This window comes from Citrobacter sp. wls708 (genome assembly GCF_005281255.1).
Lineage (GTDB): Bacteria > Pseudomonadota > Gammaproteobacteria > Enterobacterales > Enterobacteriaceae > Citrobacter > Citrobacter werkmanii.
The window spans coordinates 1-57296 of the sequence record NZ_SZXE01000033.1 but is presented as its reverse complement, the minus strand read 5'-3'; the positions used below and the strand labels follow the sequence as shown (position 1 = coordinate 57296).

General features: G+C 50.5%; 59 protein-coding genes, 1 pseudogene and 1 other annotated feature (1 of these 61 running past the window's edge). Of the genes and pseudogenes, 27 read left to right on the top strand and 33 right to left on the bottom strand.

Annotated elements, in window-relative coordinates:
- From FDW97_RS18300 to pspA, 5 genes are all read right to left on the bottom strand, one after another.
- Positions 1-482, bottom strand: partial view of a sugar phosphorylase gene (locus FDW97_RS18300; RefSeq protein ID WP_170973705.1) — the start only. The gene continues 1201 nt to the left of window position 1, outside the view; the window shows 482 of its 1683 coding nt (coding positions 1-482); it begins with the start codon at positions 480-482; the stop codon falls past the left edge of the window.
- 191 nt (positions 483-673) lie between these two features.
- Positions 674-904: a phage shock protein PspD gene (pspD, locus tag FDW97_RS18295; RefSeq protein WP_038640914.1), complete on the bottom strand. Its 231-nt coding sequence runs from the start codon at positions 902-904 to the stop codon at positions 674-676.
- Positions 905-912: 8 nt separating this feature from the next.
- Positions 913-1272: an envelope stress response membrane protein PspC gene (gene pspC, locus FDW97_RS18290; protein WP_004193243.1), complete on the bottom strand. Its 360-nt coding sequence runs from the start codon at positions 1270-1272 to the stop codon at positions 913-915.
- Positions 1272-1496 carry an envelope stress response membrane protein PspB gene (gene pspB, locus FDW97_RS18285; RefSeq protein ID WP_038640917.1) on the bottom strand — a complete coding sequence of 75 codons (225 nt, stop codon included), beginning with the start codon at positions 1494-1496 and terminating at the stop codon, positions 1272-1274. Before pspB ends, pspC begins: the two co-directional genes overlap by 1 nt.
- Before the next feature lie 54 nt (positions 1497-1550).
- Positions 1551-2219 carry a phage shock protein PspA gene (gene pspA / locus FDW97_RS18280; protein WP_003020532.1) on the bottom strand — a complete coding sequence of 223 codons (669 nt, stop codon included), beginning with the start codon at positions 2217-2219 and terminating at the stop codon, positions 1551-1553.
- A gap of 155 nt (positions 2220-2374) precedes the next feature.
- Between pspA and pspF the strand changes: the two genes are divergently transcribed.
- Together pspF and FDW97_RS18270 are read left to right on the top strand one after the other, a co-directional pair.
- On the top strand, positions 2375-3364 hold the full coding sequence (gene pspF, locus FDW97_RS18275; RefSeq protein ID WP_170973704.1) for a phage shock protein operon transcriptional activator: 990 nt from the start codon (positions 2375-2377) through the stop codon (positions 3362-3364).
- Between the two features lie 82 nt (positions 3365-3446).
- Positions 3447-4091, top strand: coding sequence for a quinolone resistance pentapeptide repeat protein QnrB12 (locus tag FDW97_RS18270; RefSeq protein WP_038640920.1), 645 nt, complete (start codon positions 3447-3449; stop codon positions 4089-4091).
- Positions 4092-4186: 95 nt separating this feature from the next.
- Here the strand turns inward: FDW97_RS18270 and FDW97_RS18265 are convergent, their stop codons facing one another.
- The 4 genes from FDW97_RS18265 to FDW97_RS18250 all read right to left on the bottom strand — a co-directional run bounded on the left by FDW97_RS18265 (position 4187) and on the right by FDW97_RS18250 (position 6757).
- The gene (locus tag FDW97_RS18265) at positions 4187-5095 is read right to left on the bottom strand and encodes an SDR family oxidoreductase (RefSeq protein ID WP_137351425.1); all 909 of its coding nucleotides are present in this window, start codon (positions 5093-5095) and stop codon (positions 4187-4189) included.
- Between the two features lie 176 nt (positions 5096-5271).
- A complete protein-coding gene (locus FDW97_RS18260) occupies positions 5272-5787 on the bottom strand; it encodes a 2-oxo-tetronate isomerase (protein WP_233638400.1) in 516 nt (171 codons plus the stop codon).
- Between the two features lie 10 nt (positions 5788-5797).
- Entirely contained in the window at positions 5798-6244 is a 447-nt protein-coding gene (locus FDW97_RS18255) for a DUF421 domain-containing protein (RefSeq protein WP_038640925.1), read from the bottom strand.
- Between the two features lie 9 nt (positions 6245-6253).
- Complete coding sequence (locus FDW97_RS18250) at positions 6254-6757, bottom strand: hypothetical protein (RefSeq protein ID WP_085048109.1); 504 nt, start codon at positions 6755-6757, stop codon at positions 6254-6256.
- A gap of 131 nt (positions 6758-6888) precedes the next feature.
- Between FDW97_RS18250 and FDW97_RS18245 the strand changes: the two genes are divergently transcribed.
- The 6 genes from FDW97_RS18245 to sapF all read left to right on the top strand — a co-directional run bounded on the left by FDW97_RS18245 (position 6889) and on the right by sapF (position 12893).
- Positions 6889-7281 (top strand): YdeI family stress tolerance OB fold protein, encoded by a 393-nt coding sequence (locus FDW97_RS18245; RefSeq protein ID WP_087856130.1) that lies wholly within the window; start codon positions 6889-6891, stop codon positions 7279-7281.
- A 329-nt stretch (positions 7282-7610) separates the two neighbouring features.
- Positions 7611-9254, top strand: a complete 1644-nt coding sequence (gene sapA / locus FDW97_RS18240) for an ABC transporter substrate-binding protein SapA (protein ID WP_038640931.1) — start codon at positions 7611-7613, stop codon at positions 9252-9254.
- Positions 9251-10216, top strand: a complete 966-nt coding sequence (sapB, locus tag FDW97_RS18235) for a peptide ABC transporter permease SapB (RefSeq protein WP_061381249.1) — start codon at positions 9251-9253, stop codon at positions 10214-10216. Before sapA ends, sapB begins: the two co-directional genes overlap by 4 nt.
- On the top strand, positions 10203-11093 hold the full coding sequence (sapC, locus tag FDW97_RS18230) for a peptide ABC transporter permease SapC (protein WP_137351424.1): 891 nt from the start codon (positions 10203-10205) through the stop codon (positions 11091-11093). Before sapB ends, sapC begins: the two co-directional genes overlap by 14 nt.
- The gene (gene sapD, locus FDW97_RS18225; RefSeq protein ID WP_003020556.1) at positions 11093-12085 is read left to right on the top strand and encodes a peptide ABC transporter ATP-binding protein SapD; all 993 of its coding nucleotides are present in this window, start codon (positions 11093-11095) and stop codon (positions 12083-12085) included. The genes sapC and sapD overlap by 1 nt, the downstream gene beginning before the upstream one ends.
- A gap of 1 nt (position 12086) precedes the next feature.
- Positions 12087-12893, top strand: a complete 807-nt coding sequence (gene sapF, locus FDW97_RS18220) for a peptide ABC transporter ATP-binding protein SapF (RefSeq protein ID WP_038640937.1) — start codon at positions 12087-12089, stop codon at positions 12891-12893.
- A gap of 40 nt (positions 12894-12933) precedes the next feature.
- On the opposite strand, the gene FDW97_RS18215 is transcribed toward sapF, so the two are convergent.
- Positions 12934-13623: an EAL domain-containing protein gene (locus FDW97_RS18215; protein WP_137351447.1), complete on the bottom strand. Its 690-nt coding sequence runs from the start codon at positions 13621-13623 to the stop codon at positions 12934-12936.
- A 443-nt stretch (positions 13624-14066) separates the two neighbouring features.
- On the opposite strand from FDW97_RS18215, the gene fabI reads away from it, so the two are divergent.
- From fabI to osmB, 7 genes are all read left to right on the top strand, one after another.
- Positions 14067-14855 (top strand): enoyl-ACP reductase FabI, encoded by a 789-nt coding sequence (fabI, locus tag FDW97_RS18210; RefSeq protein WP_038640941.1) that lies wholly within the window; start codon positions 14067-14069, stop codon positions 14853-14855.
- A gap of 211 nt (positions 14856-15066) precedes the next feature.
- Positions 15067-16209, top strand: coding sequence for a carboxymuconolactone decarboxylase family protein (locus FDW97_RS18205; RefSeq protein WP_137351423.1), 1143 nt, complete (start codon positions 15067-15069; stop codon positions 16207-16209).
- Between the two features lie 89 nt (positions 16210-16298).
- Positions 16299-18233, top strand: a complete 1935-nt coding sequence (locus tag FDW97_RS18200; protein ID WP_121529120.1) for an exoribonuclease II — start codon at positions 16299-16301, stop codon at positions 18231-18233.
- 263 nt (positions 18234-18496) lie between these two features.
- Positions 18497-20488: a cyclic di-GMP phosphodiesterase gene (pdeR, locus tag FDW97_RS18195; protein WP_038640944.1), complete on the top strand. Its 1992-nt coding sequence runs from the start codon at positions 18497-18499 to the stop codon at positions 20486-20488.
- Between the two features lie 182 nt (positions 20489-20670).
- Positions 20671-20853 carry a hypothetical protein gene (locus FDW97_RS18185; protein WP_042308514.1) on the top strand — a complete coding sequence of 61 codons (183 nt, stop codon included), beginning with the start codon at positions 20671-20673 and terminating at the stop codon, positions 20851-20853.
- Between the two features lie 81 nt (positions 20854-20934).
- Entirely contained in the window at positions 20935-21687 is a 753-nt protein-coding gene (locus FDW97_RS18180; RefSeq protein WP_085048103.1) for a DNA-binding transcriptional regulator YciT, read from the top strand.
- Positions 21688-21955: 268 nt separating this feature from the next.
- The gene (osmB, locus tag FDW97_RS18175; RefSeq protein ID WP_038640946.1) at positions 21956-22174 is read left to right on the top strand and encodes an osmotically-inducible lipoprotein OsmB; all 219 of its coding nucleotides are present in this window, start codon (positions 21956-21958) and stop codon (positions 22172-22174) included.
- 89 nt (positions 22175-22263) lie between these two features.
- Here osmB and yciH read toward each other — a convergent pair whose 3' ends face one another.
- From yciH to pgpB, 5 genes are all read right to left on the bottom strand, one after another.
- Positions 22264-22590, bottom strand: a complete 327-nt coding sequence (gene yciH, locus FDW97_RS18170; RefSeq protein ID WP_137351422.1) for a stress response translation initiation inhibitor YciH — start codon at positions 22588-22590, stop codon at positions 22264-22266.
- A complete protein-coding gene (gene pyrF / locus FDW97_RS18165) occupies positions 22591-23328 on the bottom strand; it encodes an orotidine-5'-phosphate decarboxylase (protein WP_110497944.1) in 738 nt (245 codons plus the stop codon).
- 189 nt (positions 23329-23517) lie between these two features.
- Positions 23518-24687 (bottom strand): lipopolysaccharide assembly protein LapB, encoded by a 1170-nt coding sequence (gene lapB / locus FDW97_RS18160; protein ID WP_038640951.1) that lies wholly within the window; start codon positions 24685-24687, stop codon positions 23518-23520.
- A gap of 6 nt (positions 24688-24693) precedes the next feature.
- Positions 24694-25002, bottom strand: coding sequence for a LapA family protein (locus FDW97_RS18155; RefSeq protein WP_038640953.1), 309 nt, complete (start codon positions 25000-25002; stop codon positions 24694-24696).
- Between the two features lie 149 nt (positions 25003-25151).
- Positions 25152-25916, bottom strand: coding sequence for a phosphatidylglycerophosphatase B (gene pgpB, locus FDW97_RS18150; RefSeq protein WP_038640956.1), 765 nt, complete (start codon positions 25914-25916; stop codon positions 25152-25154).
- Between the two features lie 201 nt (positions 25917-26117).
- Between pgpB and ribA the strand changes: the two genes are divergently transcribed.
- The gene (ribA, locus tag FDW97_RS18145) at positions 26118-26708 is read left to right on the top strand and encodes a GTP cyclohydrolase II (protein WP_038640958.1); all 591 of its coding nucleotides are present in this window, start codon (positions 26118-26120) and stop codon (positions 26706-26708) included.
- 52 nt (positions 26709-26760) lie between these two features.
- Here the strand turns inward: ribA and acnA are convergent, their stop codons facing one another.
- The 5 genes from acnA to topA all read right to left on the bottom strand — a co-directional run bounded on the left by acnA (position 26761) and on the right by topA (position 34150).
- Entirely contained in the window at positions 26761-29436 is a 2676-nt protein-coding gene (gene acnA, locus FDW97_RS18140; protein ID WP_137351421.1) for an aconitate hydratase AcnA, read from the bottom strand.
- A gap of 307 nt (positions 29437-29743) precedes the next feature.
- Complete coding sequence (locus FDW97_RS23460; protein ID WP_165407704.1) at positions 29744-29911, bottom strand: hypothetical protein; 168 nt, start codon at positions 29909-29911, stop codon at positions 29744-29746.
- 3 nt (positions 29912-29914) lie between these two features.
- Positions 29915-30055, bottom strand: a complete 141-nt coding sequence (locus tag FDW97_RS18135; protein ID WP_216422382.1) for a YmiA family putative membrane protein — start codon at positions 30053-30055, stop codon at positions 29915-29917.
- A gap of 314 nt (positions 30056-30369) precedes the next feature.
- Positions 30370-31344, bottom strand: a complete 975-nt coding sequence (cysB, locus tag FDW97_RS18130) for an HTH-type transcriptional regulator CysB (RefSeq protein WP_042308079.1) — start codon at positions 31342-31344, stop codon at positions 30370-30372.
- A gap of 208 nt (positions 31345-31552) precedes the next feature.
- On the bottom strand, positions 31553-34150 hold the full coding sequence (gene topA, locus FDW97_RS18125) for a type I DNA topoisomerase (RefSeq protein ID WP_038640964.1): 2598 nt from the start codon (positions 34148-34150) through the stop codon (positions 31553-31555).
- Positions 34151-34548: 398 nt separating this feature from the next.
- Here topA and FDW97_RS18120 point away from each other — a divergent pair, with 398 nt between their 5' ends.
- On the top strand, positions 34549-34800 hold the full coding sequence (locus FDW97_RS18120) for a YciN family protein (RefSeq protein WP_003020616.1): 252 nt from the start codon (positions 34549-34551) through the stop codon (positions 34798-34800).
- Positions 34801-34908: 108 nt separating this feature from the next.
- Here FDW97_RS18120 and sohB read toward each other — a convergent pair whose 3' ends face one another.
- Positions 34909-35955, bottom strand: coding sequence for a protease SohB (gene sohB / locus FDW97_RS18115; RefSeq protein WP_069324978.1), 1047 nt, complete (start codon positions 35953-35955; stop codon positions 34909-34911).
- 222 nt (positions 35956-36177) lie between these two features.
- Between sohB and FDW97_RS18110 the strand changes: the two genes are divergently transcribed.
- Together FDW97_RS18110 and cobO are read left to right on the top strand one after the other, a co-directional pair.
- Positions 36178-36939, top strand: a complete 762-nt coding sequence (locus tag FDW97_RS18110; protein WP_038640968.1) for a YciK family oxidoreductase — start codon at positions 36178-36180, stop codon at positions 36937-36939.
- Positions 36936-37526, top strand: coding sequence for a cob(I)yrinic acid a,c-diamide adenosyltransferase (gene cobO / locus FDW97_RS18105; RefSeq protein WP_069324977.1), 591 nt, complete (start codon positions 36936-36938; stop codon positions 37524-37526). Before FDW97_RS18110 ends, cobO begins: the two co-directional genes overlap by 4 nt.
- 83 nt (positions 37527-37609) lie before the next feature.
- Here cobO and rluB read toward each other — a convergent pair whose 3' ends face one another.
- The 3 genes from rluB to rnm all read right to left on the bottom strand — a co-directional run bounded on the left by rluB (position 37610) and on the right by rnm (position 40093).
- Positions 37610-38485, bottom strand: a complete 876-nt coding sequence (gene rluB / locus FDW97_RS18100; RefSeq protein WP_038640972.1) for a 23S rRNA pseudouridine(2605) synthase RluB — start codon at positions 38483-38485, stop codon at positions 37610-37612.
- A gap of 100 nt (positions 38486-38585) precedes the next feature.
- Positions 38586-39206: an L-threonylcarbamoyladenylate synthase gene (locus FDW97_RS18095; protein ID WP_042308069.1), complete on the bottom strand. Its 621-nt coding sequence runs from the start codon at positions 39204-39206 to the stop codon at positions 38586-38588.
- A complete protein-coding gene (gene rnm / locus FDW97_RS18090; RefSeq protein ID WP_129694998.1) occupies positions 39203-40093 on the bottom strand; it encodes an RNase AM in 891 nt (296 codons plus the stop codon). Before rnm ends, FDW97_RS18095 begins: the two co-directional genes overlap by 4 nt.
- Positions 40094-40216: 123 nt before the next feature.
- Between rnm and trpL the strand changes: the two genes are divergently transcribed.
- From trpL to trpA, 6 genes are all read left to right on the top strand, one after another.
- On the top strand, positions 40217-40261 hold the full coding sequence (gene trpL / locus FDW97_RS18085; protein ID WP_012905981.1) for a trp operon leader peptide: 45 nt from the start codon (positions 40217-40219) through the stop codon (positions 40259-40261).
- Positions 40238-40332: a sequence feature (Trp leader region), on the top strand. (Overlaps the previous gene by 24 nt.)
- A 23-nt stretch (positions 40333-40355) precedes the next feature.
- Positions 40356-41918 carry an anthranilate synthase component 1 gene (locus tag FDW97_RS18080; protein WP_085048097.1) on the top strand — a complete coding sequence of 521 codons (1563 nt, stop codon included), beginning with the start codon at positions 40356-40358 and terminating at the stop codon, positions 41916-41918.
- On the top strand, positions 41918-43513 hold the full coding sequence (gene trpD, locus FDW97_RS18075; RefSeq protein WP_038640980.1) for a bifunctional anthranilate synthase glutamate amidotransferase component TrpG/anthranilate phosphoribosyltransferase TrpD: 1596 nt from the start codon (positions 41918-41920) through the stop codon (positions 43511-43513). The genes FDW97_RS18080 and trpD overlap by 1 nt, the downstream gene beginning before the upstream one ends.
- A gap of 3 nt (positions 43514-43516) precedes the next feature.
- Positions 43517-44875: a bifunctional indole-3-glycerol-phosphate synthase TrpC/phosphoribosylanthranilate isomerase TrpF gene (trpCF, locus tag FDW97_RS18070; protein WP_137351446.1), complete on the top strand. Its 1359-nt coding sequence runs from the start codon at positions 43517-43519 to the stop codon at positions 44873-44875.
- A 10-nt stretch (positions 44876-44885) separates the two neighbouring features.
- A complete protein-coding gene (gene trpB, locus FDW97_RS18065) occupies positions 44886-46079 on the top strand; it encodes a tryptophan synthase subunit beta (protein ID WP_038640982.1) in 1194 nt (397 codons plus the stop codon).
- Entirely contained in the window at positions 46079-46885 is an 807-nt protein-coding gene (trpA, locus tag FDW97_RS18060; protein WP_085048095.1) for a tryptophan synthase subunit alpha, read from the top strand. Before trpB ends, trpA begins: the two co-directional genes overlap by 1 nt.
- Positions 46886-46917: 32 nt before the next feature.
- Here trpA and FDW97_RS18055 read toward each other — a convergent pair whose 3' ends face one another.
- A complete protein-coding gene (locus tag FDW97_RS18055; RefSeq protein WP_137351420.1) occupies positions 46918-48390 on the bottom strand; it encodes a GGDEF domain-containing protein in 1473 nt (490 codons plus the stop codon).
- Positions 48391-48575: 185 nt separating this feature from the next.
- On the bottom strand, positions 48576-48848 hold the full coding sequence (locus FDW97_RS18050; RefSeq protein WP_137351419.1) for a hypothetical protein: 273 nt from the start codon (positions 48846-48848) through the stop codon (positions 48576-48578).
- Positions 48849-49496: 648 nt separating this feature from the next.
- On the opposite strand from FDW97_RS18050, the gene FDW97_RS18045 reads away from it, so the two are divergent.
- Complete coding sequence (locus tag FDW97_RS18045; protein WP_371414784.1) at positions 49497-51131, top strand: phosphoethanolamine transferase; 1635 nt, start codon at positions 49497-49499, stop codon at positions 51129-51131.
- A gap of 65 nt (positions 51132-51196) precedes the next feature.
- On the opposite strand, the pseudogene FDW97_RS18040 reads toward FDW97_RS18045, so the two are convergent.
- Positions 51197-51334: pseudogene (locus FDW97_RS18040) on the bottom strand (OmpW family outer membrane protein); the annotation flags it as partial.
- Between the two features lie 186 nt (positions 51335-51520).
- Here FDW97_RS18040 and FDW97_RS18035 point away from each other — a divergent pair.
- Positions 51521-52192: an SOS response-associated peptidase gene (locus FDW97_RS18035; protein ID WP_137351418.1), complete on the top strand. Its 672-nt coding sequence runs from the start codon at positions 51521-51523 to the stop codon at positions 52190-52192.
- Positions 52193-52293: 101 nt separating this feature from the next.
- Here the strand turns inward: FDW97_RS18035 and leuE are convergent, their stop codons facing one another.
- The 6 genes from leuE to FDW97_RS23535 all read right to left on the bottom strand — a co-directional run.
- Positions 52294-52938, bottom strand: a complete 645-nt coding sequence (gene leuE / locus FDW97_RS18030) for a leucine efflux protein LeuE (protein ID WP_137351417.1) — start codon at positions 52936-52938, stop codon at positions 52294-52296.
- Positions 52939-53279: 341 nt separating this feature from the next.
- Positions 53280-53924 (bottom strand): hypothetical protein, encoded by a 645-nt coding sequence (locus FDW97_RS18020; protein ID WP_249359804.1) that lies wholly within the window; start codon positions 53922-53924, stop codon positions 53280-53282.
- A gap of 470 nt (positions 53925-54394) precedes the next feature.
- Positions 54395-54793: a hypothetical protein gene (locus tag FDW97_RS23665; protein WP_249359803.1), complete on the bottom strand. Its 399-nt coding sequence runs from the start codon at positions 54791-54793 to the stop codon at positions 54395-54397.
- Between the two features lie 975 nt (positions 54794-55768).
- Positions 55769-56158, bottom strand: a complete 390-nt coding sequence (locus FDW97_RS18010) for a hypothetical protein (protein WP_137351415.1) — start codon at positions 56156-56158, stop codon at positions 55769-55771.
- Positions 56159-56310: 152 nt separating this feature from the next.
- Positions 56311-56727, bottom strand: a complete 417-nt coding sequence (locus FDW97_RS18005) for a hypothetical protein (protein WP_137351414.1) — start codon at positions 56725-56727, stop codon at positions 56311-56313.
- A 371-nt stretch (positions 56728-57098) separates the two neighbouring features.
- A partial coding sequence (locus FDW97_RS23535) for a hypothetical protein (RefSeq protein ID WP_212734250.1) occupies positions 57099-57296 on the bottom strand: 198 nt, incomplete at its 5' end.

Here is a 57296-nt window from a genome sequence, read left to right as displayed (position 1 = left end):
TCAGGATCCATCGCAATAAAGAATTCTTCATAACCGTCAAGCTGTTGCAAATAGTTATTAAACCATTCGCTTTTAGCTGACATATGGTTACAAACAAAATCAAACATCAGTCGACTGGATTCAGCTAATTGCTTAATATCATTCCAGTCACCGGTTTCTTCGGCAACCTGATAGTAATTAATTACTGAAAAACCATCATCCGATGACCACGGATAAAATGGCAACAGATGCACATGAGAAAATGTCGACTTAAGCCATTCATTATAAAACTGATTAAACGTTGGCAGCGTTTTTTTATCTTCCGCGTAAAATTGATCGGCGTAGGTGATCAGAACGACATCACCTTCATCCCAATGCGCTTTACGGTTTTTTTTAATTAATTTTTGTGATTTTTCTAAACGCGCAACCAGCGCTTCATAGTGAAGTGAAGAAAATGTGTCGCCATAGACTTCACTCAGACATTTTTGGATTTTTTGGTTCACCTTCATTTCTCGTGGTAGCGGTCCCATGACGCAAGAGACTACTCTGCCGGAAATAAGCTGTCAATCAGCTGAGGTGGCCTGGAGGGGGGTTATAAAAGAATTTTGGCAGCCAAAAAATCGTATTTGTGAGCTGCCGCAAATTAACTGAGGGAATGTTGATTAATTGTTGCTTGCTTTTGTTGTTTCGGATATCAGGGTTGATTACCTGAATAGCGTTTCGACAATTTTGTCGCTGCCCGGCTCAACAAAGGTTCAAGTACTAACGCCAGCAACATTTTTAGCGGACGTCGGGCCACGGACTTCACGGCCCACCCTGCTACTCCAGCCGGGCCATAGCGCAGCGCAGTCAGCAGCACCAGCTTACCTGCTATTTTAAAGCCCGGCTTTACCTTTTGCCCGGCACGTTGCCAGCGATTATTCATTTTTAACCTCACAATTGGCGGAAACGGCTGCGTAATGTGAAGGTATCAGATGTCACATAACGCTCCATCTCACGCAAACGCTTTTCACTTGCAGCCAGCTCACGATCGACAGCATCCAACAGCTCACCGCTTGATGGCTGCTGTTCTCCGGAAACCACGTTGTCCGGCATCGGATCCAACACAAACGTCAGTACGATGTAGGCGACAAAGGTGAAAAAGGCCAGACCAAAAAAGATGGACAGCACCACCAGGATCCGCACCAGTTTCACAGGAACATCGAGATAATGCGCAATACCCGCGCAAACCCCTTTCACCATGCCTTGCTGCGGTATACGCCACAGTTTTTTGTTCAGATTAACGCCCCCCATTAGCGGTCCCTCCAGTTTGGATGTTCAGCATCAAGGATGTCTTCCAGCGCTTGAATGCGCTCACGCATCCGCTGTGCGTCCTGGTTAAGTTCAGCCAGACGCTGTTGTTCACTTTGCGCCAGCTCGCCGCGACTGGAACGATTGCTGTAATGCAGCCAGAGCCAAATCGGTAAGACGAACAGCACAAAGATGGTTAACGGGATGGCCAGAAATAGCGCGCTCATGAGTACTCCTTACAGGTGATGAGCGGCGGCGCGTTCGGGCACCGCCAGATATTATTATTGCTTGTCTTGCTGCATTTTGGCTTTCAATTGCGCCAACTGCTCGCTGATTTCATCATCTGCTTTCAGGTCAGCAAATTGCTGATCCAAAGACTTCTGCTTACCGAAGTTATGGCTTTCAGCTTCAGCTTCCATTTGATCGATTCGGCGCTCAAAAGATTCAAAGCGCGCCATCGCTTCATCCAGTTTGCCGCTGTCCAGTTGACGACGAACATCACGGGAAGAGCTTGCCGCCTGATGGCGCAGCATCAACGCCTGCTGACGAGCACGGGTTTCACTAAGTTTGTTTTCCAGTTCACCAATCTCTTTTTTCATGCGCGCCAGCGTATCGTCAACCAGCGTTACCTCATGCTCCAGGGAGGCAATCAGGTCAGTCAGTTTCTGTTTTTCGATTAACGCAGAACGCGCCAAATCTTCTTTCTCTTTGCGCAGCGCCAGCTCTGCTTTTTCCTGCCACTCTGCCTGTTGGGCGCTGGCCTGTTCGATACGACGCGATAACTGTTTCTTTTCTGCCAGCGCGCGTGCGGAGTTTGAGCGCACTTCAACCAGCGTGTCTTCCATTTCCTGGATCATCAACCGCACCAGCTTCTGCGGATCTTCAGCCTTTTCCAGCAACGCATTAATGTTGGCGTTCACGATGTCGGCAAAACGAGAAAAAATACCCATAATGTAATCCTCACTTACTGTTCTGATATCGGGCAATGCCCTGCTGCTGTTCTAATGCACTTCGCATGCCAACTTTTTAATCTATTGAATTATTTGAAAATATCCAATTTTACCTGCCGGGATAAATAGGGTAAATTGGTGAATAACACTAACAAATGGTGAATTTCATCATGGCAGGATACAAAGATAATCTTCTGGGCGAAGCGAACAGCTTTATTGAAGTTCTGGAGCAGGTTTCTCATCTTGCGCCGCTGGATAAACCTGTGCTGGTCATTGGGGAACGCGGTACGGGGAAAGAGCTTATCGCCAACCGCCTGCACTATCTCTCCACCCGCTGGCAAGGCCCGTTTATTTCACTTAACTGCGCGGCGCTCAACGAAAATTTACTCGATTCCGAACTTTTTGGTCACGAAGCTGGCGCCTTTACTGGCGCGCAGAAACGTCATCCGGGTCGGTTCGAACGCGCCGATGGCGGCACGCTATTTCTTGATGAACTGGCGACCGCCCCGATGCTGGTACAGGAAAAACTGCTGCGCGTTATTGAGTACGGAGAGCTGGAACGCGTCGGCGGTAGCCAGCCGCTGCAGGTCAACGTACGACTGGTTTGCGCAACCAATGCCGACCTGCCGCGCATGGTAAGTGAAGGCACGTTCCGCGCGGACCTGCTGGATCGTCTGGCTTTTGATGTGGTGCAACTCCCACCGTTACGCGAACGTCAAAGCGACATCATGTTAATGGCTGAACATTTTGCCATTCAGATGTGCCGTGAGATCGGGTTACCGTTGTTTCCAGGGTTCACCGACGAGGCCAAAGAAACGCTCCTCCACTACCGTTGGCCGGGCAATATTCGTGAGCTGAAAAACGTCGTGGAGCGTTCAGTTTACCGACACGGGACCAGCGATTACCCGCTGAATGAGATTGTGATTGACCCGTTCAGGCGTCACACCACACCGCCGCAGGCGCAGGAAACCAGACCTGCATCCGTAACCTTACCGCTGGATCTGCGTGAGTTCCAACAGCAGCAGGAGAAGGAATTTTTGCAAACCAGCTTACAGCAGGCAAAATTTAATCAGAAAAAAGCCGCTGAATTATTAGGTCTGACCTACCATCAGCTCCGTGCGTTACTCAAGAAACACCAAATTTAGCGTACAGGGGCAGACGTTGGACGCGAGGGTTAAAACAGTTTACCATGATGCAATTACTGTATAAAAAAACAGGTTAATCATGATGACTCTGGCGTTAGTTGGCGAAAAAATTGACAGAAACAGATTCACTGGTGCGAAAGTTGAAAATAGCACATTTTTCAACTGTGATTTTTCGGGTGCCGACCTCAGCGGCACTGAGTTTATTGGCTGCCAGTTCTATGATCGAGAAAGCCAGAAAGGGTGTAATTTTAGTCGCGCTATCCTGAAAGATGCCATTTTCAAAAGTTGTGATCTCTCCATGGCGGATTTCAGGAATGTGAGCGCGCTGGGAATCGAAATTCGCCACTGCCGCGCACAAGGTTCAGATTTTCGCGGCGCAAGCTTTATGAATATGATTACCACACGCACCTGGTTTTGTAGCGCCTATATCACCAATACCAACTTAAGCTACGCCAACTTTTCAAAAGTCGTACTGGAAAAGTGCGAGCTGTGGGAAAACCGTTGGATGGGTACTCAGGTACTGGGGGCGACGTTCAGTGGTTCAGATCTTTCCGGCGGTGAGTTTTCGTCGTTCGACTGGCGGGCCGCAAACTTTACGCACTGTGATTTGACCAATTCAGAACTGGGCGATCTCGATGTCCGGGGTGTTGATTTGCAAGGCGTCAAACTGGACAGCTACCAGGCATCGTTGATCCTGGAACGTCTTGGCATCGCTGTCATTGGTTAATATTCAGAGAGCGGTGCCTGCCGCCCCCTGCCCTTAAACAGTATTGTCCGCGCTGGCTTTCCCCCGCGGACGTTTCGACTCAGCGAACATAGACGTCAGAGAGTTCCGGTCCCCCCGTCAGAACACCATACCTGACCGGATGTATAGCTGTTCTCTTCAGCCGCTAAAGTGACATACAGAGGGGCAATTTCTACCGGTTGGCCTGGCCGACAGAGCGGCGCATTTGCGCCAAATTTCTCAATTTTTTCCTGTGGCTGGCCGCCGCAACACTGCAATACCGTCCAGTACGGTCCAGGCGCGACAGCATTCACACGGATCCCTTTGGGTGCCAGTTGCTTTGCCAGCGATTTAGTAAATGCCACTATCGCCGCCTTGGTCTGAGCATAATCAAGCAGGATCTCACTTGGCTCATAAGCCTGTACCGACGAGGTGTTAATAATCACGCTGTCTCGTGAGAAATGAGGAACAGCCGCTTTGGTGATCCAAAACATGGCGTAGACATTGGTCTTGAATGTCGCATCAAACTCTTCTGTGGTGAGGTCTTCGATCGATTCGCAAAATTGCTGACGACCGGCGTTATTCACCAGAATATCCAACCCTCCCAGCGCTTCTACCGCCTGTTTTACCAGATGGTTACAGAAAGTTTCGTCACGAATATCACCGGGAATCGCCGCGACTTTTCTCCCTGCTTTTTTTATCAATTCGACAACCTCACGCGCATCGTCCTCTTCTTCAGGTAAATAATTAATCGCGACATCGGCGCCTTCGCGGGCATAAGCAATGGCAACAGCACGCCCAATACCTGAGTCACCTCCGGTAATTAATACCTTGCGACCATTTAACCTGCCGCTTCCCTGATAGCTTTCTTCGCCATGATCGGGACGCGGTTGCATTTTTCCAGCCAGACCCGGAAAAGGTTGTTTTTGATGTGGAAAAGGCGGCTGCGGAAAACGTTCTGAATTAGTTTTATTGGTGGTCTGTTTTCCTTTATTTAGGTCAGTCATTCAATCACCTCTCATGAGTCATCATTCATCGCAAAGACTAATAAGCGTAGAACAAAATGAATGACATGACCTTTATAATTTACCCACAACTTAATTTTTGCCAAATATTAACCTGGTCCTTACGATGATAACTTCACATTGCGTTGAGATATTTACTCGGATAAGTCCTGGTTTATTTATTTGTTCTTCCAGGCTGAAACTTCTTCAACCAATACCGCCAGGCTAAAACGTACCGCCTTTTCTATAACGTCCTGGCAATCCCCGGAAAAATATTCCCGTTTTGTTATTATCCGCCCGCGGAAATTCCACGCAAACCACACCGTTCCTGCAGGAGTACCATCCTCCCCACCCTCCGGCCCCGCATATCCGCTAATGGCTATGCTGATGTCGGTTTCGGCTTGCTCACGTATCCCTGCAGACATCTCACTGACCGTTTGCTCACTAACGGCGCTATATTTCTCCAGCGTACTGGCCCGCACGCCGAGCATTTTCTGCTTGGCGCGATCGCTAAAGGTTATAACGCCGATATCATAAAATTCTGCGGTATCCGCCTGTGCACAAAGCGCGGCGGCCAAGTTTCCTCCTGTACAAGATTCTGCGGTAGTCAACGTTAAACCGCGATCAATAAGCGTTTTTGCAACCCGTTTCGTCAGTTCATTGCGTGTTTTTGCGTCATTGTACTCCGTGTTCATTACCGCCTCGCTAATTCTCTTCAGGAATGACAGAAATATGTCCGTTACGTTCCAGAATGGCATACTTGATTTTACTGGATTCGGTAATCCCCTGATTTTGCCGCGCAGCGACTAATATATCGTCAAGAGAAACATCCACTTTCTTCATTTTATCCAATAAAGGGATCCCGTGATCAAGCAGGATAACCGGAGAGCCATCCAGTACAGATTCTGCCCCACCTACCTTTTTCTTAATGAAACCAAACAGAATATCAATAGTAACCAGTGTGACAATCGTGATCATGGCGCCGGTTAGCGAAAAATCATTACCCAATAAGGCTTGCTGAGTTGCTTCACTGATAATCAGTAATAAAATCAGATCGAAGCTGGTCATTTGTAACAATGCCCGGCGACCGGCTATTTTGAAAACCACCAGCAAAATAAGGTAAATGGCTAATGCCCGGAAGACCATCTCCATACCCACCTCCTAAGGATAAATAAATTGTCTGAAGCGGATTTCAGGTTCGCCATTTAGCTGGAGAAAACTCATTACACTTCCTGGCTTCACGGGCGTAACCTGCAGCCAGACAGTAAAATCCTGCGTTGCTTCAGAATCATTGTAGACAAGGTAAAGATGATTACCCTTGCTGTACATGCTGTCTGGCTGCGGCCAAATATTTTCCATCTCATAAAAGTTGTTGAAATCGCCGCCAATGCGCAACGTCATGTTCACAGAATCATGCTTCTGTGCCGAGATTTTAAATTTAAATTCCGTTTGCAAACGACCAAATTTTTCGAATTGTAACTCTGTTGTCTTTAAGGTGTTTTTTCTCGTTACCTCACTTAAATACCCGCCGGAAAACGCTCCCGCAGTAGCAAGTAATACAATGCAGAGCAAACAGATAAAACCAATCTTGTGAAAGCCTGATTCAAAATTCAGAAAACGCTGACTCTCTTTCACTCCTTGCAAATGGGCTTTCTCTCTGTTCATTTCACCGCCTCGCTTATATCACACCAATCCTTTGTTTTATTGAAAAATTATCATTTGAGACTTATCCCACTCGCCAGATTAATAAATAGCAACCAAACTTAATAAGTCAAATCAATTTCTATGGAGGCTCTATGAAAATATCTTTCGCCCCCTTACTGTGTTGTTTTTTATTGCCATCAGCGTTTGCCGATGATAATGGTGGATTGAAAAAAGATACCGCCCCGCCACCTGCCCACGCACTGGATGAAGGATATCGCGGCACTGAAGATGCAAGAATCATGACCGTCCAACAAGCTAAAACTATGCATGACGGAGCGACTATCTCTTTACGGGGTAATCTCATTGAGGATCAAGGAGGAGATAAGTTTATCTTCCGTGACAAAACCGGCACGATCAATACCCTTATTCCGCTTGCCGTCTTTGATGGCCGAACGGTAAAACCCGATCAAATGATCAGGATTAACGGTAGCCTTGACGCTAAAATGCAACCGCCGGTGGTACGCGTTAATAAAATCCAGAAGTAATTCGACATACGGGAAGATATTCACTCTTCCCGCCTCATTCTTGTTTATTTTCCTCTGATTCTGCAGACATTCCTCCCACACAACAGACTCATTTTTCCCGTCAGACACCTCCCGCCATTGAATCCGGCGTTTAAGCGAGTCAGAGGTGCCATGAAAATGCTAAGATAGCTAATAGAGGATATGCAAAGTGGATAGCAGGTATGAATTTTGACCAACTGGCGATGTTGAATTCGCGGTTATCAACCCTGCAGCCCCCAAACACAAACGGTAATGGCAAATGTCATTAAGTATTAGTAAGATAGCTTCTTTATATATAACCCTTTAAAATTATGCGCCTGGTTTTATCATCTCTGATCGTGATGGCTGGACTTCTGAGTGGTCAGGCTGCAGCTGCGCCTGAGCAGGCCTCGTACGCTGATATTCGTGACAGTGGCTTTGTCTATTGCGTCAGCGGGCAGGTCAATACGTTCAATCCACAAAAAGCGAGCAGCGGTCTCATCGTAGACACATTAGCGGCCCAATTGTATGACCGACTGCTTGATGTCGATCCCTATACTTATCGCCTGGTGCCAGAACTGGCTGAAAGCTGGGAAGTATTGGATAACGGCGCAACCTACCGCTTCCATTTACGTCGCGATGTTCCGTTTCAAAAGACAGCCTGGTTCACGCCCACCCGCAAACTGAATGCGGACGATGTGGTATTTACCTTCGAGCGCATCTTTGATCGCCAACATCCGTGGCACAATATCAATGGCAGCAGTTTTCCCTATTTTGACAGCCTGCAGTTCGCCGATAACGTCCAAAGCGTGCGCAAGCTGGACAACAACACCGTTGAATTTCGCTTAAATCAACCCGACGCCTCCTTCTTGTGGCACCTTGCCACACATTATGCCTCGGTGATGTCGGCAGAATATGCCGCCAAATTAGCCAAACAAGATCGCCAGGAATTACTTGACCGACAACCCGTCGGCACAGGTCCGTACCAACTTTCAGAAAATCGTGCAGGCCAATATATTCGCCTGCAACGGCATGAAAAATTCTGGCGAGGTACCCCCTTGATGCCACAAGTCGTGGTGGATCTCGGCTCTGGCGGAACTGGCCGTTTATCGAAATTACTGACCGGCGAGTGCGACGTGCTGGCCTGGCCAGCTGCCAGCCAGCTCAGCATATTGCGTGATGATCCTCGACTGCGTTTGACGTTGCGTCCTGGGATGAATATCGCCTATCTGGCGTTCAACACGGATAAACCGCCGTTGAACAACCCTGCCGTACGACATGCGCTAGCGCTGGCCATTAACAACCAACGGTTAATGCAATCTATTTACTACGGTACGGCGGAAACCGCGGCATCTATTTTGCCTCGCGCCTCGTGGGCTTATGACAACGAAGCTAAAATTACTGAGTACAACCCGGCAAAATCGCGCGAGCAGTTAAAAGCGCTGGGGCTGGAAAATCTGACGTTACAACTTTGGGTCCCCACCAGTTCTCAGGCCTGGAACCCAAGCCCGCTGAAAACCGCAGAGCTGATTCAGGCTGATATGGCTCAGGTGGGTGTGAAAGTGAAGATCATCCCGGTAGAAGGTCGTTTTCAGGAGGCGCGATTAATGGATATGAACCATGATCTGACGTTGTCCGGCTGGGCAACTGACAGTAACGATCCTGACAGCTTTTTCCGACCGATGCTCAGTTGTGCCGCCATTAACTCACAGACCAACTTTGCCCACTGGTGCAATCCGGAGTTTGACAGCATTTTGCGCAAAGCCCTCTCTTCGCAACAACTCTCCTCGCGAATTGATGCCTACGACGAAGCGCAAAATATTCTTGCGCGCGAGTTGCCGATCCTGCCGCTGGCCTCTTCGCTTCGTTTGCAGGCTTATCGCTATGACATCAAAGGGTTGGTGCTCAGTCCGTTCGGCAACGCTTCTTTTGCCGGGGTTTCCAGGGAAAAGGCTGACGAGGTGAAAAAACCATGATTATCTTCACCCTGCGCCGTTTTTTATTACTTCTGGTCACCCTGTTCTTCCTGACTTTTATTGGGTTCAGCCTGAGCTACTTCACACCTCATGCGCCGTTACAGGGCGCATCGCTGTGGAACGCATGGGTATTCTGGTTCAATGGCCTGATTCACTGGGATTTTGGTGTGTCCAGTATTAACGGCCAGTTGATCTCAGAACAACTCAAAGAGGTGTTTCCGGCGACAATGGAACTGTGCATTCTGGCCTTTGGTTTTGCACTGATGGTCGGGATCCCGATAGGCATGTTGGCGGGCATAACACGTAATAAATGGCAGGATCGTTGCATCAGCGCATTGGCTCTGATGGGCTTTTCTATTCCGGTTTTTTGGCTGGCGCTGCTGCTGACGTTGCTCTTCTCACTGACCCTCGGCTGGCTGCCCGTTTCCGGGCGTTTTGATCTGCTCTACGAAGTTAAGCCCGTTACCGGATTTGCCATTATCGACGCCTGGATCACCGACTCGCCCTGGCGCGATGAAATGCTGGTCAGTGCGATCCGCCATATGGTGCTTCCGGTGTTAACGCTCTCCGTTGCACCGACGACGGAAGTTATTCGTCTGATGCGTATCAGCACCATTGAGGTCTTTGATCAAAACTATGTTAAAGCGGCGGCTACTCGTGGTTTGTCACGGTTAACAATTTTACGACGTCACGTACTGCACAACGCTCTCCCACCGGTTATCCCGCGCCTGGGGTTACAGTTTTCCACCATGCTGACGCTGGCGATGATCACCGAGATGGTCTTTAGCTGGCCAGGTCTTGGCCGTTGGCTGATTAACGCGATTCGCCAGCAGGATTACGCGGCGATTTCGGCGGGTGTGATGGTGATAGGCTCACTGGTTATCATCGTTAACGTCATCTCTGATATTTTGGGTGCTATGGCTAACCCTCTGAAACATAAGGAATGGTATGCCTTACGATAGCGTCTACAGCGAAAAGCGCCCGCCTGGTACGCTGCGCACCGCATGGCGCAATTTTTACGGCGATACAACCGCAATGATCGGCCTGTATGGCTGTGCGGGACTGGCGATTCTGTGTATTTTTGGTGGTTGGTTCGCGCCTTACGGCATCGACCAGCAGTTTCTCGGTTATCAGCTTTTACCGCCGTCATGGTCGCGCTATGGCGAAGTCTCTTTCTTCCTCGGGACTGATGACCTGGGGCGTGATGTTTTAAGTCGCCTGCTCAGCGGTGCGGCCCCAACCGTGGGCGGTGCGTTTGTCGTAACTCTCGCCGCCACGCTGTGTGGCTTGTTACTGGGGGTGGTTGCCGGAGCAACGCACGGTTTGCGTTCCGCGGTGCTCAATCACATTCTGGACACTCTGCTGTCGATCCCTTCACTGTTGCTGGCGATTATTGTGGTGGCTTTTGCCGGTCCGCATCTGACTCACGCGATGTTTGCCGTCTGGCTGGCGCTGCTGCCGCGGATGGTTCGCTCCGTCTACAGCATGGTGCATGACGAGCTGGAAAAAGAGTATGTTATTGCCGCTCGCCTTGATGGCGCAACCACGCTCAATATTCTGTGGTTCGCCGTTCTGCCCAATATTACCGCCGGGCTTATCACTGAAATCACCCGTGCGCTGTCGATGGCGATTCTGGATATCGCCGCGCTGGGTTTTCTTGACCTTGGCGCGCAGTTGCCATCACCGGAATGGGGAGCCATGCTCGGCGACGCGCTGGAGCTGATTTATGTCGCACCGTGGACAGTGATGCTGCCAGGCGCGGCGATCATGATAAGCGTGCTGCTGGTTAACCTGCTGGGTGATGGCGTGCGCCGCGCAATTATTGCGGGGGTGGAATAATGCCATTACTCGATATCCGCAACCTGACCATTGAATTCAGAACCGGCGACGACTGGGTAAAAGCGGTTGACCGTGTCAGCATGACCCTCAATGAGGGGGAAATCCGCGGACTGGTCGGCGAGTCCGGCTCCGGCAAGAGCCTGATCGCCAAGGCTATTTGCGGCGTCGCCAAGGATAACTGGCGCGTAACCGCAGACCGTATGCGCTTTGATGACATCGATCTCCTGCGCCTTTCCGCGCGTGAACGACGCAAGCTGGTCGGTCATAACGTTTCCATGATCTTTCAGGAACCACAATCGTGTCTTGACCCGTCCGAGCGTATTGGGCGACAGCTGATGCAAAATATTCCAGCCTGGACCTATAAGGGGCGCTGGTGGCAGCGCATCGGCTGGCGCAAACGCCGGGCGATTGAGCTTTTGCACCGCGTCGGGATAAAAGATCATAAAGATGCCATGCGCAGCTTCCCGTATGAACTGACTGACGGCGAGTGTCAGAAGGTAATGATCGCTATTGCACTGGCGAATCAGCCGCGCTTGCTGATTGCCGATGAACCGACGAACGCGATGGAGCCAACGACCCAGGCGCAAATATTTCGCCTGCTGACCCGGCTGAACCAAAACAGTAATACTACCATTTTGTTGATCAGCCATGACCTGCAAATGCTCAGCCAGTGGGCGGACAAAATCAACGTAATGTATTGCGGACAAACGGTGGAAACGGCGCCCAGTAAAGATCTGGTGACGATTCCACATCATCCTTATACGCAAGCGTTGATCCGCGCCATTCCTGATTTTGGTAGCGCGATGCCGCATAAAAGTCGTCTGAATACCATGCCAGGAGCGATTCCATTGCTGGAACAATTACCCATCGGCTGCCGTCTGGGGCCGCGCTGCCCTTATGCTCAGCGTGAATGTATTGAAACCCCACGACTGACCGGAGCAAAGAATCACCTCTACGCCTGTCATTTCCCGCTGAACATGGAGAGAGAGTGAGATGGTAGAAACCCTGCTCGAAGTTCGCAATCTGAGCAAAACCTTTCGCTACCGGACGGGTTTATTTCGCCGCCAGACCGTTGAGGCCGTTAAGCCACTCAGCTTTACCCTGCGCGAACGTCAGACACTCGCGGTCATTGGTGAGAATGGTTCCGGTAAGTCCACGCTGGCAAAGATGTTAGCTGGCATGATTGAACCCACCAGCGGTGAACTGCTGATTGACGATCATCCGCTCCAGTATGGTGATTATTCATTCCGTAGTCAGCGTATCCGTATGATTTTTCAGGATCCGTCAACATCGCTTAACCCTCGTCAGCGTATTTCACAAATCCTTGATTTCCCGCTGCGTCTGAACACCGACCTGGAACCTGAACAGCGTCGCAAACAGATTATAGAAACGATGCGCATGGTTGGACTGTTACCTGACCATGTGAGCTATTACCCGCATATGTTGGCGCCGGGACAAAAACAGCGTCTGGGGCTTGCCCGCGCGCTTATTTTACGACCTAAAGTGATTATCGCCGACGAGGCCCTTGCCTCTCTGGACATGTCGATGCGTTCGCAGCTCATCAATTTGATGCTGGAATTACAGGAAAAACAGGGGATTTCGTATATCTATGTGACTCAACATATCGGCATGATGAAGCACATTAGCGATCAAGTATTAGTCATGCATCAGGGTGAAGTTGTTGAGCGTGGCAGTACCGCGGATGTTCTGGCCTCCCCGCTGCATGAGCTGACTCGTCGTCTGATTGCAGGGCATTTTGGCGAGGCGCTCACCGCCGACGCCTGGCGGAAAGATCGCTAACAAAGCCGCTGCCCTCCGAAACCGGAGGGCAATTGCGCCATCAGTGACCAACACCGGGTAAGAGCAGTGTCTCGACCTCGTGAAAAACGACTGACGGAAAAACGCTCCCCTGTATCGCCCAGACACCTGCCGCGCTGACGTCATCGATAAGTCGTGATGTTTCGACCCCCTCCACCGCAACGTGATCGCAATATTCCCGGATGTTTTTGATAAGCACCGGGAACATCGGCTTTTCTACCTGTTCAAGGAAGAAACCGCGATCCAATTTAACCACGTCAAAATGACCGCAAACCAGCGGACTTGCCCCGACGTTACCGGAGCCGAGATCGCCCAGCCATAGCGCGTTTGGGCCGTTACAGAGTGAATTAATCAGCAGATTATTCAGGCAAATCGTACTCGACAGAAAACGCTCTGACAGTTCCAGTGCAATAAAGGGCATTGCGTGTAGGGCCGACTTGATGACCGGATCACCAATCGCCAGAAGTGCCATTTCATCGATGAGATGAAGGGTACAGAGCAGATTGTTGCTCTCAAACCAATCACGCTTTTCGGCAATTAACTGAATTTGCTTGAGCATGAAATTACGCTTTTGTTCGCTATTCCACGCTGAAACGACGAAATCTGCATGCAATGGGCGAACCGTATCTGCAGCAAACCGGGCGATCATCTCCACGCCCAGCAACTTATTTGTTGTGTCTCTCATCGGTTCCGCGATGAAATGATAGTGCATAAGACCACTCCAATTGATCATAACTTCCTGATAATGCACTTTTAATCACAATCAATCAATAATATCGATCAATGTATCGATATTGATCGATAAAAACAATATATCATAACAATCTGAATATATGCATGTTTTTTGTTTTAAGAAAGTTCCTACCTTGCTATGTTTATTAACATCAGCTAGCGCCTTAATAATACCATTTTAGCGCCTTTAAAGCCTTGTATTTTCTCATTGTCTTCAATGCAATACGGGTCGGGCAAAGCACAACCAGGGGAAGTAATATCCTCGCCATTTGCAATGAATGGTAAGGGGCATTTAGAGTTGATAACCATTCTAAAAGGAACAATGAGTAGGATATAATTTCAGCCCAATTTCGCGCGTTTTTGACATGGCAATCATCACGCATTGATTGCTACGAAGAAGCAATGACCATAAGGATTAAAGCTATGGGTTTTCTTTCCGGTAAGCGTCTTCTGGTGACGGGTCTTGCCAGTAAATTGTCCATTGCCTGGGGAATCGCTCAGGCAATGCATCGTGAAGGCGCTGAACTGGCGTTCACCTACCAGAACGACAAACTAAAAGGCCGAGTGGAGGAATTTGCCGCTCAACTGGGGTCCAGCATCGTACTACAATGTGATGTTGCCGAAGATGCCAGCATCGATGCGATGTTCGCTGAACTGAGCCACTCCTGGCCGAAATTCGACGGATTCGTGCATTCCATCGGTTTCGCGCCTGCTGACCAGTTGGATGGCGACTATGTGAATGCGGTCACCCGCGAAGGTTTTAAAATTGCTCATGACATCAGCGCTTACAGCTTTGTTGCGATGGCAAAAGCTTGCCGCTCTATGCTTAACCCTGGCTCTGCGCTACTGACGCTATCCTACCTGGGTGCAGAGCGCGCAATCCCTAACTACAACGTGATGGGTCTGGCGAAAGCGTCTCTGGAAGCCAACGTCCGTTACATGGCTAACGCAATGGGTCCTGAAGGTGTACGAGTGAACGCCATCTCCGCAGGTCCTATCCGCACTCTTGCCGCTTCCGGCATCAAAGATTTCCGTAAAATGCTGGCGCATTGTGAAGCGGTGACGCCGATTCGCCGCACCGTGACGATTGAAGATGTAGGCAATTCCGCAGCATTCCTGTGCTCCGATCTTTCTGCCGGCATCTCTGGTGAAGTCGTTCACGTGGATGGTGGCTTCAGCATTGCAGCGATGAACGAGCTGGATCTGAAATAATCGTTTAGTCCTCTGTGGGCGGCCTGCCGTCGCCCATGATTTCACCTCCTCCTCCACTGCCCTGTGCCATATATACTTTTCCGATATTTATTATCACGTAACAATCTTTCATCCCCTCATCGGCTTACGTCAGGATATTGCAGCGCAAACGATCCGGCGTAGATGTATGACGACGTGTCCGGGTCGCCACTTTTTAGACCAAGGAACGCCCATGGAACAACGCCGCATTGTAGGCAAAAGCCACTGGTATCATGAGACGCAATCCAGCACGTATCCGCAAGATGTTCTGCCGCTGGTGCCGGAGGCCGCTCATGTTGACGACAGCTTTTTACTGGACCTGGCGATACCTCATGACGTGCTTTTACCCTTTCAATCCTGGTTAACCCCTGCCCGTAAACTTGCCCAACTTCTTTTCCCCGCTCACGTCGTACTGGATCGGATGCATACGTTCAGCGCCTATGAACGGATGAGTACAGCCCTGACCGTCGCTCAGGTGTATGGCGTGCAGCGATTGTGTAATCACTATGCCGCGCGCTTAACGCCGCTGCCGGGTCCTGATTCGTCTCGCGAAAGTAATCATCGACTGGCGCAAATCACCCAATATGCGCGCCAGCTCGCCAGTTCACCGGCTGTGATCGGCGAGCGGGACCGTCAGCACCTGGATGCGGTCGGGCTGACCAGCTGCGATAGCATATTGATGAATCAAATCATCGGCTTCGTCGGTTTTCAGGCCCGGGTAGTCGCATTACTTCAGGCCTGCAGCGCTCACCCGGTACGTCGAATACCGGGCCTGGATATACAGCAATTCGCTCACGCTTCGCCATTTAGCGCCACCAACGCCAGCTGGCACGCTGCGCCATTAGAACCCGAACAGCTGCATACCCGCGCGAAACCGCGCGCGGATTATCCCAACGAACTGCACGCGCTGCTCCCCCTGCTAGCACATTCACCTGCCGTTTTAGATTTACTTGGGTCACTGATTTCCAGCACGCTACGCAGCGATATGCCGACGCGGGCATTTTCTCTGACGACCCTGATGACATCACGCATCAACGGCAGCGTGTCCTGCTTTAATGAACATGCGCATACGGCATATGAATTAACTGACATCATCACTGTCCTTCGTCAGGATGAACGTGAATTGCAGCGCTGGGAACAACGACATCCGGTTGAGCGCGTCACCCTGCAGGCGGTACAATGGCTCACCCGAGCGCCCGACCGCTTTAGCGCCGCACTGTTAACACCGTTGTTCGATCAGGGTATCTCTTCAGAACAGGCGATTAACCTGCTGGCCTGGAGTGGATTATGCGGATGGTTAAATCGCTTGAAAATCGCGCTGGGCGAGACGTATTAACCGATCCACTTACTTAAAGAGCGCTTGCTGCAACTGACAGAATCGCGTAAAACTGTCAGCCGCTCTTTTAGCCACGAAAATAGACAATTATGCTTCAGGACAACCCGCTGCTAGCGCAGCTTAAACAGCAACTACATTCCCAGACGCCACGTGCTGAAGGGGTGGTAAAAGCCACGGAAAAAGGCTTTGGCTTCCTGGAAGTCGATGCACAAAAAAGCTATTTCATTCCACCGCCGCAGATGAAAAAAGTGATGCATGGCGACCGTATTGTTGCGGTGATCCATACGGAAAAAGATCGTGAGTCTGCTGAACCGGAAGAGCTAATCGAACCCTTCCTGACGCGCTTCGTGGGTAAAGTTCAGGGCAAAAATGACCGTCTGTCTATTGTGCCGGATCATCCGTTACTGAAAGAGGCGATCCCTTGTCGCGCCGCCCGTGGCGTTGAGCATGAATTTAAAGAAGGTGACTGGGCCGTGGCAGAAATGCGCCGCCATCCGCTGAAAGGCGATCGCACCTTCTACGCTGAACTAACCCAATTTATCACCTTTGCGGACGATCATTTTGTCCCGTGGTGGGTCACGCTGGCGCGCCATAATCTCGAAAAAGAAGCACCGGACGGCGTTGCGACCGAAATGCTGGACGAAGGTCTGGTGCGTCAGGACCTGACCGCCCTCAATTTCGTCACCATCGACAGCGCCAGCACCGAAGATATGGACGATGCGCTGTATGCTGAAGAACTGGCCGATGGCAAGCTACAGTTAACCGTTGCTATTGCCGATCCTACCGCCTGGATTGCAGAAGGCAGCAAACTGGATAAAACGGCGAAGATTCGTGCGTTCACCAACTATCTGCCGGGATTCAATATCCCGATGCTGCCACGTGAACTGTCTGACGATCTCTGTTCTCTGCGCGCGAACGAAGTACGCCCGGTTCTGGCTTGCCGCATGATCATTACCGCCGACGGTACGATTGAAGACAACATCACCTTCTTCGCTGCGACTATCGAGTCTAAAGCGAAGTTGGCCTATGACAACGTCTCCGACTGGCTGGAAGGCACCGGCGACTGGCAGCCTGAAAGCGACGCGATTGCTGAACAAATCCGTCTGCTGCATCGTATTTGTCTGAGCCGTGGTGAATGGCGTCACAACCACGCGTTAGTATTTAAAGATCGTCCGGATTACCGTTTTGTCCTCGGTGAAAAAGGCGAAGTGCTGGATATTGTGGCGGAACCGCGTCGCATCGCTAACCGTATCGTGGAAGAGTCAATGATTGCGGCAAATATTTGTGCTGCACGCGTTCTTCGCGACACGCTGGGCTTTGGAATTTATAACGTCCATATGGGATTTGATCCGGCAAACGCTGACGCACTGGCAGCGCTACTGAAAACCCATGGTATGCATGTAGATGCCGAAGAGGTCCTGACGCTGGAAGGCTTCTGCAAACTGCGCCGCGAACTGGATGCGCAGCCTTCCGGTTTCCTCGATAGCCGTATCCGCCGGTTCCAGTCGTATGCTGAAATCAGCACCGAACCAGGTCCGCACTTTGGGCTGGGTCTGGAAGCATATGCCACCTGGACCTCTCCTATTCGTAAGTATGGCGACATGATCAACCACCGTCTGCTTAAGGCCGTCATCAAAGGCGAAACGATTGCCCGTCCGCAGGATGATACGACCCTGCAAATGGCCGAACGTCGTCGTCTGAACCGCATGGCTGAACGCGATGTGGGTGACTGGTTATACGCCCGCTTCTTGAGCGACAAAGCCGGCACCGACGTCCGCTTCGCGGCCGAGATCATTGACGTCAGCCGCGGCGGTATGCGAGTGCGTTTAGTGGATAATGGCGCAGTCGCATTTATTCCGGCCCCGTTCCTGCATGCTGTTCGTGACGAACTGGTATGCAGCCAGGAAAGCGGCACCGTACAAATCAAAGGTGAAGTGGTTTACAAAGTCACGGATGTGATTGATGTAACCATTGCCGAAGTGCGGATGGAAACCCGCAGCGTTATCGCACGTCCAGCCGTGTAATACTGATAAAGCTAACGGCCTTTCTCTTTCTGTGAAAGGTCGTTTTCTTTTCCCTCCCAAATCTCCACCACGCACTACACTTCTTTCATCCGGTCTAATTTATTTTTTACTATTTTCAGTTCCGCTAGCTTTGCTTTTTTTAGATTCTGCATTACATATAAATACATAAATAAAACAATACGTTCAGCCATAGTCACCCTGTATGAATCATGGCTAACTATACTTTTGAGGCTCTATGCGCTTTAAACGGGATAGTACACATCATGAAAGACGTCCGGGAGCGGGTTACGTTGTATAGCTATGTGGGCACTCATAACCCCTACTGGCGTTTGTCAGAGGATTGCAACATCCTGCATTTCTCTATCGACGAAGCGTCAGCAGTCGATCAGACCATCGAATTGTCAGCTGAGCAAGCCGACCGCATTCGCGAAATGACGGTGATTACATCGAGCCTGTTGATGACGCTTCCCATTGAAGATGACGACATTCCCGTGCATCTGGTCGGCAGGAAAATCAATAAGCGCGAATGGGCGGGAAGCGCATCCGCCTGGGATGACACCCCTTCCGTCGCGCGCGACCTGGCTCACGGCCTCTCTTTCGCTGAGCAGGTCGTTTCTGAAGCTAACTCCGTCATTGTCATTCTTGACCGTATGGGCAACATTCAACGTTTTAATCGCCTGTGCGAAGAGTACACCGGTCTCAAAGAGCGCGAAGTGATTGGCCAAAGCGTTTTCACGCTGTTTATGAGCCGGCGCGAGGCCGCAGCCTCACGGCGCAACATTGAGGTGTTTTTTCGCGAAGGTAACTCTTATGAGGTCGAACGTTGGGTTAAAACCTGCAAAGGCCAGCGTCTGTTTCTGTTCCGCAATAAGTTTGTGCATAACGGTAGCGGCAAGAACGAAATATTTCTGATCTGTTCCGGTACCGATATTACTGAAGAGCGCCGCGCGCAGGAACGTCTACGGGTATTGGCCAATACCGACTCCATCACTGGTTTACCGAACCGCAACGCAATTCACGAGCTGATCAGCAACGCTATTGAAAACGCGGGCGATACGCAGGTTGGGATTGTCTATCTCGATTTGGATAACTTTAAAAAGGTGAACGATGCCTACGGTCATATGTTTGGCGATCAGTTGTTACAAAGCGTGTCGCTGGCTATCCTCAGTTGCCTCGACGACAACCAGCTACTGGCCAGGTTTGGCGGTGATGAATTCATTGTCCTTGCCACCGAAACGTCCCAGGGCGCGCTGGAGGCTACGGCATCGCGTATCCTGACGCGCCTGCGTCAACCTTTTCGCATTGGACTGATAGAAGTCTATACCGGATGTTCAATCGGTATTTCTCTCGCGCCACAGCATGGACAGGACGGCGAGAGCGTCATCCGTAACGCGGATACGGCCATGTACACAGCAAAAGAAGGCGGTCGTGGTCAGTTTTGCGTCTTCTCACCGGAAATGAATCAACGGGTTTTTGAATATTTGTGGTTGGATACCAATCTGCGTAAGGCGCTGGAAAACGATCAACTGGTTATCCACTATCAGCCAAAAATAACCTGGCGCGGAGAAGTTCGTAGTCTGGAGGCTCTGGTTCGTTGGCAGTCCCCGGAACGTGGTCTCATACCGCCGTTGGAGTTTATCTCCTACGCCGAAGAATCAGGGCTCATCGTTCCGCTCGGTCGATGGGTTATTCTGGACGTCGTGCGCCAGGTGGCAAAATGGCGTGCCAAAGGGATAAATCTACGCGTGGCGGTAAACGTGTCTGCGCGCCAGCTCGCCGACCAGACGCTATTTACCGCTCTCAAGCAGGTGCTTCACGATCTCAACTTTGAATACTGCCCGATCGATGTTGAATTAACGGAAAGCAGTTTGATTGAAAATGAGCAGTTGGCACTATCCGTTATTCAGCAATTTAGCCAGTTGGGGGCACAAATCCATTTGGATGATTTTGGCACTGGTTATTCGTCGCTATCTCAACTGGCCCGCTTCCCGCTTGATGCGATAAAACTGGATCAAACCTTTGTCAGAGATGTGCACAAGCAACCTATTTCGCAGTCGCTGGTGCGGGCCATTGTCGCGGTCGCGCAGGCGCTCAACCTGCAGGTCATCGCCGAAGGCGTTGAAAGTGCAAAAGAGGATGCGTTTTTGACCAAGAACGGCGTCAATGAGCGTCAGGGATTTTTATTCGCCAAGCCGATGCCTGCAGCTGCGTTTGAACGATGGTATCGACGACACCTGAATAAAAAAACGCGATAATGCAGAAAGATTCCTCGGAGAAAATAGCCATAAATGGACAATACGTGATGATTCTATCTGTATGTAATCACAGAATATATAATATTCTTCAATCATTCAGGTTAATACTATTTTTCCCTTCTCTTTTGCCATGAAATTCTGCATCATGAAATTCAAACTCTATTGCCCTTTGGATGATGACCATGTCTGATATCGACGCTCAGCGTCTGGCCGAACGCATTGATACCGTGCTGGATATCCTCGTTGCAGGTGATTACCACTCAGCCATCCACAATCTCGAAATTCTGAAGGCTGAACTGTTAAACACGGTCAAAGAAGATACTCAATCTTTGTCAACTAAACAGAAAGCTCCGTGGGAGATCTGATGACATCGCTCTCTTGATGTTACTGCTATCAGCAGACTTCCGTTTATTTTCCGATACGATATTGCTATAAAAATTAATACTATGAATTCCCGACAACAATCCATTTTGCAGATGGTGACCGATAAAGGTCAGATGAGCGTCGCCGATCTGGCAAAAATCACCGGTGTTTCAGAAGTGACGATTCGACAGGATCTGAATACGCTGGAAAAACAGAGTTATTTACGCCGTGCGCACGGATTTGCTGTTTCATTGAACAGCGATGATGTGGAAACACGCATGATGACCAATTTCACGCTAAAACGTGAGCTGGCCGAATTCGCTGCATCACTAGTCAGCCCCGGCGAGTCAGTATTCATTGAGAATGGCAGCAGCAATGCGCTCCTGGCAAGAACCCTGGCGGAGCAAAAAGATGTCACTATCATTACGGTGAGCAGCTACATCGCTCACCTGCTCAAAGAAACACCCTGTGAAGTGATTCTCCTCGGCGGGATTTATCAGAAGAAAAGTGAGAGCATGGTCGGCCCCCTGACTCGCCAGTTTATCCAGCAGGTACACTTCAGTAAGGCCTTCATCGGCATTGATGGCTGGCAGGCAGAAACCGGCTTCACCGGACGCGATATGATGCGTTCTGATGTGGTTAATGCGGTACTGGAGAAAGGCGCAGAGGTTATTGTGCTTACCGACAGCTCAAAATTTGACGCCATTCATCCTTATACCCTGGGGCCTTTAGCACGATTCAGTCGCGTCGTGACGGACTCTAAGCTCAGCGCCAGCGTACAAATGCAGCTTGAGCATTCAGGATTAACCGTCAATATCATTGATACCAACGCATAATGGCTGCGCAAGATGATTTGTCGGCAGGCAAATCATCTCCTCTCTGAGAGTTATCTGACAACCCAATTAAGACTTTTTACCTGTTGTTAACAGGATAAACTCGTAGAATTAATATTAGCGATATAACAGGAGCGAACATCCAACTGCAGGATATTGGTTGTCATGCCTTCGCTAAACGGTTTCACGGAAATATCTTTGATAGTCGCGATTTAACGCTATCCTTAAAGAACACTGGATTCCGTGAATCAATAATTCAGGAGAAAGTATTATGTTAGTAACGAGCAAAAAAATGACCGCAGCCATTCTGGCGCTTACTCTGGCAATGTCTCTGAGCGCCTGCTCTAACTGGTCCAAACGCGATCGCAATACCGCTATCGGTGCTGGTGCGGGTGCAGTAGGTGGTGCAGTCCTGACCGATGGCAGCGCGCTGGGTACGCTGGGTGGTGCTGCTGTTGGTGGTATTATTGGCCATCAGGTAGGTAAATAATTTACGGTTGACCGGCTCGATATAATTAAACGTTTACTTTTTCAGCTCTGTATTTTAAAAAGCCACGGATTATCTCCGTGGCTTTTTTATTAACCGCCAGCCAGTTTGACTTTCATGCCTTTGGCCTCCAGCAATGATTTTATCAGGTCACGTTTATCGCCCTGAATTTCAATCACGCCATCTTTTACCGCCCCACCGCAACCACATTTTTTCTTCAGTTCCGCGGCTAATTTGGCCAGTTCCGCATCATCCTGATCAATACCGGTGATCAGGCACACGCCCTTGCCTTTACGACCGCTGGTCTGGCGTTGAATGCGGACAATACCATCACCCTTTGGGCGTTCAGGGGCGACCTTCGGTCCATCAATGCGTCCGGAGTCGGTTGAATAGACCAGGCGAGAGTTTGAATCGCTCATTTACACACCTCGTTTCAGAGAGGCATTGATCATCTTCAGCGTCTGCGCCGGGTCGGCAGACTGCGTGACCGGACGACCAATCACCATGTAATCCACACCGGCTAACTGCGCCTGCTCTGGCGTCATAATACGACGCTGATCGCCCGCCTCGCTGCCTTCAGGACGAATACCCGGGGTCACTAACTTAAATGCCTGTCCAAACGCCTGTTTGAAACGTACCGCTTCCTGGGCAGAGCATACGACTCCGTCCAGCCCGCAATGTTGGGTTAAACGCGCCAGTCTTTCAGCATGCTCCGCAGGTGACAACGTCACACCGAGATCGGCAAGATCGCTGGCTTCCATGCTGGTCAGCACCGTCACAGCAATCAGCAATGGCGCATCGTTACCAAAAGGCACCAGGGCCTCACGGGCTGCCGTCATCATGCGCGCCCCGCCAGAGGCGTGTACGTTAACCATCCACACGCCAAGGTCGGCAGCCGCAGCTACGGCATGTGCAGTTGTATTGGGAATATCATGAAATTTCAAATCCAGAAAGACGTCAAAACCGCGCTGTTGTAGTTCGCGAACCAACTGAGGTCCAAAAAGCGTGAACATCTCTTTGCCCACTTTCAAACGGCAATCACGAGGATCAATTCTGTCGACAAAAGCTAATGCTTTATCACGATTTGCGTAATCAAGAGCGACAACGACAGGAGAATCAGTAACAGCACGAGAAGAAGATGAAGCAGTAAACGTCATGACCAGACCTTCCTGAGGATGGGCGCCACCGGTGGCGCAAAATGGGTAAACGGCGTGCATTCTACCTGCGGCAATAGAAAATTAACAGGCGCGATTACATTTCTGCCAGGCGAACCGGCTGTGGAGGTTGATGATGGGACGATTATACCCTATAAGGATGTTGTAACTAAGTTGAAGCTTTTTTAAAAATTACAGCCCATCAAGCCCACGAATAGGTTTAATGGTTGACCATGAACGGCAGGATGGACAATGCCAGTACAGCGTATAAGCGGTAAACCCGCATTTCTGACAGCGATAGCGCGGCTTACTACGTACCTGCTCCCCGACCATATCGCGCAGCACCATCAGGCTCTCTTTGGCGCGCCCTTCTTCTGCTTCGTTAAGATGATAATCCATCAGCTTGTGGAATACACGCATCGTAGGATGGCGCTGCAGCTGACGAGTAATATAAACCTGAGCGGTATCAGTCCCCTCACGCGCCTCAAGGATATCTGCAAGCATCAGTTCAGCGGCGGCACCGGTATTTTCCTCAACCGCACGGCGTAAAAACTCTGCCCACTCATCGTTTTTGCCCAGATGCTGGTAGCAGCTTTGCAGCATTTCCAGCGTTTCACTGACCAGCTCTTTATCCTGAGAAATCACCCGTTGCAGACTTTCAACCGCCCTGGAGTAATCGCCGTTCAGCATATATACGCGCCCCATCATAATGGAAACGCGGGCGCTGTTTTTGTCTGCTGCCGCCCCTTTTTTCAACAGCGTCATGGCACGATCCATATCGTCGTTGCCCATTTGCTGTAACGCCAGTTCGCAATAGAAATGCGCTATCTCAATGCGTTGTTTGTCTTTACCAAGCTTTACCAGACGCTCTGCAACGTCAATGGCTTTTTGCCATTCGCTGGTTGCCTGATAAATTTGCAGCAACTGTTGTAATGCCCCAACGCGAAAATCTGTTTCATCAGTAAGCTGATTGAACATGTCTTCCGCACGGTCATACAGGCCTGCGGCCATGTAGTCGCGGCCCAGTTGTTGCACTGCCAGCAAGCGCTGTTCGTATGTCAGCGAGGCACTTTCCATAAGCGTTTGGTGGATGCGGATTGCACGATCGACTTCACCGCGCGAACGGAACAGGTTTCCGAGGGTGAGATGAGCCTCAACGGTACCCGTGTCCTCTTTCAGCATATCAAGGAACAGATCCACCGCTTTATCTTGTTGGTTGCTCAGGAGGAAGTTAACCCCGGCGACATAGTCACGGGAAAGTCGGTTGGCTTCATCCTGCTTTGTTTGTTGCGCACTTCTGCGACCCATATACCACCCATAGGCAGCGGCTACAGGTAAAAGCAGAAACAACAACTCCAACATAAATAATTATTCCTTTACAACCGACGAATCGGCGGGTACCGCAACGTCGGTCGCAGGCGCAAGCTGGTTTTCCAGTCGTTTGATTTTACGTTCGGCGCGCGCAAGAGACACTCGAACCTTCAGCCAGAAAAGGCCGCAAATTAGCCAACCAATCGCAAAACCTGCGGCAAACAATACAGCAAGCAGCGTAGAGATACGATACTCACCCTGAGCCAGCAGGTAATTAAACGTAACCTGTTGATCGTTTTGCGCACCTAATGTCACCGAAATAACAAAAATCGCCAACACCAGTAAGAAAATGAGTAAATATTTCACATTACTTCCCGTTATGTGGTTTAAGCGAATAAATCGTGTCCAACTTACCGCGTTGAGCCCTTTAAATTACCATTTTCACACCGAGTGCGAAATGGAAAAGCGCTTTATGCCTTCTGATTTAAGGGCAAAATTCGAAAAATCAATCATAGCTAACTTTCTTGCTCACGCTGCGCGATTTCTTTTGTCTCCTGCACTGGCGGTGTTAAGGGCCCGCATATCCGCTGCGCAAGCCAGGTTGCCAGGGTCACCAACAGCCAGGAAATCAGCGTTGCGACCACCAAATCACGGGGCCAGTGCATTCCCAGCAGCAAGCGGCTCCCCATCACCCCCGTCGCCCAGATGAGTAAGAATGCTATAGTCAGCGTACGTCTGCGCGGCCACAGCAATCCTACCGCCAGCAAAGCCCAACTGGCAGCAAACATTGTATGCCCGGAGGGAAAAGCAAATCCTGTTTCTTTTTGCCAGTGCTTACGTAGAAACGTTGGCACGTCCCGCTGTTCGGCTAATTGTTCTTTGACTAAGTTCCCGCGATCTTTACGTTTTAAAGTGTAGAACTCATCCACCGGAATATGGTGCGTTTTTTCCAGCCATACAACAAATGGCCGCGGTTCCTGCACCTTATCTTTAACCCATGACTTCACGCCCTGCCCAACTAAAATCGCCACCGCCAGGATCGCAAACAGCATTACCGCCGCTTTCAGACGAAAACGCAGACACCATAAAAACCATGCACAGAGCGCTACGTGAGTGATAATCCCCCATGGCTGTGTCACCGTTTCCGTTACCCAGAACAGGGATTTTAACCACCAGACATTATGCCCAGGTTGCCAGTTCCAGCCTGATACCCATACAGCAACCGGCATGATAAGCAGCAGTCCGGCGCCGACTGCGGTGCGCTTTGCAATTGAAAGCATTGCCTCTCCTTTCGTTGATAAGTCTCACAATCATAACTGAAAAATGCGCACGCCGGGAAAATTGACAATTTTGTGCCATTCCAAAAGCGAATCCGTTGTCGCAATTAGGTGAACATCGCTGGCTTATGGCAAAATAGTGCAATACAGAACAGAAGCCAACAGGCGACGGCACGACAGTGCCAGCATAATCTGGAGAATTACATGCAGCTTAAACGTGTGGCAGAAGCCAAACTGCCAACCCCCTGGGGTGATTTCCTGATGGTGGGATTTGAAGAACTGGCAACCGGACACGATCATGTCGCACTGATTTTTGGCGATATTACAGGCCAAACGCCTGTCCTGGCGCGTGTCCACTCTGAGTGTCTGACTGGCGATGCGCTGTTTAGCCTGCGTTGCGATTGCGGTTTCCAGCTCGAAGCAGCCCTGTCGCATATTGCCGAAGAAGGGCGTGGCATTCTGCTCTATCATCGTCAGGAAGGGCGCAACATTGGGCTGTTAAATAAAATTCGCGCCTATGCGCTGCAGGACCAGGGTTATGATACCGTTGAAGCCAATCATCAGTTAGGCTTTGCAGCAGACGAGCGTGATTTCACATTGTGTGCGGACATGTTCAAGTTGCTGGGCGTTGACGAGGTACGTTTGTTGACCAATAACCCGAAGAAAGTGGAAATTCTGACCGAGGCGGGTATCAATATCGTTGAACGCGTGCCGTTGATTGTGGGCCGTAACCCGAATAATGAACATTATCTGGATACCAAAGCCGCGAAAATGGGCCATTTGTTAAATAAATAATTTCCATTTACCCGGTACAGAAAAAAGCCTGCTCACGCAGGCTTTTTACATGTCAGTTCAACATATTACGAATGACGTAGTGCAGAATGCCATCGTTCTGGTAATACGTTAACTCCGTCGCGGTATCGATGCGGCAACGGCATAAAATCACCTCTTTATGCCCATCCGCACGGGTCAAACTTACCGGAACTGTCGCCCCCGGTTTAATGTTTTGCAGATCCGTAATATCAATCGCTTCCTCACCGGTTAATCCCAGCGTTTTACGCGTAACCCCCTGTGGGAATTCAAGCGGTAAAATCCCCATGCCGATCAGGTTAGAACGGTGAATTCGCTCAAAGGACTCAGCAATCACCACGCGCACACCCAGCAAGCGTGGGCCTTTCGCAGCCCAGTCACGACTGGAGCCAGAACCATATTCCTTACCGGCAATGACCGCCAGCGGAACATTCTCCTGTTGGTATTGCATGGCCGCATCATAGATAGCTACCACTTCCGTCCCCGGTAAATGCCGCGTCATTCCGCCTTCCACGCCAGGCACCATCTCATTGCGGATACGTATATTGGCAAAAGTACCGCGCATCATCACTTCATGGTTTCCGCGGCGGGAACCGTAGGAGTTAAAGTCTTTGCGCTCAACGCCGTGGCTTTGTAGATACCGACCGGCCGGGCTATCCGCTTTAATGCTACCGGCAGGAGAAATGTGATCGGTGGTCACCGAGTCGCCTAACATCGCCAAAATGCGTGCGCCATGAATGTCCTGTACCGGATCCGGCGTAGCCTGCATACCATCAAAGAACGGCGACAAACGGATATAAGTCGAGTCAGACTGCCAGCCATAGGTATCAGCCCGATCAACTTGAATCGTTTTCCATTCCGGCGTGCCTTCAAATACTTCGGCATACTCTTTATGGAACATCGCGGTAGAGACTTGCTCAACGGCCCGGGCGATTTCCTGGGCAGTTGGCCAGATATCTTTCAGGTAAACGGGATCGCCTTTTCTGTCATGACCTAACGGGTCTTTCGTCAGGTTAATATTCATATTCCCCGCCAGCGCGTAAGCGACTACCAGCGGCGGTGACGCCAACCAGTTCGTCTTGACGAGCGGATGGATGCGGCCTTCAAAATTACGGTTGCCGGAAAGCACTGCGCCGACCGTGAGGTCGCCTTTTTTGATAGCCGTCTCAATAGGATCGGGCAACGGTCCGGAATTACCTATACAGGTGGTACAGCCATAACCCACGAGGTTAAAGCCCAACTCGTCAAGATACGGTGTGAACCCGGCCTGCGCCAGATAGTCAGAAACGACTTTAGAGCCAGGCGCCAGCGAGGCTTTAACCCAGGGTTGACGTTTCAGACCGAGCGTAACCGCTTTCTTCGCCAGCAGCCCCGCCGCCATCAATACGCTTGGGTTAGAGGTGTTGGTACAGGAGGTGATCGCCGCAATCACCACCGCGCCATCCGGCAACAGGTATTGATGCCCGTTCATCGTATAATCCACCGGCTGACGATCTTTTAGCGAGCTATTCACCTCAAGCTCGTTACTCGCCGAGAACGCTTTCGGGACATCTGCAAGTGCCACTCGATCCTGTGGACGCTTCGGTCCGGCAAGGCTCGCTTCCACACTGCCCATATCCAGCTCCAGCGAACTGGTAAATACAGGTTCATCGCCTGGGTTACGCCACATCCCCTGCGCTTTAGCATAAGCGCCGACCAGGTCGACCTGCTCCTCACTGCGTCCGCTCAGGCGCATATATTCAAGCGTGATGTCATCAATCGGGAAGAAACCACAGGTTGCGCCATATTCCGGCGACATGTTCGCAATGGTTGCCCGATCGGCCAGCGGTAAGGTATCCAGGCCATCACCATAGAATTCAACAAATTTCCCAACCACACCATGCTTACGCAGCATTTGGGTGACGGTCAGCACCAGATCGGTCGCGGTGATACCTTCCCGCAGTTTACCTACCAGCTTGAAGCCCACCACGTCAGGGATAAGCATAGAGACCGGCTGGCCCAGCATCGCGGCTTCGGCTTCAATGCCGCCGACGCCCCAGCCCAGCACACCGAGACCATTTATCATCGTAGTATGGGAGTCGGTACCGACCAGCGTATCCGGATAAGCCACCCATTCACCGTTTTGTAATTCGCTCCAGACGGCTTTACCCAAATACTCAAGGTTAACCTGGTGGCAAATCCCCGTTCCCGGCGGCACAACGCTGAAGCGACTGAATGCTTGCTGTCCCCATTTCAGGAACACATAGCGCTCATGGTTACGTTCCATTTCCAGACGGACGTTCTCTTCGAAAGCGTCATCATCACCGAAACGATCCACCGTTACGGAGTGGTCAATGACAAGATCCACTGGCGAAAGCGGATTCACTTTTGCCGTATCCCCGCCCAAACGTTTTACCGCTTCGCGCATAGCGGCCAGATCGACCACTGCGGGTACGCCAGTAAAGTCCTGCATCAAAACGCGAGCGGGTCGATAGGCAATCTCACGGTCGGCATGCGCGGTTTTCAGCCAACGCGCCAGTGCATGAATATCGTCTTCGGTAACGGTATTTCCGTCCTGCCAGCGAAGCAGGTTCTCCAGCAAAACTTTTAGCGATTTGGGCAGGCGGGTGATATCACCCAGTGTTTGTGCGGCCAGAGGCAAGCTGTAGTAACGGTAGGTTTTATCATTAACCTGCAATGTGTCCATACTGGCTTCGCGTAGGGTCGACGACATAGCTCCTCCTTAAATGACAGGGTTAGATCCCCTGATTTTCTTCAGGGTTAGTATTAAAGATAACACAAACAAAATGTAACGCTTTGATAACAACTCAAATTGATAAAAGTGTAAACATCGGAAGATCGGAGTGCGGTGTGAAATACGCGGGGAAGATTCGAGAGCGGAAGTTGATAGCGTTAATGTGTAACAGGCATGTTGGTAGTCGATAATATGCTGATTAGAGTGGACATCGCGATTGTACGCAATAAGTCATACGAGATATCAGACAGAGGACGAATAATAATGACGATAAAATTCGTATTAATTACTGTTTCTGTTCATCATCAGTAAACAGATCAATAAACGCGCGTTGTTCAGGGGAAAGCGTCCAGGAGGTGGGGATTTCCGGCCCATTCTCTGCGCCGGTATTGCTATCTGGTTCATTTTCATGGGGAGCTGGCGTCACGGTGGTGTGTTGTTCCGGTGCGGACATGACCTACCCCCACACTTGCCAGGCCACGAGCGCGACGACAATCCAGAACACTGCGGAGCCGAGAAAAACAGCAAACCAGGCTTTACGTTTCATCACGGGATCCCTGCGTGCTGGCTGGTTTCCTGAAGGCATCGCTAACCTCATACTATCGAAATTACTTATCATTTAGGCACCAAACAATCGGTACAATTAATCATCAGATAGGAGGAATCCTAATAAAAAAGGCAAAAAAAAGCCAGTTAATTTTCGGACTCGTCCTGATAAATAAATCGATTGTTTGATCGGTTATCAATATTTGAAAGGAATTTTTGGCAAGCTGACTAATTTGAAACTACTTTAGAGAACCTTTTCCATAAACTATATATGGTTAATTTATTCACTGTAAATTATCGATTAATTCAGCGTCTCCCGTCGGTATCGCTTTATGCAGAAGGATACCGACGAGGTAACTGCCGGTATTATTTCTCAGGCAATTTAATATCTTTAAACATGGCTTCTATATCATCGTTAGAACGCAGCGCTACCGCAGTATCCACCACATCTCGCGTCAGGTGCGGCGCGAAACGTTGAATAAAATCATACATGTAACTGCGTAAAAACGTGCTGCGACGAAAACCAATTTTGGTGGTGCTATGACTGAAGATATCGTGCGCGTCAACACGTACAAGATCAGGGTCGGAGACGGGATCAACCGCCATGCTGGCAATCACCCCCACCCCAAGCCCCAGACGCACATAGGTTTTAATGACATCGGCATCAGTCGCGGTAAATACTATACGCGGTTCCAGACCCGCACGGTTAAACGCGGTATCCAGTTCCGAACGCCCGGTAAAACCGAAGGTGTAGGTGACCAGCGGATACTGCGCTAACTCTTCAATAGAAACGGACGCTTTTCCCGCCAGCGGATGATCCGGCGTCACGACGATCGAGCGGTTCCAGTGATAGCAAGGCAGCATCACCAAATCGTCATACAGATGCAGGGCTTCTGTCGCAATGGCAAAGTCTGCATTCCCTTTCGATACCGCTTCGGCGATTTGCGTCGGCGATCCCTGGTGCATGTGCAAAGAGACGCGAGGGTAACGCTCAATAAAACCTTTAATCACGTTTGGCAGTGCGTAACGTGCTTGCGTGTGGGTCGTCGCGATGTATAACGAGCCTTTGTCCGGCCAGGTATGTTCGCCGGCCACCGACTTAATGGCATCCACCTTCGACAGAACCTCACGCGCAATACGGATGACTTCCTGCCCCGCTGGCGTAACCTGCGTCAGGTGCTTGCCGCTACGGGCAAAAATCTGGATGCCAAGTTCATCTTCAAGCATACGAACTTGCTTACTGATGCCTGGCTGGGAGGTATAAAGCCCTTCCGCCGTTGAGGAGACATTAAGGTTGTGGTTCACCACCTCAACAATGTAGCGAAGCTGCTGTAATTTCATGTCAAGCCATCCCGATTTATGCCATCAGATCATCGTTTCAGAGCAGGCTCGTTAGCGCTGCTAATACGATTTAATAATAAAAAACGTGTTAACTATAACCACTATATCATTTCTATGTAAGCTGTATAGGCATGACAAAAAATAATACGCCAGAAACGAAAAGGGCCGCTTACGCGACCCTTTAAGGAAGAATTCAGGCGGAATGCCGTTATTTCTTCCCTTCGACCCATTTACCGTCAACAAAGAACGCTGACCAACCGGTCGCCTTACCGTCTTTCTCAGCGGCAACGTATTGCTGCTTGGTTTTACGGCTGAAACGAACCATGGACTTGTTGCCATCCGGGTCAGTCTGCGGCGCGTCTGCCAGATAACGCAGTTTTTCCGGCAGACGATCGCGGAAGCGGTACAGTTCTTCCACTAACGGCGCGCGGGTCTCACGTGATTTCGGGAACGTATTTGCCGCCAGGAAGATACCTGCAGCGCCATCACGTAACACAAAATACGCGTCAGATTTTTCACACGGCAGTTCCGGCAGCGGAACCGGATCTTCTTTCGGCGGAGCGACTTCACCGTTACGCAGGATCTTACGAGTGTTTTTGCACTCGTCGTTGGTACACGCCATGTACTTACCGAAACGCCCCATTTTCAGGTGCATTTCAGAACCACATTTTTCGCACTCAACGATAGGACCGTCATAACCCTTGATGCGGAATTCACCCTCTTCGATCTCGTAGCCGTCACAGGTCGGGTTATTACCACATACATGCAGCTTACGCTTTGGATCGATAAGGTAGCTGTCCATCGCCGTACCGCACTTCTGGCAGCGACGTTTGGCGCGCAGAGCGTTCGTTTCCGCGTCGTCGCCTTCCAGCACGTTCAGCACTTCGTTTTCCGGCACCAGGTTAATGGTGGTTTTGCAACGCTCTTTCGGCGACAGCGCATAGCCGGAACAGCCGAGGAAAACGCCGGTGCTGGCGGTACGAATACCCATCTTGCGTCCGCAGGTCGGGCAATCAATACTGGTCAGCACCATCTGGTTCGGACGCATACCGCCCTCTTCAGGATCTTTTTCGGCTTTATCCAGTTGCTGAGTAAAATCGGTGAAGAAGTTGTCGAGTACGCCTTTCCATTCGGCTTCGTGATTCGCCACCTGGTCGAGGCTGTCTTCCATCTGCGCGGTAAAATCGTAGTTCATCAATTCGCGGAAGTTTTCTTCCAGACGATCGGTGACGATTTCACCCATTTTTTCAGCATAGAAGCGACGGTTCTCAACACGAACATAGCCGCGATCCTGAATCGTGGAAATAATCGACGCATACGTTGATGGACGACCAATACCCCGCTTTTCAAGCTCTTTAACCAGCGAGGCTTCACTGAAACGTGCAGGCGGTTTGGTAAAGTGTTGCGCTGGCGTCAGTTCGACAAGCGTCAACGTATCGCCTTTATCCACGGCCGGTAAGATGCGATCTTCATCGCCCTTACGCAATGCAGGCATCACTTTGGTCCAGCCATCGAAACGCAGAATACGACCACGCGCTTTCAGGCGGAAATCACCCGCGCCCACGGTTAAGGTGGTGGAGTCGTATTTCGCCGGCGTCATCTGACAGGCAACAAATTGACGCCAGATCAGCTGGTACAGTTTTTGCGCATCAGCTTCCATGTCTTTCAGCGATTCCGCCTGTACGGCGACATCGGAAGGACGGATAGCTTCGTGCGCTTCCTGAGAGTTCTCTTTGCTGGCGTACTGGTTCGCGCTCTCCGGCAGATATTTTTTGCCAAAATTATCGCTGATGTACTCGCGAACCATGTTCACCGCATCCTGGCTCAGGTTGGTTGAGTCAGTACGCATATAGGTGATGTAGCCCGCTTCATACAAGCGCTGCGCCATCATCATGGTTTTCTTCACGCCAAAGCCCAGTCGCGTGCTCGCAGCCTGCTGTAGCGTGGAGGTAATAAACGGCGCGCCCGGCTTGCTGCTGGTCGGTTTATCTTCACGTTCCAGGACGCTATAGCGCGCTTTTTCCAACAGGCTGACAGCGGCAAGCGTTTGTTCCCGATTGACCGGGCGGAACGGTTTATCATTCTGGTGCGTCACCTCAAGCGGCAACGCATCGCCTCCAGGCGTGGTCGTGTCAGCACCAATTTCCCAGAACTCTTCTGGAACAAATGCTTTGATTTCGCGTTCGCGCTCAACCACCAGACGCACGGCAACCGACTGTACGCGGCCTGCTGACAGACCACGCGCAATTTTTTTCCACAGCAGCGGCGACACCATATAGCCCACCACGCGGTCCATAAAGCGGCGCGCCTGTTGCGCGTTAACCCGGTCGATGTTCAGTTCGCCCGGTTTTTCAAACGCCTGACGAATAGCGTTTTTAGTAATTTCGTTAAACACCACACGGCTGTAGCGTGCGTCATCGCCGCCGATCACTTCCCGCAGGTGCCATGCAATGGCTTCCCCTTCGCGGTCAAGGTCGGTTGCGAGATAGATGTGGTCGGCTTTTTCAGCCAGTTGCTTCAGTTCAGAAACAACTTTCTCTTTACCAGGCAGCACTTCATAGCGCGCATCCCAGTTGTGCCACGGGTCAACACCCATGCGGTTGACGAGAGCGCCACGTTCATCCTTTTTGGGCTTTTTAGCCGTTTTGGTGGAGGTTGAGTCGGCGCTCTTTTTAGTTGCTGAGCCACTGGTCGGCAAATCACGGATATGACCAACGCTGGATTTCACCACGTAGTCATTACCCAGATACTTGTTGATCGTTTTGGCTTTTGCCGGGGACTCAACGATGACAAGAGCTTTACCCATATTCACCTTTACCTAATTTGATTCTTCCAGAATGCGTCGCACGTTGATTCACCTTCCACTGGCGACGAGACATTGATATGGTCTCTGCGTCGGCGGATATCAACCCCTTAAACTTTTTCGCGCTTGTAATGTAACTCTCATGTAACTGAGTTAACAGGCTTTTTTGCTCACAAACGCTATAGCACGACGAAGTATTGGTCGAATGTCAAGCAAATCTGTTGCCAGATTGACGAAAGCGTCACACTGTACCTGATAAAATGCGTTACGCAACTTTATTAGCATGCAAAAACAAATCCCGCCAGTTGCAACCCCGACGTAAGACCTTCATTTATGTCAGGGAATATTTGCCCATAAGCCGGGCTCGGCGTAGACTAATGTCCTTGTTTAAGGAGTAAATAATGCATAAAGACACGCAACCTATCGATCGCGAAACGCTGCTGATTGAAGCCAACAAAATCATTCGTGAGCATGAGGACACGCTGGCGGGGATTGTCGCCACCGGCGTTACGCAGCGAAATGGCGTGCTGGTTTTCAGCGGAGATTACTTTTTAGACGAACAAGGGCTTCCGACGCCCAAGAGTACGGCGGTGTTTAATATGTTTAAGCACCTGGCGCACGTACTTTCTGAAAAGTATCACTTGATCGATTAATTCAAGAAATGATTTGCCGGATGGCGGCTCCGCCTTATCCGGCCCGGGATGTTACGATCCTCAAGGCCGGATAAGATGCTTTAGCATCACCATCCGGCAATGACAATTTTACATCAGCGGTTTTTGTCCTCGCTGCCACCAGCGCAGTAGCAAACGATCGGCGCTCTCGGCCGCACTCCCGGTAAAACGATCCATCAGTTTTTTGCGCTGCATATAGCGAACGCTTAACACTTCGCGACCTTCCATTAGCCCGAGGATCACTTCGTCGCTGGTATTGATTTCATCCACCAGCCCGTTTGCCAGCGCCTGTTGCCCAAACCAGTGTTCGCCGGTGGCTACCTGTTCAATGTCCAGAGTCGGACGCATGCGCTGCACAAAATCTTTAAACAGGTGATGGGTTTCATTCAGATCTTCGCGGAATTTCTGCCGCCCTTCTTCCGTATTTTCACCCAGCAGCGTCAGCGTACGCTTATACTGCCCGGCGGTGTGCAGTTCGATATCAATATCCTTCCCTTTCAGAAAGCGGTTAAAGTTCGGGATCTGCGCCACGACGCCAATAGAGCCGACAATAGCAAACGGCGCTGAGACAATTTTATCGGCTACGCAGGCCATCATATATCCACCGCTCGCGGCGACTTTATCCACCGTTACGGTCAACGGAATCTGCTTATCGCGCAAACGCTGTAACTGCGACGCAGCCAGACCATAACCATGAACCACACCGCCCGGGCTTTCCAGGCGAACCACCACTTGATCCTGCGGTTTAACGACCGCCAACACCGCCGTCACTTCCTCACGTAACGCGCTGACCTCATGGGCGTCCATGCTGCCTTTAAAATCCAGCACCCATACACGTGGTTTATCAGATGATGTACTGTCTCCCAGCTTCGCTTTTGCCTTGGCTGCCTTTGCTTCCAGTTTCTGTTTCTTTTTCTGCGCCTTATGCCAGAATTTTTGCTGATGCCCGTCCAGTAGCGCCAGCGACAGATCATCCTTCATCTCTTTATATTGCTCGCTGAGGTTAATAACCCGCAGCTCCCCGCGCTGACGCTTGCGTTGTGTCGCGTTCACAATCAGCATCACAACTACCGCAATAGCCACCACGACAGTGACAATTTTTGCCAAAAACAGCCCATATTCAGACAACAATTCCACGAGACCCACCTTGGTTAAACAACGCTATTTCCGCTCAGTGTACAACAGGCTGCTTAACCCGTCTTGCTTCATCCATCCTGGCGCAGAATCAGCAAAAAGCATGACAAAGTGTTCATTTTGCGGTGTTATTGCCTTTGGCTGATTGAAAAAGAACAGGGTTTAAGGCATAAAGCCGAAACGTTATCGCGAACGAGAAGGCCAGAGCGTTGCCGAGGAGTAGCCGTGCATTACCAACCTAAACAAGACCTTTTACAGGACCGCATTATTCTGATTACCGGTGCCAGTGATGGTATCGGACGTGAAGCCGCACAGACCTATGCGCGATATGGCGCGACCGTGATTCTGCTTGGGCGTAACGAAGAAAAACTGCGCCAGGTTGCCCGCACTATTGCCGATGAAAACGGTACGCAGCCACACTGGTTCACGTTGGATCTGCTCACTTGTACGTCTGAAGAATGCCACCAGCTTGCACAGCGCATTGCCGCACATTTTCCACGTCTGGATGGTGTTCTCCATAATGCCGGATTACTGGGTGATATTTGTCCGATGAGCGAACAAAATCCGCAGGTCTGGCAAGATGTCATGCAGGTAAATGTGAATGCCACCTTTATGCTGACCCAGGCATTGCTGCCGCTATTGCTGAAATCCGATGCCGGATCGCTGGTCTTTACCTCTTCCAGCGTCGGTCGCCAGGGACGCGCCAATTGGGGAGCGTATGCCACTTCGAAATTCGCTACCGAAGGCATGATGCAGGTTCTGGCAGATGAATATCAGAACCGTCACCTGCGCGTAAACTGTATCAATCCAGGCGGTACGCGTACCGGCATGCGAGCCAGCGCATTTCCAACTGAAGATCCGCAAAAATTGAAAACTCCCGCCGATATTATGCCGCTCTATCTGTGGCTGATGGGCGATGACAGCCGCCGTAAAACCGGTATGACTTTCGATGCCCAACCGGGCCGTAAACCAGGAATAGCTCAATGAGTGAAGAACGCTACCAGCAACGCCAGCAGCGCGTTAAAGAGCGGGTTGATGCCCGCGTTGCCGCTGCAAAGGATGAGCGCGGGATCATTATCGTGTTCACCGGAAACGGTAAGGGTAAAACCACCGCAGCGTTCGGGACCGCCACGCGCGCGGTGGGCCATGGTAAAAAAGTCGGCGTGGTGCAATTTATTAAAGGTACCTGGCCAAACGGTGAACGAAACTTACTCGAACCCCATGGCGTAGAGTTTCAGGTTATGGCGACAGGATTTACCTGGGACACGCAAAACCGCGAGTCGGATACCGCAGCCTGTATGGCCGTATGGGAACATGGAAAGCGAATGCTGGCTGACGCTCAACTGGATATGGTTATCCTCGACGAACTGACCTATATGGTGGCGTACGACTATCTGCCGCTTGAAGAGGTTATCAATGCCTTAAATGCGCGCCCAGCCCATCAAACGGTGATCATCACCGGTCGGGGATGTCATCGCGATATTCTTGAGTTAGCAGATACGGTCAGCGAGCTGCGCCCGGTTAAGCACGCGTTTGAAGCGGGCGTGAAAGCTCAGATGGGAATTGATTACTGACAGCAGGCCGGATAAGGCGCTTGCGCCGCATCCGGCTCCACGCTAACGCCTGATGGCGCTTTGCTTATCAGGCCTGGTCATGATTAACCGTTGTTGCTGCGACCGCCCGGACGACGGCTGCTGCCGACCTGTGAGTGGCGCTTCACCGCACGACGGATCTGGTTCGCTTTCATCCGACGACGATCTTTCTCGACGGCAACTTTAGAGGTCGTTTCCGGCTTCAGCTCCACCAGTTCACGCAAATAGTTGGTCTGCGCAAGATCAAGCTCCGTCCAGCCGCCACGCGGCAGGCCTTTCGGCAGCGGGATATCGCCGTAACGGACACGGATAAGACGACTTACCTGCACGCCTACAGCTTCCCACAGGCGACGTACTTCACGGTTACGTCCTTCGGTCAGCGTGACGTTGTACCACTGGTTGATCCCTTCACCACCGCTGAACTTGATTGTTTTAAACGCCGCCGGACCATCTTCCAGCTGTACGCCACGACTCAGATCGCGCAGTTTCGCGTCATCAACCTGACCAAACACACGCACCGCATATTCACGCTCAACTTCACGGCTTGGATGCATCAGACGGTTTGCCAGTTCACCGTCGGTAGTGAACAACAGTAAACCGCAGGTATTCACATCCAGACGCCCAACGGCAATCCAGCGCGCATCGCGCAGTTTTGGCAGACGATCAAACACGGTCGGACGACCTTCCGGATCGTTACGGGTACACAGTTCACCTTCTGGTTTGTAATAGGCCAGAACGCGACAGATTTGTTCCGCAGACTCTTTAACCGAAATCAGATGACCGTCGATACGGATTTTCAGACCCGGCGTCACTTCAACGCGATCGCCGAGCGTGGCAATTTTACCATCAACGCTCACACGACCCGCGGCAATAATGGTTTCAATTTCACGGCGAGAACCGTGGCCGGCGCGCGCCAGCACTTTTTGTAACTTTTCGCTCATAGAGCTTCCTTTAGATGTCGCCTTCACAGGCGTCGAACAGGAGAATCAACGGCGCCAGTCAGCGCCATTTTAAGGCCGCGTAGTATAGCGGTTCGCGCCCTTATAAGAAAGGTTTAACGTCGCCGACGCCTTCACGCAAGACCACCGGAGAATCGTCAGTTAAATCGATGACCGTGGTCGGCTGCTGGCCGAGATAGCCGCCGTGGATAATCAACTCCACCTGCTTCTCCAGACGATCCTTAATCTCTTCCGGGTCAGATTCGGTAAATTCACTGCCCGGCAGCATCAGTGACGTGGAAAGCATCGGTTCGCCCAGCGCTTCCAGCAGCGCCAGCGCAATCGGATTCGACGGCACACGCAGGCCTATGGTTTTACGTTTTTCCTGCAACAATCGGCGTGGCACTTCTTTCGTCCCTTTCAGGATAAAGGTGTAGTTGCCCGGCGTGTTATTTTTAATCAAACGAAAAGCCACGTTATCGACAAACGAATAGGTCGACAGTTCGGACAGGTCACGGCACATCAGCGTAAAGTTGTGTCCGTCCGGCAGGTGGCGAATGCGACAAATGCGCTCCATTGCGCCTTTATCTTCAATTTTGCAGCCCAACGCATAGCCGGAATCGGTTGGATAGACAATCACCCCGCCCTTACGCACGATTTCAACGGCCTGATTGATCAGCCGCTGCTGCGGGTTTTCGGGATGAATATAAAAAAACTGGCTCATAGTTTCCTCTCTGTAATCTCAGGCTGTTCCCAAAGTTGCCAGACGCCTTCTACGCCTGCGGGCAACCAGAGTTTACGACCCAGTTCAATCCACGGGCAGGGCTGATGAAAATCAGAACCTTGCGATGCCCACAATTGATGCTGGCGCGCAAGCGTCGCCAGATGGGTGCGTTCATTGGGAGACTGTTGGCACTGCGCCACTTCCATCGCGTCACCGCGGTGTTCAGCGAAGTATGCAACCAGTCTTTTCAGCCACTTAGCGCTAAGATCGTACCGCCCCGGATGAGCCAGAACTGCCTTACCGCCAGAATGATGAATGACATCAATAGCTTGTTCTATTGTACACCACTGCGGCGGAACGTAACCGGTTTTCCCACGGGCAAGGTATTTTTTAAAAACATCTGCAATAGTCGTGGCTTTTCCGCATTCCACCAGAAAACGCGCAAAATGTCCCCGCGTGACCGCCCCGCCATCTGCCAGACGCAACGCGCCTTCCCATGCGCCGGGGATATGCGCTTTGTCGAGTCGTTCAGCAATCAAGCGCGCGCGCTGCTGACGGCGCTCCGTTTGTTGCGCTAAAAACTCGCACATCAATGGATGAGAAATATCTATATTCAGACCCACAATATGGATCTCATGATTTTCCCACACCGTTGAAATCTCGACGCCCGAGATCAGATTTAACGCTAAACCCGAACGTGAAATTTCTTCTCTTGCCGCCGCAATACCGCCCGTGGTGTCATGATCGGTGATCGCCAGTGTGCCGACTCGCATCTCTACCGCACGGTGTACTAAGGCTTCAGGGGTTAATCGCCCATCGGAGGCTGTAGTATGACTGTGCAGGTCATAAATCACTGCGTAATTCGTGTCGCTCAAGGCGGCTCCCATTTCAATAAATGTCGTAACACGCCCATCATAGCGGTTTCGACAAATTTACTGAAATCAGGTGTTGACTTTACTCCATCGAACTAGTTAACTAGTACGCAAGTTCACATGAAGAAGGTATCTGAGATGAAAGCAACATTTGTTCTGCACGGTTGGTGGCGCACTTCCTGATTTCGGGCAGTGTCTTACGTCTGCAATATGCAACCAGATACCCGGCCCGCCAACTGAGCGGGCTTTTTTTTGAACAAAATTAATGAGAACAACGATGCAAACACCAAAACCGACACTCGAACTGCTTACCTGCGATGCCGCCTACCGTGAGAATCCGACGGCGCTGTTTCATCAGGTATGTGGCGCTCGTCCAGCGACACTGCTGCTTGAATCTGCAGATATCAACAGCAAAGATGATCTGAAGAGCCTGTTGCTGGTCGACAGCGCGTTACGCATCACCGCCCTGGGTGACACTGTCACTATTAAGGCGCTCTCCGCGAACGGCGCATCGCTGCTGCCCCTGCTGGATGCAGCGCTGCCTGCTGGCGTTGAAAACGAACAACAGCCGAACATACGCCATTTGAAATTTCCCAATGTAAGCCCGTTGCTGGATGAAGACGCCCGCTTATGTTCCCTTTCCGTATTTGATGCTTTCCGTTTATTGCAGGAACTGGTCAACGTCCCTGCGCAAGAACGTGAAGCGATGTTCTTCGGCGGTCTGTTTTCCTATGACCTGGTCGCCGGTTTTGAAGATTTACCTCAGCTTGAAGCAGGTAACCGTTGCCCGGACTACTGCTTCTATCTGGCTGAAACGCTGATGGTCATCGATCACCAAAAGAAAAGTACCCGCATTCAGGCCAGCGTATTTACCCCCAGCGATGGCGAAAAACAGCGTCTGAACGCTCGTCTGGCGCAACTGAGCCAGCAGCTTACCGAGCCAGCTCCGCCACTGCCCGTGACAGAAATTCCGCAGATGCGCTGCGAATGTAACCAGAGCGATGAAGAATTTGGCGCTGTGGTGCGCGGGATGCAAAAAGCCATTCGCGCAGGCGAGATTTTCCAGGTGGTTCCGTCCCGCCGTTTCTCATTGCCCTGCCCGTCACCGCTGGCGGCCTACTATGTGCTGAAGAAAAGTAATCCCAGCCCGTATATGTTTTTCATGCAGGACAACGATTTCACGCTGTTCGGCGCCTCCCCGGAAAGCTCGCTGAAATATGATGCCACCAGCCGGCAGATTGAGATCTACCCGATTGCCGGGACGCGTCCGCGCGGTCGCCGTGCGGATGGCTCGCTGGACCGCGATCTCGACAGCCGTATCGAGCTGGAGATGCGTACCGATCATAAAGAGCTTTCCGAGCACCTGATGCTGGTTGACCTTGCGCGTAACGACCTGGCGCGCATCTGTACGCCGGGCAGCCGCTACGTTGCAGACCTGACCAAAGTGGATCGCTACTCCTTCGTGATGCACCTGGTTTCCCGCGTGGTCGGCGAACTGCGTAGCGATCTGGATGTACTGCATGCGTACCGCGCCTGTATGAATATGGGCACGCTAAGCGGCGCGCCGAAAGTTCGCGCCATGCAGCTTATCGCCGAGGCAGAAGGTCGTCGCCGTGGCAGCTATGGCGGCGCGGTAGGCTACTTTACCGCCCATGGCGATCTGGATACCTGTATTGTGATTCGTTCCGCACTCGTGGAAGACGGTATTGCCACCGTACAAGCCGGTGCCGGGATTGTTCTGGATTCTGTACCGCAGTCTGAAGCCGATGAAACCCGTAATAAAGCGCGTGCGGTTTTACGTGCTATCGCCACCGCGCACCACGCACAGGAGACCTTCTAATGGCTGACATTCTGCTGCTCGATAACATCGACTCATTTACCTATAACCTGGCGGATCAGCTGCGTACTAATGGTCACAACGTGGTGATTTACCGCAACCATATTCCGGCCCAGACGTTAATTGACCGCTTAGCAACCATGAAAAACCCGGTGCTGATGCTCTCTCCGGGACCCGGTGCGCCAAGCGAAGCGGGCTGCATGCCGGAGCTGTTAACCCGCCTGCGCGGTAAGCTGCCGATTATTGGTATTTGTCTGGGGCATCAGGCGATTGTTGAAGCCTACGGCGGCTATGTCGGTCAGGCCGGAGAGATCCTGCACGGTAAAGCATCCAGTATTGAACATGACGGTCAGGCAATGTTCAGCGGTCTGGCAAATCCATTGCCGGTAGCGCGTTACCACTCGCTTGTTGGCAGCAACGTTCCAGCCGGTTTGACCATCAACGCCCACTTTAACGGCATGGTGATGGCGGTCCGTCACGATACCGACCGCGTGTGTGGCTTCCAGTTCCATCCGGAATCGATCCTCACCACCCAGGGCGCGCTTCTGCTGGAGCAAACGCTGGCATGGGCGCAACAGAAACTCGAACAGACCAATACGCTGCAACCTATTCTGGAGAAACTGTATCAGGCTCAGACGCTGTCCCAACAGGAAAGCCACCAACTGTTCTCGGCCGTAGTACGCGGTGAACTGAAGCCGGAACAACTCGCTGCGGCCCTGGTGAGCATGAAAATTCGTGGCGAACACCCGCATGAAATTGCCGGCGCGGCAACCGCACTGCTGGAAAACGCCGCCCCGTTCCCGCGTCCTGATTATCTGTTTGCCGATATTGTCGGTACCGGCGGCGACGGCAGCAACAGTATCAATATCTCCACGGCCAGCGCCTTTGTTGCGGCGGCCTGTGGACTAAAAGTGGCGAAGCACGGCAACCGCAGCGTCTCCAGTAAATCGGGTTCTTCGGATCTGTTGGCGGCATTTGGCATTAATCTGGACATGAACGCCGATAAATCCCGTCAGGCGCTTGACGACCTCGGCGTGTGCTTCCTGTTTGCACCGAAATACCACACCGGTTTTCGCCACGCCATGCCGGTACGCCAACAGTTAAAAACCCGCACGCTGTTTAACGTGCTCGGTCCGTTGATTAACCCGGCGCATCCGCCGCTGGCGCTGATCGGCGTTTACAGCCCGGAACTGGTGCTGCCGATTGCCGAAACGCTTCGCGTATTGGGGTATCAACGTGCCGCGGTCGTACACAGCGGCGGCATGGATGAAGTTTCGCTGCATGCGCCGACTATTGTGGCAGAGCTGCATGATGGCGAAATCAAGAGTTATCAACTGACGGCGGAAGACTTTGGCCTGACGCCGTACCATCAGGAACAGCTGGCGGGCGGTACGCCGGAAGAAAACCGTGACATTCTTAGTCGCTTGTTACAAGGTAAAGGTGAAGCCGCTCACGAAGCAGCCGTTGCCGCGAATGTCGCCATGTTAATGCGCCTGCACGGTGAAGAAGATTTAAAAACTAATGCGCAAACCGTGATTAATGTGCTGCGTAGCGGCGCGGCCTACGACCGTGTTACTGCGCTGGCAGCAAGAGGGTAAATGATGCAAACCGTTTTAGCGAAAATTGTCGCTGACAAGGCGATTTGGGTAGAAGCCCGTAAACAGCAACAACCGCTGGCCAGTTTTCAGAATGACGTACAACCCAGCGCTCGTGATTTCTACGATGCGCTGCAAGGCGCACGTACCGCCTTTATTCTGGAGTGCAAAAAAGCCTCGCCATCGAAAGGTGTGATCCGTGATGACTTCGACCCGGCACAGATTGCGGACGTGTATAAACATTATGCTTCAGCGATTTCCGTACTGACCGATGAAAAATATTTCCAGGGCAGCTTTGATTTCCTGCCCATCGTCAGCCGTATCGCGTCGCAACCCATCCTGTGTAAGGACTTTATTATCGATCCTTACCAGATATACCTGGCGCGTTTCTACCAGGCGGACGCCTGCCTGCTGATGCTGTCAGTACTGGACGATGAGCAATATCGTCAACTCGCCGCCGTGGCCCATAGCCTGAAAATGGGTGTTCTGACCGAGGTCAGCAACGAAGAAGAGCTGGAACGCGCGATTGCGCTTGGCGCGAAAGTCGTCGGTATTAACAACCGCGATTTACGTGACCTGTCGATTGATCTGAATCGCACCCGCCAACTGGCGCCACGTCTGGGCCATGGCGTAACCGTCATCAGCGAGTCCGGTATTAATACCTACGGCCAGGTACGCGAACTCAGCCACTTCGCCAACGGTTTTCTGATTGGCTCTGCGCTGATGTCGCATGATGACCTGCACGCCGCTGTGCGTCGGGTTCTGCTTGGCGAGAACAAAGTCTGCGGTTTGACCCGGGCTCAGGATGCAAACGCGGCATATGAAGCGGGCGCCATATATGGCGGGTTGATTTTCGTGCCCTCATCTCCGCGCGCGATTAGCGTTGAGCAGGCGCGGGAAGTCATGAGCGGCGCGCCATTACAGTATGTCGGCGTGTTCCGCAACACCGAGATTACCGAGGTGGGCGATAAAGCGTTGGCCCTGGGACTGACTGCGGTGCAACTGCATGGGAGCGAAGATCAGACCTATGTTGACGCGCTGCGCGATGCGCTGCCCAAACAGGTGCAAATCTGGAAAGCGCTGAGTGTTGGCGAAACGTTGCCAGACCGGGATTATCAGCATGTCGATAAATACGTGCTCGACAACGGCCAGGGTGGTAGCGGTCAACGCTTCGACTGGTCTCTTTTAGGCGGGCAATCGCTGGAAAACGTTTTACTGGCTGGCGGACTTGGCGCTGATAACTGTGTCAATGCGGCAAAAACCGGCTGTGCCGGGCTCGATTTTAATTCTGGCGTAGAGTCACAGCCGGGCATCAAAGATGCACGACTTCTGGCTTCGGTCTTTCAGACGCTGCGCGCATATTAAGGAAAAGGACATGACAACATTACTCAATCCGTACTTTGGTGAATTTGGCGGTATGTATGTGCCACAAATTCTGATGCCTGCTCTGCGTCAACTGGAAGAAGCTTTCGTCAGCGCGCAAAAAGATCCTGAGTTTCAGGCGCAGTTTACCGATCTGCTGAAAAACTATGCTGGTCGTCCAACCGCGCTGACAAAATGCCAGAACATTACTCACGGGACCAACACCACGCTGTATCTTAAGCGTGAAGATTTACTGCACGGCGGCGCGCACAAAACTAACCAGGTGTTGGGTCAGGCGTTACTGGCGAAGCGTATGGGGAAAACGGAAATCATCGCCGAAACCGGCGCAGGTCAGCACGGCGTCGCATCGGCGCTAGCCAGTGCGCTGCTGGGTCTGAAGTGCCGTATTTATATGGGTGCGAAAGACGTTGAGCGTCAGTCGCCTAACGTTTTCCGTATGCGTCTGATGGGGGCAGAAGTCATTCCTGTTCATAGCGGTTCTGCAACGCTGAAGGATGCCTGTAACGAAGCCCTGCGCGACTGGTCTGGCAGCTACGATACCGCGCACTATATGCTCGGGACGGCGGCAGGACCGCATCCCTTCCCGACCATTGTACGTGAATTCCAGCGCATGATCGGCGAAGAAACAAAAGCGCAGATCCTGGAAAAAGAAGGTCGTTTGCCGGACGCTGTTATCGCCTGCGTGGGCGGTGGTTCTAACGCCATTGGTATGTTTGCCGATTTTATTAATGAAACCAGCGTCGGTCTGATTGGAGTAGAGCCAGGCGGTCACGGGATCGAATCCGGTGAACACGGCGCACCGTTAAAACACGGTCGTGTCGGGATTTACTTTGGCATGAAATCCCCGATGATGCAGACCGAAGAAGGACAGATTGAAGAGTCTTACTCTATTTCCGCAGGTCTGGATTTCCCGTCTGTCGGGCCGCAGCATGCATACCTGAACAGCATCGGTCGCGCCGATTATGTCTCAATCACCGACGATGAAGCGCTGGAAGCCTTCAAAACGCTGTGTTTACATGAGGGGATTATCCCGGCGCTGGAGTCCTCCCATGCCCTGGCACACGCCCTGAAAATGATGCGTGAAAATCCGGAAAAAGAGCAGTTACTGGTGGTAAATCTCTCCGGTCGCGGCGACAAAGACATTTTCACCGTACACGATATTCTGAAAGCGCGAGGGGAAATCTGATGGAACGTTACGAAAATCTTTTTGCACAGTTGAAGGACCGCAAAGAAGGTGCTTTTGTCCCCTTCGTAACCCTGGGCGATCCGTCGGTTGAGCAGTCACTGAAAATCATTGATACGCTGATTGAAGCCGGTGCCGATGCGCTTGAGCTAGGCATTCCATTCTCCGATCCGCTGGCGGACGGTCCGACCATACAGGAAGCCACACTGCGGGCATTCGCCGCGGGCGTGACACCGTCACAATGCTTTGAGATGCTGGCATTGATTCGTCAGAAACACCCTACCATTCCAATTGGTCTGCTGATGTATGCCAACCTGGTGTTCAGCAAGGGTATTGACGAATTCTACGCTCAGTGCGAGAAAGTCGGTGTGGATTCTGTTTTGGTGGCAGATGTGCCTGTTGAGGAGTCTGGACCATTCAGAACTGCGGCACTCCGCCACAACATTGCACCTATTTTCATCTGCCCCCCTAACGCTGATGAAGAACTGCTCCGCCAGATTGCCTCTTACGGTCGCGGCTATACCTATCTGCTTTCACGTGCTGGCGTGACCGGTGCTGAAAATCGTGCGGCGTTACCGCTCCATCATCTGGTGGAAAAACTGAAAGAATACGGTGCTCCTCCGTCATTACAGGGATTTGGTATCTCAGCGCCTGACCAAGTCACCGGCGCGATTGAAGCCGGTGCTGCCGGGGCAATTTCCGGCTCAGCGATTGTGAAAATCATTGAGAAGAATGTTGCCGCACCTGAGCAGATGCTGGCTGAGTTGAAAGCCTTTGTCAGCGCAATGAAAGCTGCCACGCCTTACTAAGCTAAATCAACCGCCAGAGACTTCTGGCGGTTTTACCCTTCTTTGGTGTTCTTCATTTTGTACATGGCGTTATCCGCATTCTGAATTGCCACATCCAGCTCGCCGTTCACTTCCGCAATCCCCCACGACACTGACAATGGCACGGTATGACCGTCCACCACAAACACATGGCTGGTCACCTGCCCGCTAATGCGTTGCGCAATTGCCTTAGCGTCACTTGCCTGCGAGCGAAACAGAAGGATCATAAACTCATCCCCGCCGGTACGAATCACAATATCGTGGCTGGTTCGGGTGTTAGACAGCATTCGGTTAGCGATAATTTGCAGCGCCCGGTCACCTGCCGCATGGCCCCAGGTATCATTGACAGCCTTGAACTTATTGCAATCCAGTAACACCACCGAGCAGTGCGATAAATCACGACGCTTGATGATGTCGAGAATTCGGCGGTTAAAACAACCGGTCAGCGTGTCGATATAAACCTTGAGGTCGCTTTCATTCAGCCAGGATTTTAGTGAGAAACTGATGATGACGAAGAAGAACGGCGCCAGCAGGATCACAATTCCGGCATGCGAATCACGCACCATAAAACGGCCTAATGACAGCGAATAGTGCAGCGCATATTTCTCCGAAAAGTTGCGCACCATATAGCGGGACTGGCCTGTACATCTACCGGATAAACAAAGGCTCTCATTGTTGGTCAAATTCACCAACTCCACATTCAGCTCAGGTGGAAGGTGGTAGTCAAAGGCTTGAGCCAACGCTTCCTGCAATTCCGGCTTTGAATGGTCATAGACCAGATAGGCCACGATTTGGTCTGATATCTCTTTACCCGACAGATCGTAGATATAGCTCACCACGCTGTAAGCTTTTTCACCGGTAATTTTATCGGTATAGAAGTTCGTTGAACTAAGGGCTTTGTTTTTGACGTTTTTTTGCAACAGTCGGGTATAGAAATCGACAGGTGGATAGAAAAAGTTGGTGATATCCCGCGCCATTTCAGAATTGGAGAAGCTGAAATTGCGCGAATCGGAAGCCATAAACCAGTAAAAATAATCTGAGTTTTTGGCGATAATGTAACGATGCGCATCGAAGCTCCCCGGGTTTAGCTCATTGACCATCCCGCGAATAAACTCCGCCGCCGTATACATACACAACGCATTATGACTGGTTCGCTGGGCAATAATTGTCCCCGTCGCCGAATGCAGCCGCTTTGGGTCGGCGTTAATGCCCCATTCATCATCATTGCGGGGAACAAATTGTGAAATTTCGCCACATTGCTCGCCCGTTTTGATATGGTGATAGCGCTCGCCAATCGCGTCGGCGATCAACTCGTTATCGTTAAAAATGTCCATCATGCGCGCTTGCAGGCGATTAACACCTTCACTGGCTGCCGCTATCCGCTGCTCATAGATAATAAACAGAAATAACGAAGTAAATATCAACGTAATGAGCCCTGATACCAGCAATGCCTGCCTGTTTCTGAGCTTATCCTGCACAATCTTCACGAGTCCACCCTGCTAGTTAACATATTGCCAAACCGGTTACCCGTTTATGTTGTTGCATAACTGCGCTGTACGTTGATTGAGAATATTTACCGCCCCTTCGCTGATGAGTCAAAAGCCCGCCGTTGCGCGCGCTGAAGTTACCGATTTATACAACAAAAGCACATATTTGTTAACATAAATGCAAACTAAGCATCGCCTTCAATGGGATACCCTGCCCGACGGACAGCCTCACGGCAGTCGTTTACACCGGCGGCGTACCCCGCTTCAATCTCACAAACCGGGCTGGCGCTGCAATAAGGCAGTTTAACCGGAGTGGCCATAAGTTTCTCCAGAATCTCCATTTTATCCATGTAATTCAGCAGCTCACGAGCCACGCTTACGGCAAACTCGGCCGTATCATCGCCGGTGAACGGTTCCAGAAGCGTGATTTTTTGTTGGAGTTGATGGCGGGTTAGCATCGTCAATACCCTCAAAGCCAGTTTGCTTAAAGAGTAGCATTACATCGAAGAAGAGAAATACGCCACTGACGATTCAGGGGGCAAATCTTAATCACAGCCTTCACAGTTATGGCTGAAACCGGGCACGGTATCCTCGTATTTTTACAGAACATATTCATAGGTAGCGAATAGCTCTGCCCATCCCACATTCGATCTGAGATGTTGCCGTTGTTTGCAATGTTTAAGAGATGAGCAGCGAAACGCTGAATGCATCAATATCATAAAGTTTTAGTAATGATTTACATAGATATCATATTAAATGTGAATATTACATTGGCTCATCAAGCCTAAAATCATTATAGTGTCAGAGCAATAGCGTTATTTTTGCAAGGCCATAATAATTTCACTTAGGTCATGTTATTAACGTGTGAATTAGTTGTTTATAAATGCAGGATGCGCCAGGAATATTTGCACTTAACTCAAATTCACCTTTAAAAATATTCAGAAAGCCAAAGGGATCAAACCACAGGATAACGACTAAATAGCATTGAATAAAACGACATAACGGCGATCACACCTGAGACAGGTCTGTGAGGTTGCTACATGTAACTTATTCATCCTCAATAATTGCATAAGTAAACAATAAAAGCACATAAGAAGAAAATTCTTGTGTTTAAAACATATTTTGTTTGTCAGGATATCTGGGTCCATAAATTAAAAATCATGTCTATCCAATTTAACCTTCAAATGGTCAGAAGTGGTTTACGCCCACTTAAAATTATTCCGCTAATTATTTCCGTGTTAATTATTGCTAGTGTTAATATATTAACTGCAAAATATAACACTGTGATTAATCGGACGCTTGTTTTTTTCATGATCATGCTTTCATTACGATGCCTACAGTATCTCTTTTTCAGAAACATTCTGGCTACTTTAATTTTAATACCCGTCGCAGCTGATATCACTCTTCAATTGCATGCCTGGAATAATTACAACTCAGAATTTAGTTATGGATTTGCGTTAAGTGTTTTAAATACAACTCCCAGTGAAGCAATAGCGATGCTGAGATTATATTGGCGCGACTGTGTTACGTTCTTTACACTTGTAATGTTTTTTATTTACTCTATAAACACTGGCGCGAGACCTGTACCCTATCGATTTCGTCACTACCCAATAGTTATTTTGGGCTTGATAATTTTCTTTTTGTTTTCGCAAGCTTATCTCCACCAGATAAGGAAAAGTAATGTTGAAAGTCTGGTGCAACGAGTCATCCGCTCTACTCCAGTAAGTACCGGAAAAGAGTTTATGCAGGCTATGCAAGATAACTCCATAATTTCTGATATCGGTAAAAACATTCCCAATTATAAGATAACAGTAACTGATACAGGGATCGAAAACTATATACTGATCGTCGGGGAATCTGCGCGTGCGTTAAATATGGGGATATATGGATACACAAGGGATACCACCCCTGAACTTATCAAACAAAAGCAGCAACTTTTACTGTTTCATAACGCGATTGCGCCTGCACCGGTAACAATCATGGCTGTCCCCCTGGCACTTACTGCTGACTCAGTGCAAGCCCGTCACCCGCGTAATTACAGCGATAATATTATTAATATCACCAACCAGGCTGGCTATGATACATACTGGTACAGTCGCCAGGGAAATGGAGGGGCGCATAACAATATAATTACCGGGATTGCCATGAATGCACATCAGCATGAATGGATAGAATATGGCTATGATGAGGCGTTGTTGCCGTTATTACATAAGGCATTGCAGAAGCCAGGTAAGAAACTTATTGTCCTGCATTTATATGGCAGTCATGAACCTTCCTGTCAACGTTTTCCAGAAAATCATACTGTCTTATTTGGCCAGAGTAAAGCTGACGATTGTTATGATAACTCAATTCGCTATACTGATGAACTGATGGGTACTATATTCAATGCGCTGGAAAACACTCGCTCATCAGTAATGTATTTTTCCGATCATGCGCTGATCCGTGATCCTGCTCGCTCGGTGGTTTATTCTCATGGTGGTGTTAGACCGCCGAAAGAGGCATTACAAATCCCGATGTATATTTGGTACAGCCATTTAGTCGATGAGAAAACAAAGTTCACTGGAGATTATAATACGCCGTGGTCTGCCGATGATCTTAACTCTCTTGCAGAATTGTGGCTTGGCATCCATCGTCAGGGCAACGCGAAAAAGTCTATGAAATCCTGGTTAATAAACTACCAAAAGGAGATTTTCATCATGGACACAACGGGTAAAAAATACCATTGGAATGATGTTCGTTAATGCTGAAGAGTTGGCAAAACTGGTCATCAAATGACCAGTTTTGCCGAAAGGTTTTGCAAAAAAATTTAAAAACGATAACCCGCAGAGAACATAAACACCCACGGATCGAGACGTACGCTGTCGCTATAACGGGCTTGAGGAAGAACTGCGCCATTAGATTTGTACTTCGCTGTCGTATCGATATCCATGTACCAGACCGATATACATCTGATTTTACACTATCAGCATGAATTAAAAGCGTTTTATTGATATTTTGCCATCTCTAAATCAACATTTGGGATGTGTTGTAAGCTTATGATTCACCGATAGATTTAAATTGTTTTGCAGAACGTATTTTATAAGATATTCGTTGTGTACCTATACTTTCAGTATGGAGACTGGAGGTGTCTATGTGTGGACGTTTCGTTCAATCAATGACGCGTGAAGATTATCTTGCCCTGCTCGCTGATGAATCAGAACGCGACATTCCATACGATCCAGAACCCATCGGACGATTCAACGTAGCGCCAGGAACAAAAGTTCTGCTTCTGAGCGAACGTGATGAGCAACTGCATCTTGATCCAGTGATCTGGGGATACGCCCCCGGTTGGTGGGATAAACCGCCGCTCATTAACGCACGGTCTGAAACTGCGGCCACCAGCAGAATGTTTAAACAACTTTGGCAGCATGGCCGCGCGATTTGCTTTGCTGATGGATGGTTTGAGTGGAAAAAGGCAGGGGACAAAAAGCAACCCTACTTTATTCACAGGGCAGACGGTCAGCCAATTTTTATGGCGGCGATCGGCAGCACACCATACGAACGTGGAGATGAAGCAGAAGGTTTCCTGATAGTGACAGCTGGGGCCGACAAAGGACTGGTAGATATTCACGACAGGCGGCCACTGGTACTATCACCAGATGCTGCTCGCGAATGGATGAGACAGGACGTTGGAGGGAAAGAAGCGGAGGAGATTGTAGCTGACGGTTCCGTGCCCGCTGATAAATTTATATGGCACGCAGTGACGCGTGCCGTCGGGAATGTTAAGAATCAAGGCCCAGAGTTAATAGAAACTATGCGTTGATGTATGATGCGGCAGGGAAAAACCTCAACTTTGAGCGAGGAGCGGACGTCCCATCCCAGGAAGAACGTAAAAAAACGCCTCACGGCGGTTTAGCTATCCAGTCAGGAAGTTGCGCTTGCTAGTCTTGCTGCAAATCCAATGAAGAACATCCCTACCAGCGCGTTTCCGATGGCAGATAACCTACGATTGCCTTTCAGACGGCTGAGCATATAAGAGCCGCAGAAAACGAGAAAGCCGAAATAAACGAGAGTAATTGCGAACATCACTGCAGCAAGAATGATAAACGCCATCCAGGAATGTTCAGCCTGAACATTGATGAACTGGGCGAAGAATGAGATATAGAACAGAAGCGTCTTTGGATTCAGTAGCGTAACCAGCATTCCTCGTCCGATAATCCCCCCCGCATCAGCTAAAGATTTCTTTTCCTCACTCGTTTCGACAGCTGGCTTAAAGATAGCGCGTATCGTCTGGACACCGAGATAAAATAGATAGGCAGCACCGGCGTATTTGATGGCGTTAAACAAGGCCGGAGTTGAGCTTATGACTGCTGCCAGCCCACACCATGCCAGCAGAACCAGAAGTACGTCACTCATGAGAATGGAAAATATTGCAGCAAAACCTCGTTTGATGCCGCTCGTAATGCTTGTTTTAATCACGAACATGGTTTCAGGACCAGGAGCAAGGACTATCAGCGTCGCACCTAGCAGGTACGTCCAGAAATTCACTATACCAAAATCAGCAAACATTTTTACTCCAACTCTATCGTTTTCAACCAGGCTATTCTAACGTAACCGGCCATAATGAAAATACATCATGGCTACTTTCAATTCAGCCAATGTAGTGCAATATTGCGTCATTATTTCCAACGCTGATAAGCCGGTAATCAGGACTTAGAATAGCCGGAACATTATCTTCACTTAAAAGCGCTTCAATAGTCAGAGTACGATCAACGACTACACCTGAGCGTGTTATTCGTTAAATCTTTCGTGGAGTATCTGTTCAAGCCATACCCGATTTTTCCGCCTGCTGCTATGAAGAGAGCATGCAAGTCTTTTTAGCGTCTCCAGGAGCATAGTGTTTGTCCTCATCACAATCGAACATTAACTCTTAAGACCATAATTGCTGGAATGCAACGTCCGCGCCGGTCGAAGACTGTGTGAGGGGCCCCTTCTTCAAATCGGGATGCCCGTTTTAAGATCGAGCTTAAAAGGTTCCCAACCTCCTGGCGGGTCCCACTCTCCCAGGCCAGCACCGTCTCATTCTCTATCGATGTAATGATCACGCCATCAATGGCGCACTGCCTGGATTTCCAGAGAATGCCCGCAGCAATATCCAACAGAAAAACGTGGTAGTAAGTGGTGACCAGAACCCGATTATGTAGCCTGTCAGAATGGATGTCAGGAACTGAATAAATATGGACAACGTAATCACCTAGTGGATGGCTTCTGAACGAGTGTGTGGTCACCTCAACAACATGAAAGTGGTCGCCACAAATGATTGCCACCTGGGATTCATTCAGTAGGAAATCACAAAAGGCGCTGGAAATCAGCCAGCCATCCTCATCGGCACGTATAAATAACTGTAAAATCACAATGGGCTCACCGCCCTTACTGATTAACAGTCGTCGATCCTTTTCTCCATTAGCGCCAAAGGGATTGACGTCGATGATCGAAACACCTTCCCTTTCATCTCCGGGCTTAGGCTGTTCAAGCCAGGTCGCTTGCAATGTCATTGAGTATCCTAAGTGTGAACAGCAGAAGAACACATACTACTTTACAAGCTGATGTCACGACAGCGCCTTAAGTTGCCATATTGCGCTGACCGGGCCCCGCGGATGAGTACATTCAAGTGTTAGCAACGCCCGCTTCTGGCACACAGCGGAAGACCATCGTGCAAACATCAATGACATATCTCCTGCGAAAGCTTTGCTCTTCCTTTGCCTCCAGCCAAACCGCTTGCCTGGGGGTATTGTTGAGGAAAACATGGTTCACTCTGAACCGCTATGATTCTAAAGCGCGCTACAGCCTCATCGTCTCCCTGCATGTACCGGAGACCGATGTCGATCTGCTGACACCGGTAAGAGTAAAGTGGATGCGCTCATCGCCAGTCAGATCGAAATTCCGTCCTGAAACAGTGGTGCGTCTTAATCCGGCGCTAAACTCGTTCGCCTCTCTCACCGGGTCTGCATCGCCACGGATTTAATCACCACTGCTCCCGTATCACCTTTTTCACCTGGCAGAACACCCGCAGGCAGACTGACCAGAACGTTGACCCTACGGACGATGAGCGGGATACAGGGTTGTCCTTCTGAATTTGCCCCACATTGTCAGAAGTGCTTTCTTGCTCCACGACGGTGGGCACTGCGGCGCTCTCCACCACGACAGGCGGAACCTCAAGCTCAAGCGAAAGCTGATTATCAGCGGGGATATTATTGCCCTCTGCTGCTGTCTCATCCTGGCGTTTGATCCCCTGCGTTTCGAGCCATGAGATATCCAGTTGCCAGGCATAACGAGAGCGTTCCCGCCACACGTCAAAGGCCTCATCCACATAGTCAAATGCGCCCTGAAGGGACCAGCCGTTGACGAGAGCCAGATGAGCCACCGCCTCGTCCTTTTTACCCCGTAGCTCGCTGAACCCCATGTGTTTGACTTCATGGCATGAAGGGCATAACGCGATGAGCCCGGTGAGGGTCTGACACTGCCTGTCATCATCGTAATGCCAGATTTCATGGCACTCTACCGGCCATCGGGGTCCCTTTCCGCCGCAGATCTGACATTTCCCCCCTGCTGATCTGGCCGTTTGTTGGCGTAACCGTTTCCAGTCCGTTGAAGATACCGCACTTCTGACGTTATCGAACCAGCATGTCCGGGGGACCAGCTCAATCGTGAGTCTTGGTGGGTAAAAGCTTACATCAGGTTCCCCCTCCAGAGCCTTCAGCACTCCCCTGTGAAGATACTCCTGACAGACATCAGAAAGGTTGTTTTTCCTGCACATCTCTGCAAGCCACTCTTCCGACCGGTTATCTCGGATTTTACATACCATGTAACGGAGCACTTCTTCATGGGGTAAGGGCACAGCTTGTTCAATATCAGGAAATAAATCCATGAAGAAATCCTTTTGCCTGGGCGCGTCTCAGCTCATTATACGAAAGGCTTTGAGGTGATTAAACGGGTTAAGGTCGCGCTCTTCGTCCTTTGGCTGCATGAATCAAATATGAAACGATGTAGATGATTCTATGTGATAAAATTCGTCTAATGAGACATCAATTTTGCGAGTTGCAATACAGCGCGAAGAGGCAAAAATCCGCGTATGGATTCAAGGTGTACAAATAGCTATCATTGATTACTCCAAAGATTTATTAGGTATTGTGCAGAACTATGTCTCCGGCACTCAGCAGATGGTTTTCAAAAATGGAATTATTAAATAGACATATTGATCTGCTCCCCCTTGCTACCTACACACGAGCTATCAAGTTGCAGGTATGCTGAACGCGTTCACGCCACGCACTAAAAGCGTCATGCGCATAATCGAATGCACCCGACCGCTCACAAGATATGATTAGAAACTTGTGTGTAGTCACTGTAGTTGCTTCAACGGATAAGAATTGGAGCTACTGGAACCGTCGCTGTAGACCTCTGTAATAATGATTTTTTTACCCTCTACAGCATATTTGACCGTACTGTCTGCTGGATCATCCCGCCACCGACCGGTGCTGTCGGGGTTGTCAGACGCCCACATCACTTGATTGCCGATAAGTTTGCACTTGATGGCCCAGCGGGTGCTATCGTTCTGTCGGATATAATGTACATAAGCAATACCTGACTCGACTTTGTCCAGCTGCATGATTTTGTGGTCACGGCCAAACATCGCCGCTGAAGCAGCCTTACACACCTGACCCACCGTCACTTCAGAAGCCAGTACCGGAGCAGAAAATACGAGCGGAACAAGAAGCAGGAGTTTCTTCATGCGGATCCATCCTTTTGATATGTTCATGAATAACGCTTATTTATATTTCGGCAGCCTGGAGTATTTCTTGACGAGAATTTAGCGTTGCGATGACTGGAGTGACTGGCAGGATCCCTAGCGTAATCTCAGACACTCCCCGACTGTCAGCCCTGCTACTGCTGTGCATCCTCAGCATGGTAAGCGAATAAAACATCGGGCATGAGGCCGGTTTTCTCTATGGTTGCCAGCACGGACCGCGTTGAAGCCTCGGAGATGACCTTCATCGCCTCATCACGTATTTCAACATACGCAGGTTCTTCACGGGGCACAAAAGGCTCCAGGAGGTGGGCAATGGCTTTACCGTTAATAGATAGGCTGAACGTGCCAGCAGTACGATCCACATTCCAGATGTAGATGAGTGGCCATAACCCCAGTTCGTCGCATTCGGCCTCACTGCGTATTCCCGGCAGATACACAGGCATTGATAGCTTTTCATCACTCAGCGTCAGCGCGATAAACTGGTTTGCCGTCAGTCGGGGACCTTGCCCGGGCTCTGCGTCAGGTTTTTTCTTTTTAAAGAATCCGAACATGGTCTTTCCTTGTTTATGACGAATCGGAGGTGTAATCACTGTCTCACTGAGCGGATTAATCAGGGCGTCGCTTAGCGACGTGCAGACTCGCGCTAACTCTCATTCAGTAAAAGTGATTTTTACATGATTCCTGCCGCCAGAAACGAGAATTACTTATCGCTTTTCCCAGAAAGAGAACCATATGATAGCCAACACACCGCTAGCGTGAATGCTGGCATTATCACGAAGAAACAAGGGAGAATCCTTCGATTACACATGCAACATTATTGGTTGCCGCTTTCCGGGGGAGTGGAATAGTCACTTTTCTTAACGTCCTCCCGCCCTCTCCGCCAGATCGAGCCTCATAAAGTTGTTTTGAAGTTAGGAGTTACTCAATGGCAGGTCACGAGTGGTTCACGCTGCATTTCAAAAGCGACAACCATGTGAGCGAAAATTCCGTTCAGGGACCCGCCGTTCATGTGGGCCAGATGCCCAACCGTCTTCTTCTTGCTGCTAGCCAGTCCTGTCCTACATTCATTTGATAAGGCCGCTTTGAGCGAGGAGCTGACATTGTGCTTAAATAATGATGG

Excerpts from the sequence above, each read along its gene's own strand:
- pspD (WP_038640914.1), bottom strand. The coding sequence starts at position 904 with ATGAATAATCGCTGGCAACGTGCCGGGCAAAAGGTAAAGCCGGGCTTT.
- pspC (WP_004193243.1), bottom strand. The coding sequence starts at position 1,272 with ATGGGGGGCGTTAATCTGAACAAAAAACTGTGGCGTATACCGCAGCAA.
- pspB (WP_038640917.1), bottom strand. The coding sequence starts at position 1,496 with ATGAGCGCGCTATTTCTGGCCATCCCGTTAACCATCTTTGTGCTGTTC.
- pspA (WP_003020532.1), bottom strand. The coding sequence starts at position 2,219 with ATGGGTATTTTTTCTCGTTTTGCCGACATCGTGAACGCCAACATTAAT.
- pspF (WP_170973704.1), top strand. The coding sequence starts at position 2,375 with ATGGTGAATTTCATCATGGCAGGATACAAAGATAATCTTCTGGGCGAA.
- FDW97_RS18270 (WP_038640920.1), top strand. The coding sequence starts at position 3,447 with ATGACTCTGGCGTTAGTTGGCGAAAAAATTGACAGAAACAGATTCACT.
- FDW97_RS18265 (WP_137351425.1), bottom strand. The coding sequence starts at position 5,095 with ATGACTGACCTAAATAAAGGAAAACAGACCACCAATAAAACTAATTCA.
- FDW97_RS18260 (WP_233638400.1), bottom strand. The coding sequence starts at position 5,787 with ATGAACACGGAGTACAATGACGCAAAAACACGCAATGAACTGACGAAA.
- FDW97_RS18255 (WP_038640925.1), bottom strand. The coding sequence starts at position 6,244 with ATGGAGATGGTCTTCCGGGCATTAGCCATTTACCTTATTTTGCTGGTG.
- FDW97_RS18250 (WP_085048109.1), bottom strand. The coding sequence starts at position 6,757 with ATGAACAGAGAGAAAGCCCATTTGCAAGGAGTGAAAGAGAGTCAGCGT.
- FDW97_RS18245 (WP_087856130.1), top strand. The coding sequence starts at position 6,889 with ATGAAAATATCTTTCGCCCCCTTACTGTGTTGTTTTTTATTGCCATCA.
- sapA (WP_038640931.1), top strand. The coding sequence starts at position 7,611 with ATGCGCCTGGTTTTATCATCTCTGATCGTGATGGCTGGACTTCTGAGT.
- sapB (WP_061381249.1), top strand. The coding sequence starts at position 9,251 with ATGATTATCTTCACCCTGCGCCGTTTTTTATTACTTCTGGTCACCCTG.
- sapC (WP_137351424.1), top strand. The coding sequence starts at position 10,203 with ATGCCTTACGATAGCGTCTACAGCGAAAAGCGCCCGCCTGGTACGCTG.
- sapD (WP_003020556.1), top strand. The coding sequence starts at position 11,093 with ATGCCATTACTCGATATCCGCAACCTGACCATTGAATTCAGAACCGGC.
- sapF (WP_038640937.1), top strand. The coding sequence starts at position 12,087 with ATGGTAGAAACCCTGCTCGAAGTTCGCAATCTGAGCAAAACCTTTCGC.
- FDW97_RS18215 (WP_137351447.1), bottom strand. The coding sequence starts at position 13,623 with ATGCACTATCATTTCATCGCGGAACCGATGAGAGACACAACAAATAAG.
- fabI (WP_038640941.1), top strand. The coding sequence starts at position 14,067 with ATGGGTTTTCTTTCCGGTAAGCGTCTTCTGGTGACGGGTCTTGCCAGT.
- FDW97_RS18205 (WP_137351423.1), top strand. The coding sequence starts at position 15,067 with ATGGAACAACGCCGCATTGTAGGCAAAAGCCACTGGTATCATGAGACG.
- FDW97_RS18200 (WP_121529120.1), top strand. The coding sequence starts at position 16,299 with ATGCTTCAGGACAACCCGCTGCTAGCGCAGCTTAAACAGCAACTACAT.
- pdeR (WP_038640944.1), top strand. The coding sequence starts at position 18,497 with ATGAAAGACGTCCGGGAGCGGGTTACGTTGTATAGCTATGTGGGCACT.
- FDW97_RS18185 (WP_042308514.1), top strand. The coding sequence starts at position 20,671 with ATGTCTGATATCGACGCTCAGCGTCTGGCCGAACGCATTGATACCGTG.
- FDW97_RS18180 (WP_085048103.1), top strand. The coding sequence starts at position 20,935 with ATGAATTCCCGACAACAATCCATTTTGCAGATGGTGACCGATAAAGGT.
- osmB (WP_038640946.1), top strand. The coding sequence starts at position 21,956 with ATGTTAGTAACGAGCAAAAAAATGACCGCAGCCATTCTGGCGCTTACT.
- yciH (WP_137351422.1), bottom strand. The coding sequence starts at position 22,590 with ATGAGCGATTCAAACTCTCGCCTGGTCTATTCAACCGACTCCGGACGC.
- pyrF (WP_110497944.1), bottom strand. The coding sequence starts at position 23,328 with ATGACGTTTACTGCTTCATCTTCTTCTCGTGCTGTTACTGATTCTCCT.
- lapB (WP_038640951.1), bottom strand. The coding sequence starts at position 24,687 with ATGTTGGAGTTGTTGTTTCTGCTTTTACCTGTAGCCGCTGCCTATGGG.
- pgpB (WP_038640956.1), bottom strand. The coding sequence starts at position 25,916 with ATGCTTTCAATTGCAAAGCGCACCGCAGTCGGCGCCGGACTGCTGCTT.
- ribA (WP_038640958.1), top strand. The coding sequence starts at position 26,118 with ATGCAGCTTAAACGTGTGGCAGAAGCCAAACTGCCAACCCCCTGGGGT.
- acnA (WP_137351421.1), bottom strand. The coding sequence starts at position 29,436 with ATGTCGTCGACCCTACGCGAAGCCAGTATGGACACATTGCAGGTTAAT.
- FDW97_RS23460 (WP_165407704.1), bottom strand. The coding sequence starts at position 29,911 with ATGTCCGCACCGGAACAACACACCACCGTGACGCCAGCTCCCCATGAA.
- FDW97_RS18135 (WP_216422382.1), bottom strand. The coding sequence starts at position 30,055 with ATGAGGTTAGCGATGCCTTCAGGAAACCAGCCAGCACGCAGGGATCCC.
- cysB (WP_042308079.1), bottom strand. The coding sequence starts at position 31,344 with ATGAAATTACAGCAGCTTCGCTACATTGTTGAGGTGGTGAACCACAAC.
- topA (WP_038640964.1), bottom strand. The coding sequence starts at position 34,150 with ATGGGTAAAGCTCTTGTCATCGTTGAGTCCCCGGCAAAAGCCAAAACG.
- FDW97_RS18120 (WP_003020616.1), top strand. The coding sequence starts at position 34,549 with ATGCATAAAGACACGCAACCTATCGATCGCGAAACGCTGCTGATTGAA.
- cobO (WP_069324977.1), top strand. The coding sequence starts at position 36,936 with ATGAGTGAAGAACGCTACCAGCAACGCCAGCAGCGCGTTAAAGAGCGG.
- rluB (WP_038640972.1), bottom strand. The coding sequence starts at position 38,485 with ATGAGCGAAAAGTTACAAAAAGTGCTGGCGCGCGCCGGCCACGGTTCT.
- FDW97_RS18095 (WP_042308069.1), bottom strand. The coding sequence starts at position 39,206 with ATGAGCCAGTTTTTTTATATTCATCCCGAAAACCCGCAGCAGCGGCTG.
- rnm (WP_129694998.1), bottom strand. The coding sequence starts at position 40,093 with ATGGGAGCCGCCTTGAGCGACACGAATTACGCAGTGATTTATGACCTG.
- FDW97_RS18080 (WP_085048097.1), top strand. The coding sequence starts at position 40,356 with ATGCAAACACCAAAACCGACACTCGAACTGCTTACCTGCGATGCCGCC.
- trpD (WP_038640980.1), top strand. The coding sequence starts at position 41,918 with ATGGCTGACATTCTGCTGCTCGATAACATCGACTCATTTACCTATAAC.
- trpCF (WP_137351446.1), top strand. The coding sequence starts at position 43,517 with ATGCAAACCGTTTTAGCGAAAATTGTCGCTGACAAGGCGATTTGGGTA.
- trpB (WP_038640982.1), top strand. The coding sequence starts at position 44,886 with ATGACAACATTACTCAATCCGTACTTTGGTGAATTTGGCGGTATGTAT.
- trpA (WP_085048095.1), top strand. The coding sequence starts at position 46,079 with ATGGAACGTTACGAAAATCTTTTTGCACAGTTGAAGGACCGCAAAGAA.
- FDW97_RS18050 (WP_137351419.1), bottom strand. The coding sequence starts at position 48,848 with ATGCTAACCCGCCATCAACTCCAACAAAAAATCACGCTTCTGGAACCG.
- FDW97_RS18035 (WP_137351418.1), top strand. The coding sequence starts at position 51,521 with ATGTGTGGACGTTTCGTTCAATCAATGACGCGTGAAGATTATCTTGCC.
- leuE (WP_137351417.1), bottom strand. The coding sequence starts at position 52,938 with ATGTTTGCTGATTTTGGTATAGTGAATTTCTGGACGTACCTGCTAGGT.
- FDW97_RS18020 (WP_249359804.1), bottom strand. The coding sequence starts at position 53,924 with ATGACATTGCAAGCGACCTGGCTTGAACAGCCTAAGCCCGGAGATGAA.
- FDW97_RS18010 (WP_137351415.1), bottom strand. The coding sequence starts at position 56,158 with ATGAAGAAACTCCTGCTTCTTGTTCCGCTCGTATTTTCTGCTCCGGTA.
- FDW97_RS18005 (WP_137351414.1), bottom strand. The coding sequence starts at position 56,727 with ATGTTCGGATTCTTTAAAAAGAAAAAACCTGACGCAGAGCCCGGGCAA.